The 56,778-nt window shown below is 64.3% G+C and carries 51 protein-coding genes and 1 riboswitch (2 of these 52 cut by a window edge); of the genes, 30 read left to right on the plus strand and 21 right to left on the minus strand.

The features are described 5' to 3' along the window. A protein-coding gene (locus tag ACP7DW_RS14580; RefSeq protein ID WP_426055468.1) for a PhoX family protein crosses the window boundary here: on the minus strand, positions 1-292 show its start. The gene continues 1,946 nt to the left of window position 1, outside the view; only the first 292 of its 2,238 coding nucleotides appear in the window; it begins with the start codon at positions 290-292; its stop codon lies off the left edge, out of view. Positions 293-512: 220 nt separating this feature from the next. Then, entirely contained in the window at positions 513-1,214 is a 702-nt protein-coding gene (locus ACP7DW_RS14585; protein ID WP_426055467.1) for a pirin family protein, read from the minus strand. A 166-nt stretch (positions 1,215-1,380) separates the two neighbouring features. Between ACP7DW_RS14585 and ACP7DW_RS14590 the strand changes: the two genes are divergently transcribed. Together ACP7DW_RS14590 and ACP7DW_RS14595 are read left to right on the plus strand one after the other, a co-directional pair. Then, entirely contained in the window at positions 1,381-2,307 is a 927-nt protein-coding gene (locus ACP7DW_RS14590; protein WP_426055466.1) for a LysR family transcriptional regulator, read from the plus strand. A 165-nt stretch (positions 2,308-2,472) separates the two neighbouring features. Further along, a complete protein-coding gene (locus tag ACP7DW_RS14595; protein WP_426055465.1) occupies positions 2,473-4,632 on the plus strand; it encodes a putative bifunctional diguanylate cyclase/phosphodiesterase in 2,160 nt (719 codons plus the stop codon). Here the strand turns inward: ACP7DW_RS14595 and ACP7DW_RS14600 are convergent. Further along, the gene (locus ACP7DW_RS14600) at positions 4,629-4,838 is read right to left on the minus strand and encodes a hypothetical protein (RefSeq protein ID WP_426055464.1); all 210 of its coding nucleotides are present in this window, start codon (positions 4,836-4,838) and stop codon (positions 4,629-4,631) included. The two genes, ACP7DW_RS14595 and ACP7DW_RS14600, sit on opposite strands and share 4 nt — an antisense overlap. Positions 4,839-4,957: 119 nt before the next feature. Here ACP7DW_RS14600 and ACP7DW_RS14605 point away from each other — a divergent pair, with 119 nt between their 5' ends. Beyond that, the gene (locus ACP7DW_RS14605) at positions 4,958-5,239 is read left to right on the plus strand and encodes a hypothetical protein (RefSeq protein WP_426055463.1); all 282 of its coding nucleotides are present in this window, start codon (positions 4,958-4,960) and stop codon (positions 5,237-5,239) included. Positions 5,240-5,246: 7 nt separating this feature from the next. Here the strand turns inward: ACP7DW_RS14605 and ACP7DW_RS14610 are convergent, their stop codons facing one another. The 3 genes from ACP7DW_RS14610 to ACP7DW_RS14620 are packed head-to-tail and all read right to left on the minus strand — an operon-like array spanning position 5,247 to position 7,309. Further along, positions 5,247-5,927 (minus strand): hypothetical protein, encoded by a 681-nt coding sequence (locus tag ACP7DW_RS14610; RefSeq protein WP_426055462.1) that lies wholly within the window; start codon positions 5,925-5,927, stop codon positions 5,247-5,249. A 5-nt stretch (positions 5,928-5,932) separates the two neighbouring features. Then, positions 5,933-6,721 carry a MipA/OmpV family protein gene (locus ACP7DW_RS14615; protein ID WP_426055461.1) on the minus strand — a complete coding sequence of 263 codons (789 nt, stop codon included), beginning with the start codon at positions 6,719-6,721 and terminating at the stop codon, positions 5,933-5,935. Between the two features lie 9 nt (positions 6,722-6,730). Continuing rightward, on the minus strand, positions 6,731-7,309 hold the full coding sequence (locus ACP7DW_RS14620) for a porin family protein (protein WP_426055460.1): 579 nt from the start codon (positions 7,307-7,309) through the stop codon (positions 6,731-6,733). A gap of 203 nt (positions 7,310-7,512) precedes the next feature. Between ACP7DW_RS14620 and ACP7DW_RS14625 the strand changes: the two genes are divergently transcribed. Together ACP7DW_RS14625 and ACP7DW_RS14630 are read left to right on the plus strand one after the other, a co-directional pair. Then, complete coding sequence (locus ACP7DW_RS14625; protein ID WP_426055459.1) at positions 7,513-8,190, plus strand: response regulator; 678 nt, start codon at positions 7,513-7,515, stop codon at positions 8,188-8,190. Then, positions 8,187-9,488 (plus strand): ATP-binding protein, encoded by a 1,302-nt coding sequence (locus ACP7DW_RS14630; protein WP_426055458.1) that lies wholly within the window; start codon positions 8,187-8,189, stop codon positions 9,486-9,488. The genes ACP7DW_RS14625 and ACP7DW_RS14630 overlap by 4 nt, the downstream gene beginning before the upstream one ends. Here the strand turns inward: ACP7DW_RS14630 and ACP7DW_RS14635 are convergent. Beyond that, positions 9,469-10,362, minus strand: coding sequence for an EamA family transporter (locus ACP7DW_RS14635; protein WP_426055457.1), 894 nt, complete (start codon positions 10,360-10,362; stop codon positions 9,469-9,471). The two genes, ACP7DW_RS14630 and ACP7DW_RS14635, sit on opposite strands and share 20 nt — an antisense overlap. 77 nt (positions 10,363-10,439) lie before the next feature. Here ACP7DW_RS14635 and ACP7DW_RS14640 point away from each other — a divergent pair, with 77 nt between their 5' ends. The 3 genes from ACP7DW_RS14640 to ACP7DW_RS14650 all read left to right on the plus strand — a co-directional run bounded on the left by ACP7DW_RS14640 (position 10,440) and on the right by ACP7DW_RS14650 (position 12,245). Then, the gene (locus tag ACP7DW_RS14640; protein ID WP_426055456.1) at positions 10,440-10,928 is read left to right on the plus strand and encodes an Lrp/AsnC family transcriptional regulator; all 489 of its coding nucleotides are present in this window, start codon (positions 10,440-10,442) and stop codon (positions 10,926-10,928) included. 4 nt (positions 10,929-10,932) lie between these two features. Then, complete coding sequence (locus ACP7DW_RS14645) at positions 10,933-11,754, plus strand: APH(3') family aminoglycoside O-phosphotransferase (RefSeq protein WP_426055455.1); 822 nt, start codon at positions 10,933-10,935, stop codon at positions 11,752-11,754. 107 nt (positions 11,755-11,861) lie between these two features. After that, a complete protein-coding gene (locus ACP7DW_RS14650; protein ID WP_426055454.1) occupies positions 11,862-12,245 on the plus strand; it encodes a glutaredoxin domain-containing protein in 384 nt (127 codons plus the stop codon). Between the two features lie 17 nt (positions 12,246-12,262). Here the strand turns inward: ACP7DW_RS14650 and ACP7DW_RS14655 are convergent, their stop codons facing one another. Next, on the minus strand, positions 12,263-12,499 hold the full coding sequence (locus tag ACP7DW_RS14655) for a DUF3820 family protein (RefSeq protein WP_071076391.1): 237 nt from the start codon (positions 12,497-12,499) through the stop codon (positions 12,263-12,265). Positions 12,500-12,643: 144 nt separating this feature from the next. Here ACP7DW_RS14655 and ACP7DW_RS14660 point away from each other — a divergent pair, with 144 nt between their 5' ends. The 14 genes from ACP7DW_RS14660 to ACP7DW_RS14725 all read left to right on the plus strand — a co-directional run bounded on the left by ACP7DW_RS14660 (position 12,644) and on the right by ACP7DW_RS14725 (position 37,325). Further along, entirely contained in the window at positions 12,644-13,855 is a 1,212-nt protein-coding gene (locus ACP7DW_RS14660) for an MFS transporter (protein WP_426055453.1), read from the plus strand. Between the two features lie 84 nt (positions 13,856-13,939). Beyond that, positions 13,940-15,157 carry a YeeE/YedE family protein gene (locus ACP7DW_RS14665; protein ID WP_426055452.1) on the plus strand — a complete coding sequence of 406 codons (1,218 nt, stop codon included), beginning with the start codon at positions 13,940-13,942 and terminating at the stop codon, positions 15,155-15,157. 68 nt (positions 15,158-15,225) lie between these two features. After that, positions 15,226-16,704 carry a sodium:solute symporter gene (locus ACP7DW_RS14670; protein ID WP_426055451.1) on the plus strand — a complete coding sequence of 493 codons (1,479 nt, stop codon included), beginning with the start codon at positions 15,226-15,228 and terminating at the stop codon, positions 16,702-16,704. 63 nt (positions 16,705-16,767) lie between these two features. Continuing rightward, positions 16,768-18,642, plus strand: a complete 1,875-nt coding sequence (sppA, locus tag ACP7DW_RS14675) for a signal peptide peptidase SppA (RefSeq protein ID WP_426055450.1) — start codon at positions 16,768-16,770, stop codon at positions 18,640-18,642. A gap of 38 nt (positions 18,643-18,680) precedes the next feature. Continuing rightward, the gene (locus tag ACP7DW_RS14680) at positions 18,681-19,073 is read left to right on the plus strand and encodes a GNAT family N-acetyltransferase (RefSeq protein ID WP_426055449.1); all 393 of its coding nucleotides are present in this window, start codon (positions 18,681-18,683) and stop codon (positions 19,071-19,073) included. A 438-nt stretch (positions 19,074-19,511) separates the two neighbouring features. Continuing rightward, positions 19,512-20,870 carry an efflux RND transporter periplasmic adaptor subunit gene (locus tag ACP7DW_RS14685; protein WP_426055448.1) on the plus strand — a complete coding sequence of 453 codons (1,359 nt, stop codon included), beginning with the start codon at positions 19,512-19,514 and terminating at the stop codon, positions 20,868-20,870. Continuing rightward, positions 20,867-23,986 (plus strand): efflux RND transporter permease subunit, encoded by a 3,120-nt coding sequence (locus ACP7DW_RS14690; RefSeq protein ID WP_426055447.1) that lies wholly within the window; start codon positions 20,867-20,869, stop codon positions 23,984-23,986. The genes ACP7DW_RS14685 and ACP7DW_RS14690 overlap by 4 nt, the downstream gene beginning before the upstream one ends. Then, a complete protein-coding gene (locus tag ACP7DW_RS14695) occupies positions 23,983-27,231 on the plus strand; it encodes an efflux RND transporter permease subunit (RefSeq protein ID WP_426055446.1) in 3,249 nt (1,082 codons plus the stop codon). Before ACP7DW_RS14690 ends, ACP7DW_RS14695 begins: the two co-directional genes overlap by 4 nt. Then, a complete protein-coding gene (locus ACP7DW_RS14700) occupies positions 27,228-28,652 on the plus strand; it encodes an efflux transporter outer membrane subunit (RefSeq protein ID WP_426055445.1) in 1,425 nt (474 codons plus the stop codon). Before ACP7DW_RS14695 ends, ACP7DW_RS14700 begins: the two co-directional genes overlap by 4 nt. 103 nt (positions 28,653-28,755) lie before the next feature. Then, complete coding sequence (locus tag ACP7DW_RS14705; protein ID WP_426055444.1) at positions 28,756-31,371, plus strand: chemotaxis protein CheB; 2,616 nt, start codon at positions 28,756-28,758, stop codon at positions 31,369-31,371. Further along, on the plus strand, positions 31,368-33,497 hold the full coding sequence (locus ACP7DW_RS14710; RefSeq protein ID WP_426055443.1) for a PAS domain-containing sensor histidine kinase: 2,130 nt from the start codon (positions 31,368-31,370) through the stop codon (positions 33,495-33,497). Before ACP7DW_RS14705 ends, ACP7DW_RS14710 begins: the two co-directional genes overlap by 4 nt. Before the next feature lie 87 nt (positions 33,498-33,584). After that, positions 33,585-35,741, plus strand: coding sequence for a S46 family peptidase (locus ACP7DW_RS14715; protein WP_426055442.1), 2,157 nt, complete (start codon positions 33,585-33,587; stop codon positions 35,739-35,741). Positions 35,742-35,926: 185 nt separating this feature from the next. Then, on the plus strand, positions 35,927-36,685 hold the full coding sequence (locus ACP7DW_RS14720) for a substrate-binding periplasmic protein (protein ID WP_426055441.1): 759 nt from the start codon (positions 35,927-35,929) through the stop codon (positions 36,683-36,685). A gap of 106 nt (positions 36,686-36,791) precedes the next feature. Next, positions 36,792-37,325, plus strand: a complete 534-nt coding sequence (locus tag ACP7DW_RS14725; protein WP_426055440.1) for a hypothetical protein — start codon at positions 36,792-36,794, stop codon at positions 37,323-37,325. 81 nt (positions 37,326-37,406) lie between these two features. On the opposite strand, the gene ACP7DW_RS14730 is transcribed toward ACP7DW_RS14725, so the two are convergent. Further along, positions 37,407-38,042 carry a TetR/AcrR family transcriptional regulator gene (locus ACP7DW_RS14730; protein ID WP_426055439.1) on the minus strand — a complete coding sequence of 212 codons (636 nt, stop codon included), beginning with the start codon at positions 38,040-38,042 and terminating at the stop codon, positions 37,407-37,409. A 67-nt stretch (positions 38,043-38,109) separates the two neighbouring features. Between ACP7DW_RS14730 and ACP7DW_RS14735 the strand changes: the two genes are divergently transcribed. The 3 genes from ACP7DW_RS14735 to ACP7DW_RS14745 all read left to right on the plus strand — a co-directional run bounded on the left by ACP7DW_RS14735 (position 38,110) and on the right by ACP7DW_RS14745 (position 39,901). Then, complete coding sequence (locus tag ACP7DW_RS14735) at positions 38,110-38,634, plus strand: DUF2867 domain-containing protein (protein ID WP_426055438.1); 525 nt, start codon at positions 38,110-38,112, stop codon at positions 38,632-38,634. A gap of 107 nt (positions 38,635-38,741) precedes the next feature. After that, on the plus strand, positions 38,742-39,353 hold the full coding sequence (gene pnuC, locus ACP7DW_RS14740) for a nicotinamide riboside transporter PnuC (protein WP_426055437.1): 612 nt from the start codon (positions 38,742-38,744) through the stop codon (positions 39,351-39,353). Further along, positions 39,353-39,901 carry an AAA family ATPase gene (locus ACP7DW_RS14745; protein ID WP_426055513.1) on the plus strand — a complete coding sequence of 183 codons (549 nt, stop codon included), beginning with the start codon at positions 39,353-39,355 and terminating at the stop codon, positions 39,899-39,901. The genes pnuC and ACP7DW_RS14745 overlap by 1 nt, the downstream gene beginning before the upstream one ends. Here the strand turns inward: ACP7DW_RS14745 and ACP7DW_RS14750 are convergent. Both ACP7DW_RS14750 and ACP7DW_RS14755 read right to left on the minus strand, forming a co-directional pair. Then, positions 39,898-42,054: a TonB-dependent siderophore receptor gene (locus ACP7DW_RS14750; RefSeq protein WP_426055436.1), complete on the minus strand. Its 2,157-nt coding sequence runs from the start codon at positions 42,052-42,054 to the stop codon at positions 39,898-39,900. The genes ACP7DW_RS14745 and ACP7DW_RS14750 overlap by 4 nt on opposite strands. An 85-nt stretch (positions 42,055-42,139) precedes the next feature. Next, positions 42,140-42,237: riboswitch (TPP riboswitch) on the minus strand. Positions 42,238-42,303: 66 nt separating this feature from the next. Then, positions 42,304-43,461 carry an iron-containing alcohol dehydrogenase gene (locus tag ACP7DW_RS14755; protein WP_426055435.1) on the minus strand — a complete coding sequence of 386 codons (1,158 nt, stop codon included), beginning with the start codon at positions 43,459-43,461 and terminating at the stop codon, positions 42,304-42,306. A gap of 142 nt (positions 43,462-43,603) precedes the next feature. Here ACP7DW_RS14755 and ACP7DW_RS14760 point away from each other — a divergent pair, with 142 nt between their 5' ends. Beyond that, positions 43,604-43,909, plus strand: a complete 306-nt coding sequence (locus ACP7DW_RS14760) for a hypothetical protein (protein ID WP_426055434.1) — start codon at positions 43,604-43,606, stop codon at positions 43,907-43,909. Between the two features lie 93 nt (positions 43,910-44,002). After that, on the plus strand, positions 44,003-44,482 hold the full coding sequence (locus tag ACP7DW_RS14765; RefSeq protein ID WP_426055433.1) for an Imm26 family immunity protein: 480 nt from the start codon (positions 44,003-44,005) through the stop codon (positions 44,480-44,482). Between the two features lie 152 nt (positions 44,483-44,634). On the opposite strand, the gene ACP7DW_RS14770 is transcribed toward ACP7DW_RS14765, so the two are convergent. Both ACP7DW_RS14770 and ompR read right to left on the minus strand, forming a co-directional pair. Next, complete coding sequence (locus ACP7DW_RS14770) at positions 44,635-45,993, minus strand: ATP-binding protein (RefSeq protein ID WP_426055432.1); 1,359 nt, start codon at positions 45,991-45,993, stop codon at positions 44,635-44,637. A 13-nt stretch (positions 45,994-46,006) separates the two neighbouring features. Next, positions 46,007-46,708, minus strand: a complete 702-nt coding sequence (ompR, locus tag ACP7DW_RS14775) for a two-component system response regulator OmpR (RefSeq protein ID WP_232730910.1) — start codon at positions 46,706-46,708, stop codon at positions 46,007-46,009. A 264-nt stretch (positions 46,709-46,972) separates the two neighbouring features. Between ompR and ACP7DW_RS14780 the strand changes: the two genes are divergently transcribed. After that, positions 46,973-47,362 carry a hypothetical protein gene (locus ACP7DW_RS14780; protein ID WP_426055431.1) on the plus strand — a complete coding sequence of 130 codons (390 nt, stop codon included), beginning with the start codon at positions 46,973-46,975 and terminating at the stop codon, positions 47,360-47,362. Between the two features lie 167 nt (positions 47,363-47,529). After that, entirely contained in the window at positions 47,530-49,389 is a 1,860-nt protein-coding gene (locus ACP7DW_RS14785) for a flagellar assembly protein A (RefSeq protein ID WP_426055430.1), read from the plus strand. A gap of 3 nt (positions 49,390-49,392) precedes the next feature. Here ACP7DW_RS14785 and arfB read toward each other — a convergent pair whose 3' ends face one another. After that, entirely contained in the window at positions 49,393-49,791 is a 399-nt protein-coding gene (gene arfB, locus ACP7DW_RS14790) for an alternative ribosome rescue aminoacyl-tRNA hydrolase ArfB (protein ID WP_034749850.1), read from the minus strand. Positions 49,792-49,987: 196 nt separating this feature from the next. Between arfB and ACP7DW_RS14795 the strand changes: the two genes are divergently transcribed. After that, the gene (locus tag ACP7DW_RS14795) at positions 49,988-50,488 is read left to right on the plus strand and encodes a chemotaxis protein CheW (protein ID WP_426055429.1); all 501 of its coding nucleotides are present in this window, start codon (positions 49,988-49,990) and stop codon (positions 50,486-50,488) included. A 37-nt stretch (positions 50,489-50,525) separates the two neighbouring features. Here ACP7DW_RS14795 and ACP7DW_RS14800 read toward each other — a convergent pair whose 3' ends face one another. The 7 genes from ACP7DW_RS14800 to ACP7DW_RS14830 all read right to left on the minus strand — a co-directional run. Continuing rightward, positions 50,526-52,517 (minus strand): ATP-binding cassette domain-containing protein, encoded by a 1,992-nt coding sequence (locus ACP7DW_RS14800; protein WP_426055428.1) that lies wholly within the window; start codon positions 52,515-52,517, stop codon positions 50,526-50,528. Positions 52,518-52,554: 37 nt separating this feature from the next. Beyond that, a complete protein-coding gene (prmB, locus tag ACP7DW_RS14805; RefSeq protein WP_426055427.1) occupies positions 52,555-53,445 on the minus strand; it encodes a 50S ribosomal protein L3 N(5)-glutamine methyltransferase in 891 nt (296 codons plus the stop codon). 57 nt (positions 53,446-53,502) lie between these two features. After that, positions 53,503-54,639, minus strand: coding sequence for a succinyl-diaminopimelate desuccinylase (gene dapE, locus ACP7DW_RS14810; RefSeq protein WP_426055426.1), 1,137 nt, complete (start codon positions 54,637-54,639; stop codon positions 53,503-53,505). A gap of 34 nt (positions 54,640-54,673) precedes the next feature. After that, positions 54,674-55,030, minus strand: coding sequence for an ArsC family reductase (locus tag ACP7DW_RS14815; RefSeq protein ID WP_426055425.1), 357 nt, complete (start codon positions 55,028-55,030; stop codon positions 54,674-54,676). Positions 55,031-55,168: 138 nt separating this feature from the next. Further along, complete coding sequence (locus ACP7DW_RS14820) at positions 55,169-55,777, minus strand: RES family NAD+ phosphorylase (RefSeq protein WP_426055424.1); 609 nt, start codon at positions 55,775-55,777, stop codon at positions 55,169-55,171. Positions 55,778-55,787: 10 nt separating this feature from the next. Then, complete coding sequence (locus ACP7DW_RS14825) at positions 55,788-56,480, minus strand: hypothetical protein (RefSeq protein ID WP_426055423.1); 693 nt, start codon at positions 56,478-56,480, stop codon at positions 55,788-55,790. Positions 56,481-56,595: 115 nt separating this feature from the next. Next, positions 56,596-56,778, minus strand: the final stretch of a protein-coding gene (locus ACP7DW_RS14830; protein ID WP_426055422.1) for an FAD-dependent oxidoreductase. The gene runs 1,365 nt beyond the window's last position; 183 of the gene's 1,548 nt are visible here — the last part of the coding sequence; the start codon falls outside the window, past its right edge; the stop codon is at positions 56,596-56,598.

Consider the following 56,778-nt stretch of genomic DNA (forward strand, 5'->3'; position numbering starts at 1 on the left):
CGGCCGGCACCGACACGACGTCGGCCAGGCTTTTCGGCACGGCCGTGAAGGCCAGCAGTTTTTCGGGCGTCGGCGTCGGTGTGACGGCGGCCGCATCGCTGCCGCCGCCGCAAGCGGACAGGCCCATCGACCCCATGACGGCGGTAGCGGCCGTGACGGCGCTGCCGCGCAGCCAGTTGCGGCGGCTCAGGCGGGCGTTCAGGATGCTGTTGAAATGGTTGTCGTGGGACGCGTTGCTGTCAATGTCGTTCAGATCGGTGGCGCTGATGGCCAGATCGTTGGGCTTGTTCATGGGCTGCGATGTCCTGTGGTTGCGTGATTTAAAGGCAACCGCATGATAGTTGTCGAATGTGACAGCGCCATGTCAGCTTGATGACGAAACGGTGACAGGCTGCCAGCCGGGCGGGCCGCGTCGATGACGGGCCCGTCCGCTCAGGCAGCCTTGGGCCTTGCCGGGCCTGGCGACAACCGCGCGCCACCAGCAGCATGCCGCCGAAGATGGCCAGGTGCCATCATTTAGGCAAGTCGAAGAGCAGAAATTCCGCATCTTCCGGTTGCGTAATTGTCACGGCCGCTTCCTGCGTCAATTTCAGCGCATCGCCCGCTTTCAAGGGCGTGCCGTTGACCACCAGGCTGCCGCGGATCAGGTGCACATAGGCAATGCGGCCTTCGTCCAGCGCATGTGCGGCTTGCTCGCCTTCCTGCAGGATGCTGGCGTAGATGGCCGCATCCTGGTGGATCAGCACGGAGCCCTGGCGCCCGTCGGACGAGGCGATCAGGCGCAGCTTGCCCCGTTTGCTTTCCGGCGTGAAGTGTTTCTCTTCATAGCTGGGGGCAATGCCCGTCACGTTCGGCTGGACCCAGATCTGCAGGAAGTGCAAGCCATCCGTGCTTGAGTGATTGAACTCGCTGTGGCGCACGCCGCTACCGGCGCTCATGCGCTGCACATCGCCGTAATGCAGCACGGAACCGGTACCCATGCTGTCCTTGTGTTCCAGCGCGCCGTCGAGCACATATGAAATGATTTCCATGTCGCGGTGGCCGTGCGTGCCGAAACCCTGGCCTGGCGTGACCCGGTCTTCATTGATCACCAGCAAGGGGCCAAAACCCATGTGCAGCGGATCGTGGTAGCTGCCGAAAGAAAAGCTGTGGTGGGAATTGAGCCAGCCGTGGTTGGCGGCGCCGCGTTCTTCGCTGTGACGAATCTGTAACATGGTGGACTCCGTTTCTATCAATGAATGTGCGATAATTTCGAAGGAGCGTTGCCCGGCTGCTGCCGTGGTGCCGATGCTGCCCTTCGCTGTACGATGGAGAAAGTATAGGCCGCCCACGCCAGAAAGAAAAACGGAAAATCTTGCGACCTATGATCGAAAAAATCGAATGTTAAGACTGAGCCTGGAAGCCTTGCAAATCGTCGACGCCATCGACCGCCGCGGATCGTTCTCGTCGGCCGGCAAGGAATTGCATAAAGTGCCGTCCACCATTTCCTATACGGTGGCCAAGCTGGAAGACGACCTGGGCGTGCAAGTGTTCCGGCGCAATGGTCCGAAAGTCATGCTGACGGCGGCCGGCCAGGAGTTGCTGAAAGAGGGCCGCTATTTATTGAAGGCGGCACAGGACCTCGAACACCGCGTACGCCGGGTGGCGTCCGGCTGGGAAACGGAATTGTCCATCGGCATCGATTCCATGTTTTCCGCCGTCGCCCTGGCCGACGACGTGCGCGCCTTCTATGCGGTGGCGCAACAGACGCGCTTGCGCCTGTCGCAAGACACCCTGTCGGGCACCTGGGAAGCGTTGCTGGACCGCCGGGTCGACTTGCTGGTGGGCGCGCCCGGCGACGGGCCGGCGGGCGGCGGCTATATCGCGCAGCCGATCGGCATGCTCGACTTCGTCTTTGCCGTGGCACCCACGCATCCGCTGGCGCAGGTGGCGGAGCCCCTGTCGCGCGGCCATCTGCAGCAGCACCGGGCCGTGGTGGTGGCTGACTCGGCGCGCCAGATGGCGCCGCGCACCGTGGGGCTGCTGCTGGGGCAAGATGCCTTGAGCGTGCCAAGCATGCAGGTCAAGTTCGACTACCAGGTGCTGGGACTGGGCTTTGGCTTCCTGCCGGGGCCGTGCGCGCGCGCCGCCATCGCGCGTGGCCAGCTGGTGGAAAAGGCCGTGGAAGAACCAAAACCGTCGGAAACGTTTTACCTGGCGTGGAGAGTGGGCGAGGATGGCGCCGCGCTGCGCTGGTGGATGGCGCGCATGCGCGAGCCGGATGTGTTTGCCCGCCTGGCGCAGCATCTGCCGGGCCATTCGGCGTAGGTCTTAAAATGTTGACATATGCCAACATTTTTAAGTTACCATATTCATAGTATTTCGACCGTTTTTCTGCTCCGACCTGCATGCCCCATAGTGGGATTTTGATGATGACACACACCGCAGCGCCCCTGATCTGTTCCCCTGACCTGGCATACGCGCGGGGTTGCCATGCTTGAGGCGAAGGTCGCGCTGTTCCTGGGCCTGGCCCAGGACGCCCGTGAACAGGCGGGGCCGCAGCAGGCCGCCACTCTGGCGCGGCTGCAGGAAGAGCTGGAGCGGCTGCGCGGTGTCAGCCGGCCCGTGGTGCGCGTGGCGCTCGCCGACGCCTTGCTGGAAATCGATCCCGATGGCTTCCTGATCGGCTGGAACCATGGCGCCGAACAGATGTTCGGCTATTCCGAACTGGAAGCGCTGGGCCAGCACATCCTGTTTTTGTACCCGGAAGACGATGCGGAAGCGAGCGTGCTGGAACTGCATTTCAAGCAGGGCGACGTGGCCACCGATGTGCGCCGGCGCAAGAAGTCGGGCATGGTAACGTGGCTGCGCATGCACCGCCACGTGATCCACGATCAGGCGGGCAAGGCGTGCGGCATGGCCGTGCGCCTGTCGGCCATGAGCGAACCGCTGTCCGACGTGGACAAGGTGAGGTTGCATGCACGCATCATCGAAGACAGCGAGCAAGCCGTGCTGATCACGGACGCGGAAGAGCGCATCGTCTCCATCAACAGTTCCTTTTCCCGCATCACCGGCTATTCGCCGGCCGAAGCTATCGGCCGCACGCCGGACTTGCTGCGCTCGGGCGTGCACGACCCCGATTTCCGCGCCAAGGTGCGCGCCGCCATGCGGGGACACGGCTCCTGGCGCGGCGAAATCATCGGCAAGCGCAAGAATGGCGAACTGTTCCCGCAAGACGTCACCATCAGCGTCGTGCGCGACGAGTATGGCGAGATCAGCCATGTTTTTTCCCTGTTTTCCGATATCTCGGTGCACAAGGATGCCGAGGCGCGCATGCAGCGCATGGCCAATTACGACAGCCTGACGGGCTTGCCCAACCGCTGCCTGCTGAACCAGCTGGTGGGCCAGGGTCTGGCTGAAGCGAAACGGCAAGGCACGCACGGCGCGCTGATGGTCATCGACATCAGCCGCATCGGTTCCATCAGCGACACCCTGGGCCACGAAGTGGGCGACCAGCTGGTGATCGCCATCGGCCAGCTGTTCCGTGGCGCCTTGCGCGACGCGGACATCCTGGCGCGGGTCGACAACAGCAAGTTCGTCGTGGCGCTGTTGCATATCGAAAAACGCGAACATGCGGCGAACGTGGCGCAAAAGCTGCTCAACCTGTTGGAAGCGCCCATCAATATCGATGCGCACGCCTTGCACGTGGGCGCCAGCATCGGCATCACCGTGTATCCGGAAGATGGCCTGGAAGCGCCGGCCCTGTTCCGCTTTGCCGACGTGGCCGTGGCCAAGGCGGGGCAGACCATCGAATCGACCTTCCTGTTTTTCCGCGAAGACATGAACCGGCGGGCCAAGGAACATTTGCGCCTGGAAAGCGAAATGCGTCTGGCGCTGGGCGACAAGGAACTGGAATTGCATTACCAGCCGAAAGTGAGCCTGGCCAGCGGGCGCATCGTGGGCGCGGAAGCCTTGCTGCGCTGGAAGCATCCGATGCGCGGCATGGTCTCGCCCGGCCTCTTCATTCCCGTTGCCGAGGAAACCAGTTTGATTCTGGAACTGGGCACCTGGGTGCTGGACGAGGCTTGCCGCCAGATCCGCAACTGGGAAGACCGTGGCCTGCACATGCCGGCCATCGCCGTCAACCTGTCGGCGCGCCAGTTCGACGAACAGTTGCCGGCGCGCATAGCGGCCGTGCTGGAACGCTACGGCGTGCGGCCCGACCAGATCATGCTGGAAATCACGGAAAGCCTGCTGATGCGCGGCGCCGACAAGGTGATCGACATCATGAACCAGTTGGTGGCCATGGGCCTGGCGCTGGCGCTGGACGACTTCGGCACCGGCTATTCCAGCCTGGCGTATTTGAAGAAATTCCCCATCAGCACCCTGAAAATCGACCGCTCGTTTGTCGTCGGCTTGCCGTTCGATGAAAACGATTGCGCCATCGCCCGCGCCATCGTCACCATGGCGCAGCAACTGCGCCAGGAAATCGTCGCCGAAGGGGTGGAAACGGCCGAGCAGATGCGCTTCCTGCGCGAACTCGGTTGCGACCAGCTGCAAGGTTATCTGTTCAGTCCCGCCGTGCCGGCGGCGGAATTCGAAGTGATGCTGGGCGAGGGCCGGCAGCTGCGGCTGGAAACGGCGACCGTTTAATCGTCGCCCAGCTTGGCCTTTTCCAGCAGATAATCGAGCATCACGCGCACCCTGGCCGGCACTTGCTGGCCCCCTCCCACGAAGACGGCGTGCACGAGTTCACGGTCGCCGGGATTGTAGTCCAGCAGCACTGCTATCACATTGCCTTGCTCGCCTTGCTCCATATCGCGCAGCACGTGCTGGCGCGAAAATCGTCCCAGTCCCATGCCTGCCAGCACCAGCTGACGCAGGTATCGCCCTGCGGCGCCACCTGCAAGCGTCCTCCGCTCCCGTCGAGGAAGGGCCAGGTTTCGTTCTGGCAGCGCAAGTTGAAGGCCAACAAATTGTGTTCGGATCATTCCTGCGGCGTGCGCAGCCGCCCGCGCGGCGCCGCGCCCTGCGCCGCTTCGCGCTCGGCGCCATCGATTTCGCCCCGGGCCTGAATATCTCCGCATTTAATCTCGGCATCTCCTTCGGCTCCATGCTCGGTGCGCTGATGGTGTCGCGCCAGCTGATGGCGTCGTCGCCGTGGGCCGGCGTGGCCGCCGCCTTGCTTGCCCTGCTGCCGCTGGCGTGGCTGGCGCGCCGCACCCTGGCCGTCCATGTGGCGGTTGCGGCCGCGCACTGAGCAGACTCTATTCGAGCAGCGCGGCGATCGCCAGCGGCGTGCCGCTGGTGAGGACCTGTCCCGCATCCTGATGCGCATGGAAGCGGTAGGCGAAGACGCGAAAGCCGCTGACGGCATCGCCGGGAAAGGCGGGGCCTTCCTGCGCCGCCAGCGGGAACGCCGCGCCATCGCCGCCCTGGTAGCGCACTTGCGCCGCCTCCGTCCTCGGATACGCAAACTGCACGCCGGCGCAGCGCTTGCCGTTCGCCCCGCCCGTGGAGCGCAGGTAGGCGAGCAGCTGTTCGCAGGCGGCGCGCAAGTCGGCCGCCGCATACACGCCATCGGGCCGCGTGACGATGGAGACCCAGGCGCTTGTGGTGATCTGCCCCGGCTTGCGGTTCCAAATCAGCTCCGCATTGTCGTCATACGCGGCCTTGGAGAACGGGAAAACGGCGCGGCCCAGCGCATCGAGCGGCAGCGCCAGTTGCGCGCTCTTGCCGTGCAAGCTCAGGCGCAAGCCGTCCATGGACACGCCGGCGTCGCGCGGACTCAGGCGCAGATGGTTTTGCAGGAATTGCTTGGGCTTGCCGTACTTCTCGAACCAGATCATGTGGCGGTAGGCATCGCGATACGCGAGCCAATCGCTGCTCTCCTGTGCGCAGGCGAACGCGGGCAGCAGTGCCAGACCGAGAAGCAGGGATTTGAGCATGGCGCTTAAAACCGGTAGCCCAGGCCGCTGGACCAGGTGATCACGTTGCGGCGCTCGATGAAGGGACTGTGGGCCGGCCCATCGCCCAGGCGCGTGCCCGTCACGGCGCTGTTGAGCAGCCACTTGCTGCTCAGGGCCCAGTTCCAGTTGATGCCCGCCTCGACGGCGGTGACGCCGCCGGCCGGGCGGTAGTCGCGCGCGCCGCCGGCAACGGCGCTGACGGCGTACCGCTCGTCCATCACGGCGCCGCTGGCCAGCGACACGCCGGCCGACAGGGTCACCGTATGGTGGGCCGCCAGCGACGGCAAGGTCTTTTGCAGACCGACCTGGCCGCGCCAGCCGCGTGCGCTCGTGTCGTACAGCAGGTTCGACGTGACGCGCGCCGCGCCGCCCAGGTAGTAGCCATAGAAACCGCCCACGTCGAGCGAGCCATTGATGCGCCGCGTGCCGCGCAGGCGCCAGCTATCTTCCGGACCGCGCGCGTTGCTGGCGGCGAGCAGCGGGCCGTACTCCGCGCCCGGCGTGGCCGACAGATGCATGCCTGCCACGCCGCTGGCAGAGACGAACACGCCGTTGCTCCACTGGACTTGCAGCAGCGGCCGCAGGACGGCGGCACGCGGTGCGCCATTGTCCGTCGCGGAGCTGCCCGTGACAGCCGCTCCCACGTACATATCCCTGCTCCCGTCGGGCATCATCAGCGCGCTGGAGCCGTCGGCCAGTGCCGGAGCACAGGCGGCCAGCAGCAACAGCAGGGGAGAAAAACGGGGAAAAAAACGGGGAGCGAACTTGTTCATGCCATCCTTTTAAAAGCCGAAGCGGACACCGAGCGCCAGGCGGTTCATCCTGCTATCGAATCCTTCGTATTTGACTGTCGGGGCGTGCTCCCATTCGAGCTGCAGCGCCACGTCCTTGTTGATCTGGTAGGCCACTCCCACGCTTGCGTACAGGCCGGTATTGTTCGCCGATTCAGCGGGCGGCGCATTCTTGCCGTCGATGGTGAATTCGACGCGGCTACGCGCCACGCCGGCCTTGCCGAACAGCGACCAGTCGTCGTCCAGGCGCCACGTGCCGCGCGCCGCCAGGTAGGCGGCGCTGGCGCGTACCTTGAACTGGTAGCCAGGATCGAGGTCGAAACTGGTTGCGCCGCCGCTGGCGCGGTAGCTGCCTTCCAGGGCCCAGGCCGGCGTCAGCTCGTAGCCGGCGAAGATGCCGAAGGGGACCGCCTTGCCGCTGGCATTGCGCTGTATCTTCGCGCCGCCGGCCGCATACTGGATCTTGCCGTCGGTAGCCGAGCTGACGTTGGCACCCACATACAGGCCTTCGGCGTGGACCATCGACGTGGCGGCGACGGCGAGCAGGGTGCTGCATACAATTTTTTTCATGTTCGGATTCCGGTTGAAGTAAGAGCTACGAATGTTAGATAAACGTCGTTCCGGAATCCGCCCTGGTTTGTCCTTGAATTGTCCTCAATTTGTAGGGCGCATTTGTATGAAAAGTGTAGCAATGTGTACTGGATTGTCGAATTTGCCACAGGCGCGCCGCGCTCCTCTACAATACGCCACAAAAATGGCGGCGCGGAGGAGCGATGCAAGGTGTCATGCTGGTGGAAGACGATGCGCGGCTGGCCGCGCTGGTCAAGGAATACCTGGAGCAGTACGACTATACGGTCGACGTGGTGACGCGCGGCGACCAGGCCCTGGCGCGCTTCCGCGACCTTCAGCCTGACCTGGTCATACTCGACCTGACCCTGCCCGGCGTCGACGGCCTGGTGGTGTGCCGCCAGCTGCGCCAGCTCAGCGCCGTGCCCATCCTGATACTGACGGCGCGTGAAGACACCTTCGACGAAGTCTCGGGCCTGGAGCAGGGCGCCGACGACTACGTGAACAAGCCGATCCAGCCGCGCGTGCTGCTGGCCCGTTTGCGCGCGCTGCAGCGGCGCGGCAGCGCGGCGGCCGGCAGCGATATCGTCATCGGCCAGCTGCGCGTGTCGCGCGAGAACCGCGCCGTGCACTGGCGCGGGCAGGAAATCGCCATGAACAGCGCCGAATTCAAGCTGTTCGCCATCCTGGCCGACGCCGCGGGCAAGGTCATGTCGCGCAACGATATCCTCGTCAAGATGCGCGGCATCGAGTTCGATGGCCTCGACCGCAGTATCGACAACTGCATCTCGCGCCTGCGCCGCAAGTTCGACGACGGCGGCGCCGAGCGCATCAAGACGGTGTGGGGCGAAGGCTACCTGCTCACGCCCTCGGCCTGGGAATGAACCGCCTGTTCCGGCGTTTCGCGCTGCTGGTGCTGCTGGCCGTCGCGCTGGGCAGCTGCGTCATCTACTTCACCTTCAGCTGCCTGTTCGGCGATCCGCTTGAGCATATCGCGCGCGACCAGGCGGCCGGCCAGATCTTCCTGCTGGAGCAGTACATCGACCAGGCGCCCGCCGACGAATGGCTGCCGCGCCTGAACAAGGTGCGCGAAGTATCGGACGTCACGCTGGAATTGGAACCCTTGTCCACTGTGCTGGCGGCGCTGCCGGCCTCGCAGCGTGCGCCGCTGCTGCACGGCGCCGTGGTGATGGACGTGGGCGGCAAGGGTTTTTACCGCCGCGTCGACGGCACGGGCGCGCGCTATGCCGGCAGCGAGGACGATGTGCTCCACGCGCAGAATCTGCCCATCGACGTGGGCCAGGCGCTGCGCATGGAGGCGATCCGTTTCGCCGTCATCGCCCTGTGCCTGCTGCTGCCGCTCGGGTGGTGGACGCGCGCGCACGGCCGCAGCCTGGCGGCGCTGTCGCGCATGGCCGACGATTTCGGACAGGGCGACCTCGCCGCGCGGGCGCAGGTGAATCCCGCGTCGAGCATCGCGCCGCTGGCCGGCCGCATCAACGACATGGCCGGGCGCATCGGCTCCCTGCTGGAGGCGCGCAAGCATCTGCTGCTGTCGGTGTCGCACGAGCTGCGCACGCCGATCGCGCGGCTGGAATTCGGCCTGGAACTGCTGGCCGCGCGGCATGCGGACGGCCAGCCCGACCTGCGGCGGCGCGTCGACGCCATGGGCGCCGACGTCGAGGAATTGAAAACCCTCGTCAATGAGCTGCTGGGCCTGATGCAGCTTGATCATGCGCAGGCGCTGCCGCGCCAGTCCTTTCCGCTGGCGCCGCTGCTGCACGCCTGCCTGGCGGCTGCCTTGCCGCACCAGGTGGACGCTTGCATCGCCGCCGACCTGGGTGAGCTGCGCGGCGACCCCCGCCTGCTGGCGCGCGCCGTCGGCAACCTGCTGGGCAATGCGGCCAAATATGCCGTCGCGCACGTGGCGCTGTCGGCGGTGCGCGACGGCGAGGCGCTGCGCATCGTCATCGAGGATGACGGTCCCGGCATTCCCGCCGACCAGCGCGAACGGGTGTTTGCCCCGTTCTACCGCCTGGAGCGCGAGCAGGACCATGCGGCCGCGGGCCACGGCCTGGGGCTGGCCATCGCCGCCAGGGCCGTCGCGCTGCACGGCGGCGCCATCGCCGTCGACGATGCGCCGCTGGGCGGCGCCCGCTTCACTATCTGCATTCGGCCATGAGCGCCCGCGCATCGCGCTTCTGCCGCTGCGCCATATAGGAACTGCCCATGGAGGCGGCCATGATCATGGCAATCGCCAGCCACTGCCCGGCACCCAGGCGCTCGTCAAGCAGGATGTACGCCAGCATGGCGGCCACGGCCGGTTCCATGCTGCTCATGATGCCGAACGCTTGCGGCGTCAGCCGTTTCAGGGCCACCATTTCCAGCGAAATCGGTATCGCGCTGGAAATGAGGGCCACGCCCAGGCCCACGCCCAGCACGACGGGCGAGAGCAGGGCGGCGCCGCTATGCATCACCCCCACGGGCACCACCACCAGCGCGGCCATCGCCAGGCCCAGCGACACGGAATGACCCGCATGCAAGTGGCTGGCGCGCTTGCCGAAGAGGATGTAGCTGGCCCAGCAGACGGCGGCGCCCAGGGCGAACAGCACGCCCGTGGGGTCGAGATTGCTGACATCGTGGCCGAGCGGCAACAGCAGCGCCAGTCCCGCCACGGCCAGTGCCACCCAGACGAAATCGACCGGCCGGCGCGAGGCCAGCAGGGCCACGGCCAGCGGGCCGGAAAACTCGATCGCCACGGCGATGCCGAACGGAATCGTGCGCAGTGCCATATAAAAACACAGGTTCGTCAGCCCCAGCGCGGCGCCGTACAGCGCCACCGTGCGCAGGTCGGCGCGGCTCAGCTGCCAGCGCCAGGGGCGCCAGAACAGCAACAGCAGCAGGGCGGAAAAGCCCACGCGCACGGCCGTCGTGCCTTGCGCGCCGACCAGCGGGAACAGGCTGTGCTTGGCCCACGAGGTGCCCAGTCCCAGGCAGGTGACGGAGCCGAGGATGGCGAGCAGGGGAATGAACGAGGAATAGCGGCGTAATGGCATGGAGATAAAAGGCTTGATATCGGAATAGCGAAAGTTTATTGTGTCTGCTCCGATATTTGCACTGCATTTTGACCATCATGACGCAACTTTCGCTCACGCCTTCCCCGGCCCTCGACGCCTTCGACCTGGCGATCCTCGATATCTTGCAGCGCGACAACACGACCTCGCAGCGCGAAATCGCCCAGGCCGTGCATTTGTCCGCGCCGGCCGTGCAGCGGCGCATCCGCCGCCTGCGCGAGAGCGGCGTGATCCGCAGCGAGGTGGCCGTGCTCGACGCCAGCCGCCTGGGCCGTCCCCTGACATTGACGGTGGAAGTGCATCTGCACGACGAACACCCGCTGCGCACGGCCGGCCTGCGCGCGCGCATCATGGCCGAGCCTGCCATCCAGCAATGCTACGGCATCACGGGCGAGGCCGACTACCTGATGCTGATCACGGCCAGCAGCATGGCCGAATACGAGGCGCTGACGGAGCGCCTGTTCGGCGGCGACGACAATATCCGACGCTACCGCACGTCGGTGGCCCTGACTTGCCTCAAGATGGGCTTGCACGTGCCACTGGGATAGAGCGATGCGCACCTCCGACACGCTGCAATCGACTGTGACGGCAGCCATGCCCGCCAGCCTGCGCGCCGCCGTGGCCGCTTATCAATGGACGCGCGACAGCGTCGGTGAGTCAGACGCTGCCGTCTACCGGCTGCAGGGCAAGGGCGCTGCGCCGGACCTGTACCTGAAGCACGGCAGGGGTAGCGCCGCCGCCGGCCTCGCCGATGAACTGGCGCGGCTGCGCTGGCTGGCGCCCTACCTGCCCGTGCCGGCCGTGGTGCAGTTCGCCCGCGTGGCAGACCCGGAGCAGGCATGGCTGTTGCTGACGGTCATGCCAGGCACAACGGCGTCCGCGGTGCTGGAAGCGCACCCCGCGCTGGGTCCCGTCGTGGTCGACGCGCTGGCGGCCTTCCTGCGCCGCCTGCACGCGCTGCCCGTGAGCGACTGCCCGTTCGACGCCGGCCATGCCGTTCGGCTGACCCAGGCGCGCCAGCGCATCGATGCGGGCCTGGTCGATGCCGACGATTTCGATGCCGCGCGCCAAGGCTGGACGGTGCAGCAGGTGTGGACGGCGCTGCAGGACTGCCAGCCGATCACGCCCGACCTCGTCGTCACGCATGGCGACTTCTCGCTGGAAAATATCGTGATGCACGAAGGCGCCGTCGTCGGCTGCCTCGACGTGGGACGGGCGGGCTTGGCCGATCGTTACCAGGACCTGGCCATCGTCTGGCGTGCGCTCGCTGAGTTGGACGCCGCGCTACCGCAAAGGTTTGTTGAGCAATATGGGATTGTTGATGCCGATCAAGGCAAGCTGCAATGGCACTTGCTGCTCGACGAGCTGTTTTGAATGTGCGCAGTCATCGCGGCGTCGCGCGTCCGTGTCGCCCACGCCGACCTGTGCGCATGGCACAATGCGTGATCCGCACGCCACGTGCCACTGACCCCAGGACTTTCATGACCCGCGCCATCCTCGACGAAACCCAGATCCATCCCGCCGCCCGCCCTTTGATCGGCAGCAAGCACCAGGACATCGTGCGCGAGGTGCAGGCCGCCATCGCCGCGCACCAGGTGGTGGTGGTCGGCATGGCGCTCAATCCGTTTCCGCGCAAGGCGCGCAAGATCCTCGACGTGCTGGGCACGCCCTACCAGTACCTGCAGTACGGCAGCTATCTGAACCAGTGGCATCGCCGCAATGCCTTGAAAATGTGGACGGGCTGGCCCACGTTCCCCATGGTCTTTGTCAATGGCGTGCTTATCGGTGGCGCCAGCGAGCTGCAAAAACTGGTGGAAAATGGCGAGTTCAGCGCCATGCTGGCGAAGAAGGTGCGCGCGATTTAAGACCCGCCTTACTTTTCTTATTCGCCCGGCCGCCACGGCGACTTGCGCGTGCGCAAGGGGTCGAGCAAGCCGCGCAAATCATTGTGGTCGAGCTCGTACATCAGCGCAATTAAACTGCCCAGTTCGCCCGAGGGGAAGCCCTCGCGCGCGAACCACCCCAGGTAGTGTCCCGGCAAGTCGGCCAGCAAGCGTCCCTGATATTTCCCATACGGCATTTCGCGCGTGACCAGCAGCGCCAGTTTTTCTGAATTCATGGTGGTGACTCCGTGTTGATGCGACCAGTGTAGCAGACCATTGGATTGTTGAGTTACACGCAACTATCTTCTGTCTGATGAGGTATTTTTAGAAACAAAGAAAACCCCGATACTGCATGCCACCATCATTTATCGGAGTTTGCCATGCCCATTGCCTTGCTCGCGCTGACCCTCAGCGCCTTTGCCATCGGAACCACCGAGTTTGTCATTGTCGGGCTGTTGCCCACCATCGCCGCCGACCTGGGCGTCGACCTGCCGTCGGCCGGCTTGCTGGTCAGCCTGTATGCGCTGGGCGTGGCCGTCGGCGCGCCCGTGCTGACCGCCCTGACGGGCAAGATCCCGCGAAAAACCTTGTTATTGTCGCTGATGGTCTTGTTCACCTTGGGCAATTTGCTGGCGTGGAAGTCGCCCGGCTATGCAACCCTCGTCATCGCCCGCATCCTGACGGGGCTGGCGCATGGCGTGTTCTTTTCCATCGGCTCGACCATCGCCACGTCCCTGGTGCCGAAGGACAAGGCGGCCAGCGCGATCGCCATCATGTTTACGGGCTTGACCGTGGCCCTGGTGACGGGCGTGCCGCTGGGCACCTTCATCGGCCAGCATGCCGGCTGGCGCGAAACCTTCCTCGCCGTCTCGGCGCTGGGACTGGTCGCCTTTGTCGGCAGCCTGCTGTACGTGCCATCGAGCATCAAGCACGGCAAGCCCGCGTCCCTGCTGCAGCAAGTGCAGGTGCTGGCCCAGCCGCGCCTGCTGCTGGTATACGCCATGACGGCCGTCGGCTATGGCGGCTCCTTCATCGCCTTCACCTATCTGGCGCCGATCCTGCAGCAAGTATCGGGTTTCAGCGCCGGCGCCGTGGGCGCGGTGATGCTCGTGTATGGCGTCTCCGTGGCCTTCGGCAATATCTGGGGCGGCAAGCTGGCCGACAAGCAGGGCCCGGTGCGTGCGCTGAAACAGATCTTCCTGCTGCTGGCGTTGGTGTTGCTGCTGTTGACTTTCACGGCGCCGCACCCGGTGCTGGTCGTCATCACCGTGCTGCTGTGGGGCGCCGTGGCCTTCGGTAACGTGGCTGGTTTGCAAGTGTATGTGGTGCAGCAAGCGGAGCACTTCACGCCGCGCGCCGTGGACGTGGCCTCGGGCCTGAACATCGCCGCCTTCAACCTGGGCATCGCCGGCGGCGCCTGGGGAGGCGGCCTGATCGTGGAACACCTGGGCCTCGTGCATACGGGCTGGATCGGCGCGCTCGTCGTGCTGGGTGCATTCGGCTTGACGGTGCTGAGTGGACGTCTGGATCGCTTGAATCCGGTTCCTGTGCGTGCTGGCGGCGAACAGTCGATGCAGGCGGTGGGGCATTAAGCTAGCCTGATCTGCCAGCAAGTTGCCGGCACGGACGAGCCAGGGTTTACAATAGGGCTTACCTTCCTTTTGCCCATACTCCCCATGTCCGATACAGCAACGTCACCGCTGCGCCTGCGCGCCGCCATCAATCCGAAACCGCTGGGCGTTGCGCTTGTGCTCATCGTGCTCGGTGCGTGGTATCTCGCGCAAACGGTCGGCATCACCCAGGCCGCGCTGTACGTGGTGGGCGCCTTGCTCGGCATCACCCTGTATCACGCGGCCTTCGGTTTCACATCCGCCTGGCGCGTCTTCATCGCCGATGGCCGCGGCGACGGCTTGCGCGCGCAAATGCTGATGCTGGCCGTCGGCGTGGCGCTGTTCTTCCCCGCATTGTCGGCAGGCACCCTGTTCGGCACGCCCGTCGCGGGCCTGGTGTCTCCCGCCGGCACCTCCGTCATCTTCGGCGCCTTCATCTTCGGCATCGGCATGCAGCTGGGCGGCGGTTGCGCTTCCGGCACCCTGTATACGGTCGGTGGCGGCAGCACGCGCATGCTGATCACCCTGGCCGCCTTCATCGTCGGCTCCGTGATCGGCACGGCGCACATGCCGTTCTGGACGGCGCTGCCGCAATTGAAACCCATTTCCCTCGTCACTAGCCTGGGCCTGATCCCCGCGCTGGCGCTGAACTGGATCGTCTTCGCGCTGATCGCCGGCATCACGGTCTTCGTTGAAAAGCGCCGCCATGGCAAGCTCGTCGCCACGCCGCTGCGCCCGGCGCAGTCGTCGCCCTGGCTGCACGGCCCATGGCCGCTGGTGGCGGGCGCCATTGCCCTCGTCGTGCTGAACTTCGCCACCCTGGCGCTGTCGGGCAAGCCGTGGGGCGTGACGTCCGCGTTCGCCCTGTGGGGCGCGAAAGCGGCGTCCGTGGTCGGCATCGACACGGCCAGCTGGGCCTACTGGTCGACCAAGGCCAACGCCGCCGCCCTGGCCGCGCCATTGACGCAGGACAAGACCTCCGTGATGGACATCGGCATCGTGCTCGGCGCCATGCTGGCGGCGGCGCTGGCCGGCCGCTACGCGCCCGTTTGGCGCATCCCGCGCCGTTCGGTGATCGCCGCCATCGTCGGCGGCTTGCTGCTCGGCTACGGCGCGCGCCTGGCGTATGGTTGCAACATCGGCGCGTATTTCAGCGGCATCGTCTCGGGCAGCCTGCACGGCTGGCTGTGGCTGGTGTGCGCCTTCGTCGGCAACGTCGTCGGCACGCGATTGCGTCCATGGTTCGGCCTGGAAGTGGAGCGCGTGAAACCGACCGGCTGCTGACGCCGGCGTCAACAGGGGCTTTGCTGTATATTGCTGCCCCTGCTCACCTTGGCGCCAGCGCAACACCCATGTCCCCATTCACCCTGTTTGCCGTCGTCCTCGCGTATTTCCTGATCCTGCTGGGCGTGGCATGGCGCACCTCGCGCCACGCCACCAACGACAGTTTTTTCATCGGCAACAAGGACAGCAACTGGATGCTGGTGGCCTTCGGCATGGTCGGCACCACGCTCACGGGCGTGACCTTCATCAGCGTGCCCGGCGCCGTGGGCAGCAACGGATTCGGCTACATCCAGCTGATGCTCGGCTATGTGCTCGGCTACCTGGCCATCACCTTCATCCTGCTGCCGCTGTACTACCGGCTGCAGCTGACCTCGATTTACCGCTACCTGGAGTGGCGCCTGGGACGGCGTGCCTACCAGAGCGGGGCGGCATTCTTTATCCTGTCGCGCCTGCTGGGCGCCACGGCGCGGCTGTATCTGGTGGTCAATATCCTGCAAGCGACCATCCTCGACAGCCTGGGCGTGCCGTTCTGGCTGACGTCGTGCGTCGTGCTGCTGCTGATCCTGCTCTACACGTACGAGGGCGGCGTGAAAACCATCGTCTGGACCGATACCCTGCAAACGGCGTGCATGCTGGCAGGTCTCATCATCTGCAGCGTGTTTTTGCTGCGTGCCATGGATCTGTCCTTCATCGACAGCCTGGAGCGCATGCGCGCGCAGGGCCTCACGCGCATCTTCACCACCGACCCGGACAGCCCCGCGTATGTGTGGAAGCACATTCTCGCCGGCATGTTCATCACGATCGCCATGACGGGCATGGACCAGGAGATGATGCAAAAGAACATTTCCGTGCGCACCTTGCGCGACTCGCAAAAGAACATGCTCAGCCTGACCGTGGTGCTGACCGGCGTGCTGCTGCTGTTCCTGTTTTTGGGCGGACTGCTGCACCTGTACGCGCCGCTGGCAGGCGTGACGGCCACGGGAGATAAACTGTTCCCCGCCGTGGTGCTCGGGCATTTCCCTGCCGTGGTGCAGCTGATTTTCTTCATCGCCCTCATTTCCGCCCTGTTTCCCAGCGTGGACGGGGCGCTCACTGCCCTGACGTCCACCTTCTGCATCGATATTTTGGGCGTGCAGCGCCGGCCAGAGTTGAGCGCGGCGGCGCAGATGCGCTGGCGCCGCCGTGTCCACCTCGGTTTTTCCGCGCTGTTTTTGATCCTGATCATGGCCTTCAAGTGGATCGACAGTCCCAGCATGATAGGCGTGATCCTGAAGCTGGCCAGCTATACCTATGGACCGCTGCTGGGCCTGTTCGCCTTCGGCTTGCTCAGCCGGCGCGGCGTGCGCGACCGCTGGGTGCCGCTGGTGGCCGTGGCCGGGCCCTTGCTGTGCGCGCTGATCGAAGGGGAGCAGGCGCGGCTGTTCGAACATTACCGCATCGGCCTGGAATTGCTGATCCTGAATGGCGCCCTGGTGCTGGGCGGCCTGTTCCTCATTTCCACGCCGGCAGGGCAGACCATCAACGGCGCGGCACACTTGTCAAAATAAGACGATTCAGCCCGTTTTCAGTTATATTGGTTTCCTTTCGGTACACAACCCCACGGAGCATCAATGTCACTCAACCCCTTCCCGCCGCTGCGCCGCGGCTTTGGCGCATTCTGGCGCGCGCTCGACGCCACCCGCCGCGCGGTCATCAACCTGATTTTCCTGCTGATCGTCATCGCCATCCTGATCGCCATCTTTGGCGGCGGCGTCAAGCCCCTGAGCGAGAAGACCACGCTGGTGCTGGACTTGCAAGGCCCGCTGGTCGAGGAAACCCCGGGCGGCGTGCGCGAAGCCGTGTTGGCCAATGTCAGCGGCGACGTCAAGAAAAACGTGCAGTTGCGCGACGTGCTGGCGGTGCTCGACACGGCGGCCAAGGACAAGCACATCGGCTCCATGGTGATCCTGCTCGACGAGTTGCAGGGCGGCGGCCTGGCGTCGCTGCGCGAAGTGGCGGCCGGCGTGGAACGCTTCCGCGCCACGGGCAAGAAAGTCACGGCCTGGGGTTCGAGCTACAACCAGCGCCAGTACCTGGTGGCGGCCAAGGCCGACGAGGTATTCCTGCACCCGATGGGCGGCGTCATGCTGGAAGGCTTTGGCCGCTACCGCAATTACTACCGCGACGCGCTCGATAAAGTGGGCGTGACGGTGAACCTGCTGAAAGTGGGCACGTACAAGAGCGCGGCCGAGCCGTTCATCGCCAACGGCCCGTCCGAAGCGGCGGCCGAAGCGGACCGCTACCTGAACAACGGCCTGTGGACCACCTACACGACGGACGTGGAAAAGGCGCGCAAGCTGCCGGCCGGCGCCATCATGCAATCGATCGATGCGCTGCCCGCGCTCATGACGGCCGCCGGTGGTGACCTGGGCAAGCTGTCGCTGGACGCCAAGCTGGTCGACGGACTGAAAACGCGCGACGAACTGCGCCAGTTCATGATGGCGCGCGGCGCCAAAAATACGGAAGGCACGAACTTCCGCCAGATCAATTACACCGATTACCTGGCGCGCCTGCGCCCCGTGCATATCGGCGACGCCGTCGGCGTGGTCATCGCCTCCGGTGAAATCGGCGACGGCATCGCTTCGCCGGGCGCCATCGGCGGCCTGTCCACCTCGCGTCTGATCCGCCAGGCACGCGAAGACAAATCGATCAAGGCCATCGTGCTGCGCGTCGATTCGCCGGGCGGCAGCGCCTTCGGCTCGGAATTGATCCGCCGCGAACTGGAACTGACGCGCGCCGCCGGCAAACCGGTGGTCGTCTCGATGGGCAACGTGGCCGCTTCGGGCGGTTACTGGATCAGCACCTCGTCCGATGAAGTGATCGCCGACGCGGCCACCATCACCGGTTCCATCGGCGTGTTCGCGATTTTGCCGACGGCCGACAAGGTGGTGGAAAAGCTGGGCATCCACACGGCAGGTTCGCCCACCACCTGGCTGGCCGACGCGGGCAACCCACTGCGTCCGCTCGACCCCCGCTTCGCGCAAGTGATCCAGGGCTCGATCAACCACGTGTATGGCGACTTCCTGAACCTGGCAGCCAAGGCGCGCAAGACCACGCCGGAAAAGATCGATGAAGTGGCGCAGGGCCGCGTCTGGACAGGCTTGCAGGCGAAAGAGCGCAACCTGGTCGACCGCATCGGCAGCTATGGCGATGCGCTGGCCTCGGCCGCCAAGCGCGCCAAGCTGGGCAGCGATTACCGCGTGACCTACCTGGAGCAGGAAACGTCGAACGTGGACCGGTTGATCGGCATGTTCGGTTCCAAGGCCATGGCCTCGCTGGGCCTGGGCGAGCACGTGAAGCTGGGCCTGGGCACGACGGGCTTGCCGGCCGACGCGGCGCTGGGCATGGCGCAGGACCTCTCCTGGCTGTCGGGCATCACGCGCGAACACAAACCGTTCATGGCCCTCACGCACTGCCTGTGCGAGGTGCCTTTGGGCGGCAAGTAAGGTAAAAGGCCGGGGTCGGACCCGCCGGGTCCGACCCCATGCACGACGTGCAGCTGTATAGCGACTGGCTGGCGCTGCCGGCCATGCGGCTGTGGCTGGCCGAGGCCACGCCCGGCGGCGCGCCCGTCGGCTACCTGGTGCTCAGTCCCGCCAGCCTGCCGGTGGCGGACCCGCATCCGCAAGACCTGGAAATCAAGCGCATCTACCTGCTGCACCGCTTCCAGGGCCAGCGCGTGGGCCAGCGCCTGATGCAGGCGGCGGTGGAGGCGGCGCGCGCTGGCGGAGCGGGAAGGGTGCTGCTGGGCGTGTACGCGGAAAACCACGATGCGCTGGCGTTTTATGCGCGCTGCGGTTTTGCGCAAGTGGGCCGGCGCACCTTCCGCGTGGGCCGCACCGACTATCAGGATGTCATTCTCGGCATGAGCTTGTAAATCCAGGTAAAGAATCGCCGCCGTCCGTCGCCGCCCGGGCACCCGCTTGGCGCCAGGTCAAGGCGGATGGCGGGAGATTTGTAGCGAGTTTGTATCTGCATGCGAGTCGCCCGCGCCCGGCCAATCCCGGGGCGCGAGGCCCCGCAAGCCTGATTTTTCCACCATTCCCCCACAGCGGCGGCATGCCGGCAGGCGTGCATGCCCAGGCCCACTGCGGCCAGCCATGGATAATTGTTTCAAGTAGAAATGAAACAGTTACATGACTATGCTAGAGTCGTTTCACGCTAGGGAGCGATGTTTTTTCAGCTGATTTTCAGCTCTTGACTCCCCCTGCTGTGTATCGAAACAACCCCGAAAAACGGTCGTCCGGCCTGAGTGTGTTCCACCTCGGCCGGCGCCACAGACTCGCCGTGCCAGCGGCGTATACAAGGATAAGCGATGGATTCGCAGACAACACCCCCTACCCCGCGGCGCAGCCGCCGTTCGAAAATCGTCGGCACGGTCATCGCGCTGGCCGTGATGGCTGCGCTGGGGGGCGGTGCCTGGTACCTGACCCACTCGGGCACCAGCGTCCAGGGCAGCCCCGGCATGGGCGGCCCTGGCGGGCCAGGCGGCCCCGGCGGGCGCCGTGTCGGTCCATCGACCACCGTGGGCGTGGCCACGGCCGTCAAATCTGACTTGCCCGTGGTGCTCGATGCGCTGGGCACGGTGACGGCCGCCTCCACCGTGACGGTGCGCCCGCAAGTGTCGGGCATTTTGAAGGAGCTGAAATTCAAGGAAGGCGGCATGGTCAAGGCGGGCCAGGTGGTGGCGCAGATCGACCCGGCGCAGTTCGAGATGGCGCTGATGCAAGCCACGGGTCAGCGCCAGCGCGATGAAGCGCAGCTGGAAAACGCGCGCCTGACCCTGAAACGCTATCAAACCCTGCTGGGCCAGGATTCCATCGCGCGCCAGGAGGTCGATACGCAGGCCGCATTGGTGAAACAGCTGGAAGGCACCGTCATGACGGACCGCGCCGCCGAAGGCACGGCCAGACTGAACCTCGGTTATACCAAAGTGGTGTCGCCGATCAGCGGCCGCGCAGGCCTGAAGGTGGTCGATATCGGCAATCTGGTCAGCACCAGCGACGCGGGTGGCGTGGTGGTGGTGACGCAGTTGTCGCCCATCGACGTGCAGTTTTCCGTGCCACAGGATAAAGTGCAGACCATCCAGGAACGCCTCAATGCCGGCTCGGCCCTGCCGGCGCTGGCGCTGGATCGCACGCGCACGCATACGCTGGACAAGGGCAGCTTGAGCGCGCTCGATAACCAGGTCGACGTGCAGACGGGTACCGTGCGCGCCAAGGCCCGCTACGCGAATGACAAGATGGCCCTGTTCCCCAGCCAGTTCGTCAACGTGCGCCTGGAACTGGGCAATATCACGGGCGCCGTGCTGGTGCCCGTCACGGCCCTGCGCCACAGTAACAACGGCGACTTCGTGTATGTGCTGAAAGCCGATAAAACCGTCACCGTGCGCATGGTCACGCGCGGCCAGGCCACCACCGATATGGTGGAAATCCGCGCCGGCCTGGAAGCGGGCGAACAAGTCATCACGGAAGGTGCCGACCGCCTGAAGGAAGGCGCGAAAGTCACCCTGGCGGGCGACAAGCCTGCCGGCGCGCGCGGTGCAGGCGCCGGTGGCGCAACGGGCGCGAACGGCGAACGCCGCCACCGCCGCCAGCCGGCTGACGGCGCGGCCAGCGCCTCGGCACCAGCGAGCGCGCCTGCGGCCGCTCCTGCGAAGGGCGCGGCGCAATGAGTCCATCGACTCCCTTCATCAAGCGCCCCGTCGCCACGGCGCTGCTGATGCTGGCCATCGTGCTGGCGGGGCTGGTCGGCTTCAAGTTCCTGCCGCTGGCCGCCTTGCCGCAGGTGGACTTCCCCACCATCCAGGTGCAGACCCTGTACCCGGGCGCCAGTCCCGAAGTCATGGGGCAGACCGTCACGGCGCCGCTGGAGCGCCAGTTCGGACAGATGTCGGGTTTACAGCGCATGAGTTCCACCAGCGCGGCCGGCGTCTCCCTCATCACCCTGCAATTTACCTTGGGCCAGACCCTGGACGTGGCCGAGCAGGAAGTGCAGGCCGCCATCAACGCGGGCGGCTCGCTGCTGCCGACCGACTTGCCGGCGCCGCCCGTGTACGCGAAGATCAATCCGGCCGACGCGCCCGTGCTGACCCTGGCGATCACCTCCGACACGATGCCGCTGACGCAGGTGCAAAACATCGTTAACACGCGCCTGGCGCTGAAGATCAGCCAGGTCAACGGCGTGGGACTGGTCTCGCTGTCGGGCGGCCAGCGTCCCGCCGTGCGCATCCAGGGCGATACCAAATTGCTGGCCTCGTACGGCCTCGGCCTCGACAGCCTGCGCACGGCCATCGCGGCGGCCAACGTCAACAGCGCCAAGGGCAGTTTCGACGGTCCCACGCGCTCGTTTACCATCAACGCCAACGATCAATTGGTCACGGCGGAAGACTACAAGCGCCTGATCATCACCTATAAAAACGGCGCGCCCGTGCGCCTGCTTGATGTCGCCAATGTCGTCGACAGCGCGGAAAACACGCGCCTGGGCGCCTGGTCGGGCAAGCGGCCGGCCATCATCCTGAACGTGCAGCGCCAGCCCGGCGCCAACGTCATCAAGACGGTCGACGCCATCAAGGCCCTGCTGCCGGACTTGCAGGCCAGCCTGCCGGCGGCCATGAAGCTCGACGTGCTGAGCGACCGCACCACGGGCATCCGCGCCTCGGTCGAGCACGTGGAAATGGAACTGCTGTTGTCCGTGCTGCTGGTGGTGCTGGTGATCTTCGCCTTCCTGCACAGCCTGCGCGCCACCGTGATCGCCAGCCTGTCCGTGCCGATCTCGCTGATCGGCGCCTGCGGCGTCATGTATCTGCTCGGCTACAGCCTGAACAACCTGTCCCTGATGGCGCTGACGATCGCCACCGGCTTCGTCGTCGACGACGCCATCGTCATGATCGAAAACATCGCCCGCTACATCGAAGAGGGCGAAACGCCGATGGCGGCCGCCCTGAAGGGCGCGTCGCAGATCGGCTTTACCATCATCTCGCTGACGGTGTCCTTGATCGCCGTGCTCATTCCTCTGCTGTTCATGGGCGACGTGGTGGGCCGCTTGTTCCGCGAATTTGCCATGACCCTGGCCATCACGATCCTGATTTCCGCCGTGGTGTCCTTGACCCTGGTGCCGATGATGTCTGCGCGCTGGCTCAAAAGCCGTGCCGATGACAAGGTCAGCGCCACGGGCCAGCGCATCCAGGCTTTCCTCGACCGCGTGATCGTGCAGTACGACCATGCGCTGGTGTGGGTGCTGAAACGCCAGGGCCTGACCCTGCTCGTCGCCCTGGCCACCTTGCTGCTGACCGTCATCCTGTACATCACCATCCCGAAAGGCCTGTTCCCCACGCAGGACACGGGGCAGCTGAAGGCGCGCATCGAAGCGTCGCAAGCCGTCTCGTACGAGCGCATGGCCACCTTGCAGCAGGCCGCCGCCAGCGCGTTGCTGGAAGACCCCGCTGTCGATACCTTGAGTTCCCTGGTCGGCGTCGATGCGGCCAACAACACCATGCTGCACACGGGCAGCATGCTGATCAACCTGAAGCGTCCGCGCAGCGGCAATCAGGACGAGATCATGGAACGCCTGCGCGACCGCGTGGCCAAGGTGGCCGGCGTGACCCTGTATCTGCAGCCGACGCAGGATCTGACCATCGATGCGGAATCGGGCCCGACGCAGTACCGCGTTTCGCTGGAAGGGGCTGATACGGCCACCGTCACCGAGTGGGCCGCCAAGCTGGCGGCGCGCATGCGCGAGCAATCGCAGCTGCGCAACGTCGTCACGGATGCGGGCGCCACGGGCGCCGCCGTCACCGTGGCCATCGACCGCGACAGCGCCGCGCGCATGTCGGTGACCACGGCGACCGTCGACGACGCCTTGTATAACGCCTTCGGCCAGCGCATCATCTCGACCATTTTCACGGAAACCAACCAGTACCGCGTGATCCTCGAAGCGCAGCCGGGCATCGTCACCACGCCGGCCGACCTGTCGGAACTGCAGGTGCGCACGGGTTCCGGCAAGTCGACGCCGCTGTCCGCGTTTGCCAGCGTCAGCGAAAAACAGGCGCCGCTGCAAATCACGCACGTGGCGCAATACCCGGCCACGACCCTCGGCTTCGACACGACGCAAGGCGTGGCGCTGGGCAGCGCCGTCGACGCCATCCGCCAGGCGGCCAAAGACATCGCCTTGCCGCCATCGGTGACCTTGACGTTCCTCGGCGCGGCCGGCGCGTATGAAAATTCGCTGTCGAACCAGCTGTGGCTGATCCTGGCCGCCGTCGTCTGCGTCTACATCGTGCTGGGCGTGCTGTACGAAAGCTATATCCACCCGCTGACGATTCTGTCGACCCTGCCGTCGGCCGGCGTGGGCGCCTTGCTGGCGCTGATGATTTCCGGGCAGGACCTGGGCGTGATCGGCATCATCGGCATCATCCTGCTGATCGGCATCGTCAAGAAGAACGCCATCATGATGATCGACTTTGCCATCGAGGCCGAACGCGATGAAGGGAAAAGCCCGCAGGAAGCCATCCACCAGGCGGCGCTGCTGCGTTTCCGCCCGATCCTGATGACCACCCTGGCGGCGCTGTTCGCGGCCGTGCCGCTGATGCTGGGCTGGGGCGAGGGCGCCGAGCTGCGCCGTCCGCTGGGCCTGGCCATCTTCGGCGGCCTGATCGTCAGCCAGGTGCTGACCTTGTTTACCACGCCCGTCATCTACCTGGGCTTCGACCGCCTGGGCCAGCGCTTCGCGCGCAAGACACGTGGCGTGAGCCTGGACAAGCCGGCCGATAACGCGGGGAGCGCCGCGTGAACCTTTCCGAACCGTTCGTCAAGCGCCCCATCGCCACCGTGCTGCTGACCATCGGCATCGCGCTGGCGGGCATCGGCGCCTTCTTCGTGCTGCCCGTCTCGCCGCTGCCGCAGGTCGACTATCCGACCATTTCCGTCAGCGCCAGCCTGCCCGGCGCCAGCCCCGCGACCATGGCCACCTCGGTGGCCACGCCGCTGGAGCGGCGCCTGGGCGTGATCTCCGGGGTGAACGAGATGACGTCGTCGTCGGGCACGGGGTCGGCGCGCATCAACCTGCAGTTTGACCTGAACCGCAAGATCGATTCGGCCGCGCGCGAAGTGCAGGCCGCCATTGCCGCCGCGCGCGTGGATTTGCCGGCCACCCTGCGCAGCAATCCCACCTACCGCAAGGCCAATCCATCCGACGCGCCCGTGATCATCCTGGCGCTGACGTCGAAAACGCGTACGCCGGGCCAGATCTATGACGCCGTCTCGAACCTGGTGCAGCAGAAGGTGGCGCAGGTCAAAGGCGTGGGCGATGTGGAACTGGGCGGCGGTTCGCTGCCGGCCGTGCGCGTGGAACTGCTGCCGTACCAGCTCAATCACTATGCCGTGTCGATGGAAGACGTGCGCGCGGCCATCCAGGCCAGCAACGCCAACCGTCCCAAGGGGGCGATTTCGGGCGATGAGCGCAGCCTGCAGATCTATTCGGGCGCCAGCACGGCCTCTGGCGGGCGCAGCGCCGCCGACTACCGCAGCCTGGTGGTGGCATGGCGCGACGGCGCCGCCATCCGCCTCGACGACGTGGCCGAAGTGGTCGACGGCGTGGAAAACAACAATACCCTGGGCCTGTTCAATGGCGACCCGGCCGTCATCGTGCTGATCACGCGCCAGCCGGGCGCCAACGTCATCGCCACGGTGGACGGCGTGCGCGCGCTGCTGCCGCAACTGCAGGCGCAGCTGCCCGGCGACATCAAGCTGCAGGTGGCGTCCGACAGCACCAATTCCATCCGCTCCTCGCTGCACGAGATCGAATTCACGCTGATCCTCTCCATCGTGCTGGTCGTGCTGGTGGTCAGCGCCTTCCTGCGCAGCGTGCGCGCCACCATCATCCCGGCCGTTGCCACCATCGTCTCGCTGCTGGGCACCTTTGGCGTGATGTACATGCTGGGGTTTAGCCTGAACAACCTGTCGCTGATGGCGCTCACGGTGGCCACCGGCTTTGTCGTCGACGATGCCATCGTGGTGCTGGAAAACACGCAGCGCCACATCGAGGCGGGCATGGACCGCTTCAAGGCGGCCCTCCTGGGGGCGCGCGAAGTGGGTTTCACCGTACTGTCGATCAGCCTGTCGCTGGTGGCTGTCTTCATCCCGCTGCTGTTCATGGGCGGCCAGGTGGGGCGGCTGTTCCGCGAATTTGCCGTCACCCTGTCGGCCGCCGTGATGATTTCGCTGGTCATTTCGCTGACCACCACGCCGATGATGTGCGCCTGGCTGCTGAAAAGCGGCCAGCAGCACAAGCCACCTGGCGTTGTCGCGCGCTGGTTCGAGCGCGGTTTCGAGCGCATGCTGACAGTGTATGAACATTGCCTGGACTGGGCTTTGTCCAGCGCCGCGCTGGTGATGACGATCCTCGTGTTCGTCGTCGGCCTGAACGTGTATCTGTTCGCGGCCGCGCCCAAGGGCTTCTTTCCGCAGCAGGACACGGGCCAGATCAACGGCGGCATGCGTGCCGACCAGAGCATCTCGTTCCAGGCCATGCAGGGTAAACTGCGCCAGCTGGTCGACATCATCAAGGACGATCCGGCCGTCGCCACCGTCGTGGGATTCACCGGCGGGGGCAGGGCAGGGGGCGGCTTCATGTTCATCGACCTGAAACCGGCCGCGCAGCGCACCGACAAGGGGCAGGCCGTGATCGCCCGTTTGCGTCCGCAACTGGCCAAGGTGACGGGTATTTCCCTGTTCCTCAACCCCGTGCAGGACTTGCGCATGGGCGGGCGCTCCAGCAACTCGACCTACCAGTACACCCTGATCAGCGACAACCAGGCGGACCTGAAGAAATGGGCGGCGAAACTGGCCGACCAGATGAAGCTGCAGCCGGCCCTGATCGACGTCGACACGGACCAGGCGGAAAACGGCGTGGAAACCTTTGTCAGCATCGACAAGGACCGCGCCACGCAGCTGGGCGTGCAGGTGCGCGACATCGACAATGCGCTGTACAACAGCTTCGGCCAGCGCCAGGTGGCGACCATCTACGATGAGCTGAACCAGTACCACGTGATCATGGAAGTGGCGCCGCGCTATGCGCAAAGCCCGGAAGCGCTGCGCTCCGTGTACGTGCCGGCCTCGAATGCGGCCGCCGTCGCGGCCACCGCCACGACAGCAACCACCAGCACCACCAGCGCCGTTGCTGCGACGACGTCCAACACGACGGCGGCGCGCGATCCGTCCAGCGGCTCGGCCCTGTCCACGACCCTGGCGCACATGGTGCCGCTGTCCTCGTTCAGCAGCTTTGCCGAAAGCGCGACGGCCACCTCGATCAACCACCAGGGCGGCGAGCTGGCCACCACCGTGTCGTTCAACCTGGCCGACGGCTATCCGCTCAGCGACGGGCAGGCCGCCGTGGCCCAGGCGGAGTCGGAAATCGGCATGCCGGTCAACGTGCGCGGCAGCTTCCAGGGGTCGGCCAAGAGCGCCCAGGACAGCAACAAGGAGCAGCCGCTGCTGATCCTGGCGGCCATCGTGGTGATCTACATCGTGCTGGGCATCCTGTACGAAAGCCTGATCCACCCGATTACCGTGCTGTCGACCTTGCCCTCGGCAGGGGTGGGCGCCGTGCTGGCCTTGCTGCTGTTCCGCATGGAGTTTTCCATCATCGCCCTGATCGGCGTGTTCCTGTTGATCGGTATCGTCAAGAAAAATGCTATATTGATCATCGACTTCGCGCTGGAGGCCGAGCGTTCGCGCGGCCTGACAGCGGTGGAAGCGGTGCGCGAGGCATGTTTGCTGCGTTTCCGCCCCATTCTGATGACCACCCTGGCGGCGGCGCTTGGCGCCTTGCCGCTGGCGATCGGTTTCGGCGAGGGGTCGGAGCTACGCCAGCCCTTGGGGGTCGCCATCATCGGCGGCCTGATTGCCAGCCAGTTACTCACATTGCTGACCACCCCGGTGGTCTACATCCTGCTCGACAAGCTGCGCACGCGCGGCGCCGACGAGCAGCAATTGAGCCGCATTCCTGGGCCAGATAACCCGAGCACACAATCATGAAGCAAGTAAAACCTATCGTATCGACCGTCCCCGCACGCCACCTGCTGGCATTGGCGGCGGCCGCAGTTCTCCTGGCCGGTTGCGCCGTCAGTCCCGCGTATGAAACGCCGACGGCCGCCGCGCCGCACACGTTCAAGGAGGCGGCCGGCTGGCAGCCTGCCGTGCCGGCCGACACCCTGGAGCGCGGTCCCTGGTGGACCCTGTTCGGCGATGCGCAGCTGAATCAGCTGGCCGAAGGCATTGAAGTATCGAACCAGAACGTGGCCGCCGCCATCGCCTCCTACGAGCAGGCGCGCGCGCTGGTGCGCGAACAGCGCGCCTCGCTGTTCCCGACCGTGAATCTGACGGGCAACGGTGCCCGCTCCGGCGGCGGGGGCGAGCAGCAGACGAACAACAACTTCAAGGCCGCCATCGGCGCCTCGTGGGAACCGGACATCTGGGGCCGCCTGCGCGCCGGCGTATCGGGCGCCGACGCCAGCGCGGCCGCCAGCGCGGCCGACCTGGCAGCGGCGCGCCTGTCGGCGCAGGGCGAGCTGGCCATCAATTATTTTTCGCTGCGCCAGAGCGATGCGCAGATCGCGCTGCTCAATTCGACCATCGCCGGCTACCAGCGCGTGCTCGACATCACCAGCAACCGCTTCAATTCCGGCATCGCCGCCAGGTCCGACCTGCTGCAGGCGCAGACGCAGCTGGCCAATGCGCAGATCGATCTGTCGAGCCAGACGCGCGCGCGCGCGCAGCTCGAACACGCGATCGCCATCCTGCTGGGGAAGGCGCCGTCCGACTTCAGCCTGGCCGTGGCGCCGTGGACGCTGACCGTGCCCGAGGTGCCGCTGGGCGTGCCGTCGACCCTGCTGCAGCGCCGTCCCGACATCGCGGCCGCCGAGCGCAGGGTCGCCGTGGCCAACGAGCAGATCGGCATCGCCCGCTCGGCCTACTATCCGAGCCTGAACCTGACGGGATCGTACGGTTCCGGCGCCAGCCGTGTCGGCGACCTGTTCAATGCTTCGTCGAGCCTGTGGTCGCTGGGCGTGTCGGCCGCGCAAACGCTGTTCAACGCGGGCGCCACCACGGCCAGCGTGGACGCGGCCAGGGCGGGGCATGCGGCGGCCGTGGCGCGCTACCGCCAGACGGTATTGAGTGCCTTTGGCGCCGTGGAAGACCAGTTGTCGGCCACGCGCGCGCTGGCCGAGCAGCTGGCCTTGCGCCAGCAGGCGTCATCCGCCGCCGACCAGGTGGAGCAGCAGATGCTGAACCGCTACAACGCGGGCCAGGTCGGCTACACGGACGTGGTGACGGCGCAAGTGACGGCCCTGTCGGCGCGCCGTTCGCTGGTGCAGGCGCAGGCGGACCGCCAGACGACGGCCGTGGCGCTGATCCAGTCGCTGGGCGGCGGCTGGCATGTGCCGCAGGCGCAGTAGGGGGACGGGCGCAGGCGAAAACACCTGTGCCAATTTCACGTTTACCTGCGCATCTTGAGTGCTAAAATGCAAGATTATCAATCCCCAGCCTGACGGTTTTGCCGTGGCTGCACTCTTGCAGACGATGACGCGCAGCAAATATAGCAATACATCCGTTCCCGAGGTGGCCACGATCGTGTTTCCAGTGGTGGCCATCGGCGCTTCCGCCGGCGGACTCGATCCCATCGTCGCCTTCCTGGCGAATGTGCCGCAGGAAAGCGGCATTGCCTATGTGGTGATCCAGCACCTCGATCCCACGCAAAAGGCCATGCTGCCCGAACTGCTGCAGCGCGCCACCAGCATCCCCGTCACGGAAATCACGCACCAGGCGGAATTGCGCCCGAACCATATTTATGTGATTCCATCGAACGCCGACCTGGGCCTGTCGAAAGGGCGCTTCCAGCTCAGCGAGCCGGTGCAGCTGCGCGGCCACCGCCTGCCCATCAATAGCTTTTTCGAAAGCCTGGCGGCCGAGCTGGGCGAACTGGCCGTCGGCGTGATTTTTTCCGGCATGGGCAGCGACGGCACGCGCGGCTTGCAGGCGATCAAGCAGGCCGGTGGCCTGACCCTGGCGCAGCATCCCGACACGGCCAAGTTCGACATGATGCCGCAAAGCGCCATCGCCGCCGAAGTGGTGGACCTGGTCGATTTCCCCGACAAGATGCCGGAAAAGATACTCACCTACCTGTTTCGCAGCAGCTTCCTCAGCTTGCCGGGGCGTGAGCCGAACGGGCGCAATTCCTTGCAGGAAATTGTCGCCCTGCTCTCCGAACATACGGGCAACAGCTTTACGGACTACAAGATCAATACCGTGCTGCGCCGCATCGAGCGGCGCATGAGCTTGTATCAAATGACGTCGATGGACGAGTACGTGCCGTATTTGCGCGCCAATCCCGCGGAAATCGACTTGCTGTTCAAGGAATTGCTGATCGGTGTGACGAGTTTTTTCCGCGACCCCAAGGTGTGGGAATACCTGAAGATGGTGGCCTTGCCGCAATTGCTGGCGGCGCATCCGGACGGGCGCGCCTTCAAGGCCTGGGTGCCCGCGTGTTCGACGGGCGAGGAAGCGTATTCGCTGGCCATGGTCTTCCAGGAAGTGGTGGCCGGCATCAATCCGCCGTCCAAGTACAGCCTGCAGATCTTTGCCACCGACCTGTCGGCTGACGCCATCGACCGCGCGCGCCAGGGCCGCTTTCCGCACAGCATCAGCAGCGATGTGTCGGCCGAACGGCTGGAGCGCTTCTTCCTGCGCGACAAGAGCGACTACCACGTGAAAAAAGAGATCCGCAACACGATCATCTTCGCCCAGCAAAACATCATTTCGGACCCGCCTTTCACCAAGCTCGACATCCTGTGCTGCCGCAACCTGTTGATTTACCTCAATGCCAAGCTGCAGCAGCGCTTGATTCCGCTGTTCCACTATGCGCTGAAACGCGACGGTATCCTGCTGCTGGGCAGCGCCGATACGCCGGGCCACTTTTCCGACCTGTTTTCACCGCTGACCACGTCGACCCGGCTGTATCGCCGCCTCGACAATCTGGCGCGCCAGCGCCTGCCCACGTATTTCCCCACCAAGGTATCGTTGGCATCCCCCCCTACACCTAGCGACACGAGAGAAGTCAGCATGACCGGAAAGATTCAATCCCATGTCGAGCAATTATTGCTCCAGAAGTACTCACCGGCCGCCGCGCTGCTGAACCAGGATGGCGACATCCTGTACATCAATGGCCGCACGGGCGCTTTCCTGGAGCCGGCCGCTGGCAAGGCCAACTGGAATATCCACGCGATGGCGCGCGAAGGCTTGCGCTACGAACTGGCCGGCCTCATCAAGCAAGCCCTGCAAAGCGAGAGCGTGGTGCGCCTGAAGGGCCTGGTGGTCAGGGACCACCTGGGGCAATCGCTGGGCGTGGACCTGAGCGCCGAGGCGCTGAGCCAGCCCGAGTCCTTGCGCGGCATGGTCTTCGTCACGTTTTCCAGCGTGCCGCTGGTGGCCGAGGCACGACGCGGCCGCTCGCCCAATCCCAAGGTGCTGGAGCTGGAACAGCAGCTGGCGCAGGCGCGCAATGAAATCCAGGCCGTGCGCGACGAGATGCAGACTTCGCGCGAAGAGCTGAAATCGGCCAACGAGGAGTTGCAATCGACCAATGAAGAGCTGCAATCGACGAACGAGGAATTGACCACCTCGAAGGAAGAGATGCAGTCGCTCAACGAGGAGTTGTATACGGTCAACGCGGAGTTGCAATCGAAGGTCGATGATTTGTCGCTGGTCAACAGCGACATGAAGAACTTGCTCAATAGTACCGATATCGCCACCATCTTCCTCGACAGCGATCTGCGCATCCGCCGCTTCACGGCGCCGGCCACGCAAATCTACAAGCTGATCCAGACGGACTTGCGCCGCCCGCTCAGCGACATCGTCAACGATCTCGACTTCCCCGACCTGGAGACGGAAGCGCTGGAAGTCATCCGCAGCCTGGTGTTCTGCGAACGCCAGGTGCCGACCAAGAACGGGCGCTGGTACAACGTGCGCATCATGCCGTACCGCACGATCGAAAACGTCATCGATGGCGTGGTGGTGACCTTCATCAACATTACAGAATCGAAACTGCTGGAAGCCCAGTTGCGGCAAATCCAGTCCGGCGCCGCGGCAGACGGAAAAGTGGGAGAGAGGGCGTCATGAGCGAACCATTCGACGACGGGGGCGGGCCGGCCAGCTTGCGAGAACAGGCCGAGCAATTGGCGGCGCTGCAGCGCCAGTCCGTAGCGCCGCCGCAGTCGAATGAAGAGGTGATGCGCCAGCTGCATGAATTGCAGGTCAGCCAGATTGAGCTGGAAATGCAGAGCGCGGCCCTGGCCGAGCTGGAACAGCTGAAGAATGAATTTGAAAGCAGCCGCGACCGTTACGCGCAGCTGTATGAACAGGCGCCCGTCAGCTATTTTTCGCTGGCGCGCGAGGGCGTCATCACGCGTGTCAATGTGGCGGCCTGCGGCTTGCTGCAGCGCGACAAGAACCAGCTGCTGGGGCGGCGTTTCGAGCAATTCGTCGCGCCGCAGGCGCAGGGCGGCTTCCGCCGCTTCCTCGATGCCGTCTTTACCAGCGGCGCGCGCCAGGTGCTCGAAGCGCAACTGTTCGAAGGCGAAGCGGGCGGCATGGGCGGCATGGTGCGCATCGAGGCCAATTTCGACGCGGCCAGCGCCACGGCGCGCATGCTGGTGACGGACCTGGGCGACGAGCTGGCGCGCGAATCGGCACTGCGGCGCGCCTTCGTCATCCTCGATACCATCCGCGAAGGCGTGCTGGTGACGGACAGCGCCAACCGCATCATTTCCGTCAACCCCGCCTTTACTGCCATCACCGGCTACCAGGCGGAGGAAGCCATCGGGCGCGATCCGTCCTTCCTCGGCGGCGGCACGCATTTGCCGCATTTTTATGCCGCCATGTGGCGCAGCCTGCACCAGGATGGCAGCTGGTATGGCGAACTGGTGAACCGGCGCAAGAATGGCGAGCGCTTCGTCGAATCGCTGTCGATCACGCCCATGCGCGCCGCGGACGGCAGCATCAGCCACTTTGTCGGCGTGTTTTCCGATATCACCGAGCGCAAGCTGGCCGAAGCGGACTTGCGCGAACTGCACCGCGAACTGGACCAGCGCGTCATCGACCGCACGGCCGAATTGCTGCGCGCCAACCAGCATCTGCAGCTGGAAGTGCAGCAGCGTGAGCGGGCACAGGAAGCCTTGCGCGATGCCGAGCGCTTCTTTCACGCCACCATCGATTCGCTGACGGACCGGGTGCTGGTGCTGGACCAGGCGGGCAGTCTCGTGCATGCCAACAAGGCGTGCCTGGCCTTCGTCGGGCAAACGCCACGGCCGCTGCAGTACCTGGAATTCTGTGAGACGGACCCGCGCTGGCAACGCAGCGCCGGACGCGAGCTGTCCGCCGGCATCCGCGCCGTGATTGCGGGCACGGCCGACACGTTTGCGCTCGAGTATGAATTTACCACGCGCTCAGGCCCCCGCTGGTCGCAGGCCAGGATCAGCCGTTTCCTCGGTGAAGGGCCGCTGCGCGTGGTGGTGGCGCATACGGACATCACCGAGCGCAAGTTGATGGATAGCGCGTTGCGCCAGTCGCATGCGCAGCTGCGCCAGCTGGCGCTGCACCTGGAAACGGCCAAGGAAGACGAGCGCAAGCGCATTTCGCGCGATATCCATGATGAACTGGGGCAAAACCTGCTGGCGCTGCGCATCGATATTTCCATGCTCAGCGCGCGCACGGAAGGTTCCCATCCGCGCCTGCACCGCCGCGTTGGCGCCGTGCTCAGCAATGTCGACACCACCATCAAGAGCGTGCGCGGCATCATGAACGAGCTGCGCCCGATGGCGCTGGACCTGGGCTTGCAGGCCGCCATCGAATGGCAGGTGGGTGACTTCCGCAAGCGCAGCGGCGTCGTTTGCCGCCTGCTGATACGCGACGAGGCCCTGTTTGCCGCCATCGGCAGCCAGGTCGAGATCGTGCTGTTCCGCATCGTGCAGGAAGCGCTCAGTAACGTCATGCGCCATGCCCAGGCCAGCCAGGTCGAGATCGAGCTCAGTTCGGATGCCTGCGCCGTGTATGTGGTCATCAGCGACAACGGCATCGGCATCACGCCGCAGCAGCAGCGCAAGAAGCAGTGCTTTGGCCTGATCGGCATTACCGAACGCGTGACGGCGCTGGGCGGCCACTTCGAGGTGGGCATGCCGGCCTCGGGCGCCGGTTGCCGTTTGTCCCTGCAGATTCCCTTGCCGGGGGCGGGGCGCCCGGCCGCCTGATACAGAAATTGCAATGGGTTAATTTTTGCCGACTCAGGCCCCTGTGACAGGCTATACTTTCGCCTGCTATTTATGGAGGGGCATATCTTGTTCAAAACAATCGTTTTACCAGTCGCCTTGTTGGGCGCGTTCGCCGGCGCACACGCCGACGAAGGGCAGTGGCAACCACACCAGCTGCCACAGCTGAAAGCTGACCTGAAACGGGTCGGCATCGAAATACCTGCGGAAAAACTGGCCGACCTGAGCAAGCATCCGATGAGCGCCATCGTGTCGCTCGGCGGTTGCTCGGCCGCTTTCGTCTCCGACGCGGGCCTGGTGGTGACGAACCACCACTGCGCGTATGGCGCCATCCAGCGCAATTCCACGCCGGAACACAATTACATCACCAACGGCTTTCTGGCCAAGACGCGCGCCAGCGAGCTGCCGGGCGGTCCGAACAGCCTCGTGTATGTGACCGACAAGGTCGAGAACGTCAGCGAGCGCGTGCTGAAAGGCTTGACGGCCGACATGACGGGCCGCGCGCGCCACGAAGCGGTGGAAAAGCGCGTCAAGGACTTGATCGCCGAATGCGAAACGGACAAGATGTACCGCTGCTCCGTGCCCGCCTTCCACCGCGGCCTCGAGTACTACCGCATCCGCCAGATGATGATACGCGACGTGCGCCTGGTGTATGCGCCATCGGACAAGATCGGCAACTTCGGCGGCGACATCGACAACTACGAATGGCCGCGCCACACGGGTGACTACTCGTTCCTGCGCGCCTACGTGGGCAAGGATGGCCGTCCGGCCGACCCGTCGCCCGACAACGTGCCGTACCAATCGAAGGACTTCCTGGTGGTCTCGGCCGAAGGCTTGAAGGCCGGCGACGGCATCTTGCTGGCGGGCTACCCCGGCCGCACCAGCCGCTACAAGCTGCCGGCGGAAATCCGCTTCGCGCGCGATACGGCCTTCCCCCTGAAAGTGTCCGAACTGCAAGCGGACCTGGCCGTGATGGCCGACGCGACGCAGGGCGACGCCGCCTCCGCCGTGCGTTATGCCAGCGTGGTGAAAAGCATCAACAACGTGCTGAAGAAAACCCAGGGCCTGCTCGACGGTTTCGCGCGCAAGGACATCGCCGCCATCAAGGACGTGCAGGATGCCGAATTCCGCGCCTGGTACGCAAAACAGCCGAACGTGTCGGCTACCCTGCTGGCCGAACTGGACGCGGCGATCGCCAGCGACATGGCCTTGAGCGAAGAAGAGTTCGCCTGGTCCGTGGCCACCAACAGCGACTTGCTGAAAAGCGCGCGCACCATCTACCGCCTGTCGCTGGAGCGCCAGAAAGCGGACGCCGAGCGCGAATCGGGCTTCCAGCAGCGCGACCTGGCCTTCATCAAGGCCCGTTTGGCCCGCCTGGAACAGTCGTATGTCAACCAGGTTGACCAGGCGCGTTTTGCAGCGGGCCTGAAGCGTTACGCGCAACTGGCCGCGAAGAGCCATCCGCAAGGACTGGACGCGCTGCTGCCGGCGCCAGCGGCCGTGGCGGCGCTGTACCAGCAGACGCAACTGGCTGACACGGCCAAGCGCCTGGCCTGGCTGGAAAAGGACCAGGCCGCTGTTGCCCGGTCTGACGACGCCTTCATGGCGCTGGCCGTCAAGCTGCAGCCAGTGGAAATGGCGCTGGAAGAGCGCCGCAAGGAAATCGACGGCAACCTGGAACGCGTGATTCCGCAATACATGCAAGCCGTGATTGCCTGGAAAAAGTCGCAAGGCAAGCCGGTGTATCCTGACGCCAACTCGACCCTGCGCGTGACCTACGGCACCGTCTCGCCGTACTCGCCGCGCGATGGCATCACCAAGGGACCGTTCACGACCGTGGAAGGCATCGTCGAAAAAGTCACGGGCAAGGCCCCGTTCGAAGCGCCGCAAGGCTTGATCGACGCCGTCAAGCAAAAACGCTACGGCCAGTTCCGCGACCCGGCCCTGGGTACGGTCCCCGTCAACTTTTTGACCAGCGCCGACACCACGGGCGGCAATTCCGGCTCGGCCGTGATGAACAAGCGTGGCGAACTGATCGGCCTGAACTTCGATTCGACGTATGAATCGATCACCAAGGACTGGTACTTCGACACGGCCATCACGCGCGCCATCCACCTCGACATCCGCTACATGCTGTGGGTGATGCAGGAAGTGGACCATGCGGATAACTTGCTCAAGGAAATGACGATCAAGTATCCGAAGCCAGTAAAAGCAGCGAAGAAATAACTATTTCCAGCTGAGCTGAAAGCCGCATCCGCCGCAGGGCCGATGCGGCTTTTTTACGGCGGCGCCTTTCGTGCTGTTCCGGCATCACAAAAATGCCGGGAAACTGATCGGCATATAATGCATCAAGGTGTAGCGGGCATACACTATGCGCGGGACCCATTGTGTTCACGAATCTGAAAAAAGTGATGGAAATGAAAGTTGTCAGGCTGTTGGCCATAGTCGCGACCCTGCTGGCGCTGCCTTGCCTGGCGATCGGCGCCCCGCTCAGGATTGCGACCATACTCGGTGCGCCATGGGGATTCATCGGCAGCGACGGCCAGCCCACGGGCATGATGTACGAAATCGGTAACCGCATCGCGGAAGTCGCCGGCTTGCGCTACACCAACTCCCTTGTCCCTTATCCCAGAACCGCCGCCGATATTGAAAACGGGATCGCCGACGTGACCATACGCTTCGGCAACGAACAAATGACGCGCGGCGCCGTGCCGGTAGACGTGGTCGTGTCGATGCCTATCATCCTCGTCGGCCCGTCCGGCAAGAATTACAGCAAGCTGAGCGAACTGCATGGCAAGACCGTCGGCGTGGTACGCACCAGCAAATATGTGGAGCAATTCGACACCGACAATGCGATCCAGAAGTATCCCGTCAATGACTACGTCACCATGGCAAAAATGTTGGCCATGCGACGACTGGACGCGGGGATAGGCTCCAGCCTGGGCCTGTATTACGGCGCGTACCTGGCTGGCGTGAAACCGGAAGACATTGGCGTGCCGCTTGTGCTGGGCAGCAATGATCTCATTTTGTTTGTTTCCAAGAAAACCGCACAGCCGGAAACGACGCGGGCACTCAAAGAGGCGCTCAAGAAACTCTCGGCCAGCGGCGAGATCAGGCAGATCATGAGCAAATACAGCAAGTCGTTCAGCGTCAACCTGCCACCGAGATAAGGCGTTCCTGGCGCCCGTGCGCGCACGTTACGCATGCTGCCGCTCTGGAAGCGCCACGTATAATTGCTTGTATCAATCACCGCCCCCTTTTTCGACCGGACAACCGATGCCCCCGACTCCCGCGCTACCACTTGATTGGCAAACATTTGAAACGGCGTACGACGTCGAAGCAACCTTGTTCAAGCTGGCCAGCGCATCGCTGGCGGCGCTGGGCGCGTCCCCATTCAAGGACCAGGCATTCTCCGCCTTTGCCTTCAACGCCGTCTCGTTTCCCTCCCTTTCGCTGAGCTTTGACACCGATCCCGCTAACCGGCAGCGCGATGACTATCCTCCGGACTGGTCGAACGAGTGCATGGAAGACGATGTGCCGGAAATCGGCCAGCTGTGGGAGGCGGGCCACGCAAGGATCGAAGGCGCGTTGCGCGAGCTGATCGACGCCGCCGATGACGAACTGCTCTGCGCCATCGAAGAGGGCTATCTGCACAGCCTGAGGAAAACCATGGTGCGGCTGGAAGCGCGTCATGCTTTCGAGCAGATCAAGACGTGTGCGCCGTTCTGGACCGTGGTCACGCAAGTCGATGCCGATACCGATGAAGAGGAACGGCTGCTCGAGCAAGTGCGCCAGGGCCTCCTTGCGTGAGCTTGCGCCGCCATTGTCTGCTCTGAATGAGGGCAGGACGGACATGCAATCGGCACCTGTGCTGCTGGTCACTGATTCATTTTATTGCTGTTCTCCCGCTGCCTGATGCGCCTGCCGCAACGCCGCCACCGGCAACTGAAAAAAGCGCGGCACCATCGCTGGCGACAGCTCGTCGCCGCTGTCCGCCATGGCCAGGCGACCGCTCAGCAGCAGCATCACGTAGCCGTGCCCCAGCGACCAGCCGGCGCTGGCGGCGGCCTTGTCCCAGCGCGCATCGAGGCCCGCCTCACGCACGGCCGCGCCGGCCGTCTGCAGCACATACTGGAAGCACGCTTGCGCCGCTTGCTGCAGGGCGGGGAACTGGCGCACGTCCTGGTGCTCGAACATCAGCCGGTAGTGGGCCGGTGCGGCCAGGGCGAATTCGATGTATTGCTGACCCAGCAGCTGAAAACGCTGTTCGGCGGGCAGGCTGCCCGGTGGCGGCAGTTCCGTTTCCCATTTGGCGATCAGGCTGGCGAAGCCGGCCGCCGCCACGTCGGCCAGCAAGGCTTCCTTGCTGGGGAAGTGGCGGTACACGGCGGCGATCGATACGCCCACCGTGCGCGCCAGTTCGCGCAGCGAGAGGGCGGCATCGTGCTGCTGCGCCAGTTGCGCGATGGTGGCGGCGACCAGGGTGTCGCGCAAGTTGCCATGGTGATAGGTGCTCGTCGTTGTCATTTTATGTTATCGCTGTTCACATTGTCGTGTATGATGGCCATGTTATCACTGAACACATGGAGAGCACATGCAAGAGATGAACATCGCCGTCCGCGCCGTGGCCATGCCGCCCGGCGCCAGCATCGCCCCCTTGTACCCGGGCAGCAACCTGGCCGACGCATATGCCGTCGCGCTGCCGACTGCGCGGGCGCGCCAGATGGACATGGAAAGCCTGGCGCGCATCCTGCTGGGCAGCCAGCCGGGCTGGGCGCGCAAATTGATGGTGCTGCGCGACGTCATCGTGGCGCGCTTCGGCATCCGCACGGCAAAGCAGATGGAAGCCAGGCCAGGCAAGCGCATCGGCATCTTCCGCATCTTTGCCGTCAGTGACGACGAGATCATCGTGGGCGAGGATGACAGCCACCTCGATTTCCGCCTGTCGGTGCTGCGCAACCGCGACGCGGGGCAGGAACAGTTCGGCAGCATCACCATGTCCAGCGTCGTGCATTGCCACAATTGGGTGGGGCGCGCCTACATCCTGCTGATCCGGCCTTTCCACAAGCTGATCGTGCGGCGTTCGCTGGCGCGCGCCGTCAAGGGCGGCTTTGCCTGAACCGATGAAGGATGGGCTTGGCAGGGAAGGGGGCGTGACGGCGCGGGCAATCTTGCTTATTCATGGCCGGTATTGCATACTGCGCCACCAGCCTCATCACGATTCCCATGAACGATACGCTTCTCCTGCTGGGTTTTGCCACCACGCCGCTTGAACTGATTTCCTTTGTCCTGGCACTGACAACCGTTGCGCTGAACATCCGCCAGAACCACTGGGCGTGGCTGTTCGCCATCATTTCCTCGGCCGCCTACGGTGTCGTGTTTTTCGAGTCGCGCCTGTATGGCGACATGGCCTTGCAACTGCTGTTCATCAGCGTTTCTTTCTGGGGCTGGTACCAGTGGCTGCATCCGGCCAGCGGCGGCAAGACGCTGCCCGTCACGCGCCTGAACGGACGGGGCTGGCTCGCTTGCGCCGCGGGCTGGCTGGTCGGCTTCCTGCTGATCGCCTGGCTGCTGACGACGACGGACACCGACGTGCCGCATGCGGATGGTTTCCTCACGGCAGGCAGCCTGGTCGGGCAATTCCTGTTGTCGCGCAAGAAGCTGGAAAACTGGATCGCCTGGATCGTCGTCGACGTGCTGTATGTCTGGCTGTACCTGCACAAGGGCCTGACCCTGACGGCCGTGCTGTATGGTTTCTTCGTCGTGATGGCCATCATCGGCTTGCTGGCGTGGAAAAAGTCGGCACCGGCCGCGCCCGATGCGATGGTTCTCAAGTGATGGCGCCTTGCGTGCGCGTAGCGATCCTGGGCGCGGAATCGTCGGGTAAGTCGACCCTGGCGGCCGCCCTCGCCGAGCGCTACGGCACCGTCTGGGTACCGGAATACTTGCGTGAATTCGTGGCAACGCAGGGCAGGGTGCCCGTCTCGGCCGACCAGTTTGGTATTGCGCGCACGCAAGTCGAACGCGAAGCGGCAGCCGCTGCGCAAGCCCGGAACTATCTGTTTTGCGATACGACACCGCTGATGACGGCCGTCTACAGCCGCCATTACTTTGATGGCGCCGACGCGCAGCTGGCGGCGCTGGCCGATGCCACGCAGTACGACGTGACGTTGGTGACGGCGCCCGACAGCCCGTGGGTGGCCGACGGCTTGCAGCGCGAGTCGGAAGCCGTGCGCCAGCTGATCTACCGCTACCTGCTCGACGAGCTCGACGCGCGCGGCATCGTCTACCACGTGCTGCACGACAGCCTGGCGGCGCGCCTGGAACAGGCGGCGCCTTTGCTGCGGCAGGCGCTCGCTGCGGCGCCTGCCATTTCCCTCAATTAAAAGTCAAACTGCGCTGAAAGCTTGAACGTACGGCTGGCGCCAGGATACAGATAACCATCCGATTCCGGCGTCACGTCGCGCCAGTAGAACTTGTCTGCCACGTTGTTGACGCTGGCGCGCAGCACGGCTGCCTTGCCGGCGATGCGCGTGGCCCAGGCGGCGCCCAGGTTGAACACGTGGTACGACGGCACGAAGGTCGTGTTGTTGTACTCAAACGCTTTCTTGCCCGCATATTCCCAGCTGCCATTGACGCTCAAGCCCGCCACTTGCTGCACGGCGTAGTCCGCATGCACGGCCGCCTTGAAGGCCGGCACGTTGGGCACGCGCTTGCCGTCGAGCGATGCTTCGCCCGTGTTCGACTGCTGGCTGTTCAGGGCCGTCAGCGAGACGCCCAGGTTCAGGTCGCGGGTCGCCTTGCCTTGCGCGGACAATTCCAAACCACGGTGCTGCGCCTGGCCTTCACGCACGAAGTAGCCGGCGGCATTCTGGAATTCCAGGCCCTTGCGGATCTGGAACAGGCTGGCCGCCACCATGAAATCCGGCGTCACGTCCATCTTCATGCCCAGTTCGATCTGCTTCGAACGGCTGGGCGATAATTCCACGTTGGCATTCATCGCCTTGCGGTCGGCCGTGCCGCCATGTTCCATGCCCTGCGAGTAGGCCGCGTACACGGAGACATTGTCGAGCGGGGTGTAGACGAGCGAGACGTTGGGCAGCAGGAAGTCGTGCCTGGCGCGGATTTCCGTGGCTGCCTTCAGCACATACTGATAGCCATCGACGTTGATATGACGCAAGCCGCCATGCAGCTTCCAGTTTTGGGTCAGGCTGACGATATCCTGCACGAAGACGGCGTTTTCCGTATCCTTGCGCACCAGGCGCACGGGGCCCGTGACGCCGGGCGACGTGCCGACGATTTGCGGCTGATAGATGTTGCTCACGCCCACCCAGTCGTACACGTACAGGCCGGCCCGGTCCTTGCGGCGGAAGGTCGAGACGCCGGCCGTGAATTCATGGCGCAGGCTGCCCGTGGCGAACTTGCCCTGGATCATGGCTTGCGCGCTCAGCGGCTTTTTCGTCTCGCCCAGGCTGCGGTAGTCATACACGTCGTAGTCGCCATTGCCGCAGAAGCCAGGGTACAGGTCCTGTCCGCTGCAGCCGTACGGGAAGGCCGTGTAGTCGTCGCGCTTGAACGAATGCTGGTTGGCCGACAGGGTGGCGTGCCAGTCGTCATTGAAGGCGTACTGGAAGCGCAGGCCGATATTGCTGGTGACGGTTTCCACGGGGCGCGTCCAGGGCTGCCGGTTGAGCATGGCGTCGGCGCTGATGCCGGTCGGCAAGGTCGTGTTATTCAGCAGCTGGAAGCCGGGCGCCGTCGCCTGCGCCTTGTCCTGGTAGTCGGCATCGAGCTGCAGCAGCGCTTGCGGCGAAATCTGCCAGTCGAAGGCGCCGGAAATGAACTTGCGGTTGCCGTCCGCACCCTTGATGTAGGAGCGCAGGCGCTCGGCCGCCACGTTGACGCGGTAGCCGAAACGCGTGTCTTCCAGGCGGCCGCCCAGGTCGACGGCGCCGTACAGGGTGCCCCGCTCGCGCGTTTCCACGGTGACGGTGCGCAGCGGCGCGTTGGTCGGGCGCTTGACGATGAAATCGATCACGCCACCGGGCGCGGCCACGCCTGCCTGCAAGCCGGCCAGGCCCTTCAGCACTTCGATGCGTTCCTTGTTTTCCAGCGGAATTTGCGTGTCGCCGGGAATGGCCACGCCATCCTTGCGGTAGCTGGAATTGTTGTCGAGCTTGAAGCCGCGGATGGAAAATTGCTCCGCATAGCCGACGGCGTTGTAGGCGTCGTTGATGCTGGCGTCGAGCTTGACGGCATCGCTGAGATTGCGGATCTGTAAATCCTGCATGTCTTTTTGCGAAATGACGGTGACGGACGCCGGCGTCTGCAGCAGCGGCGCGTCGGCAAAGCCGCCGACGGAGGCGCGCCTGACGGCAGGCGCCTTGCTGGCCGTGACGACGACTTCAGCCATGCTTTGCGTGTCGGCCGGCGCTTCGGCGCTGTCATTTGCAGCAAAGGCGGGCGCGGCAAACGCGTGCAGGATGGCCAGGGTCAATACAGGACGGGAAAAATGCGCAGATAAATTCGGTGTGGACATAGATTGCTCGTGGTTCAAGCCGTCTCGGGAAAGAGCACGGCAGGCTGCTTGTTCGGCTGGCGCCAACGCAGGAGCTATCAAAGGAGGGAGGTACTTTGCGCTTTCCTTCGCTGGCATTATCCAGATCAGGTACGAAGGGTATCTCTCACCCGGATGACTGCTCCAGGACCCCTAGCGAAATGACAGCTTAGCATGAAGCACGGCCAGCTGTCCCGCTGGCTGACCGTTTTACAACAGTGTGGTGCGAATCTACAAACTGAGTTCGAGCACCTTGCGGCTGACGGCGGGCGTGATGTCGCGCTGTTCGCCCAGCGCCGTCATGCCGTGCGCTTCCAGGGCGGCGACGACGGCGTCCACGCTGGCATGGTTCAGGCCGTAGTCGGCCAGGCGCGTCTTGACGCCCATGTGGCGGAAGAAAAATTCCGTGCGCGCGATGGCCGCCTCGATGCGGCCATCTTCGTCGCCGCCATCGAGGCCCCAGACGCGGGCCGCGTATTGCAGCAGCTTGGCGCGCTTGGCCTGCTTGCGCACGCGTAGCATGCTGGGCAGGATGATGGCCAGCGTTTGCGCATGATCGAGCTCATACAGGGCCGTCAATTCGTGGCCGATGGCGTGCGTGGACCAGTCTTGCGGCACGCCCACGCCGATCAGGCCGTTCAAGGCCAGGGTGGCGCTCCACATCACGTTGGCGCGCACGTCGTAGTCGTCCGGGTGTGACAGGGCTTTCGGGCCTTCCTCGATCAGGGTCAGCAAAATGCCTTCGGCGAAGCGGTCTTGCACGGACGCGTTGACGGGGGTGGTCAAATACTGTTCCATGACGTGCGCAAACGCGTCGACGACGCCATTGCCCACCTGGCGCAGCGGCAAGGTGAACGTTTTCGACGGATCCAGCACGGAGAACTTCGGATACACCTTGCGGCTCATGAACGAGCGCTTTTCCTGCGTGGCCTTGCGCGTGATCACGGCCGAGCCATTCATTTCGGAACCGGTGGCCGGCAAGGTGAGCACCGTGCCGAAGGGCAGGGCGGCCTCGACGATCTTGCCGCCTTGCGCCAGGATGTCCCACGCCTCGCCCTCATGCAGGGCGGCGGCGGCAATGAATTTGGTGCCATCGACCACGGAACCGCCGCCGACGGCCAGCAGGAAATCGATGCGCTCGCTTTTCACGAGGGCCACGGCCTGCATCAGGGTTTCATAGCTGGGATTGGGTTCGATGCCGGCAAATTCGAGCACCGTGTGGCCGGCCAGCGCCGCCCTGACTTCATCGTAGACGCCGTTCTGCTTGATGCTGCCGCCGCCGTAGGTCATCAGGACCCGCGCCTGCGGCGGGATCAGGCCGGCGATGGCGGCGATCTGGCCCTGGCCGAAGAGGATTTGCGTCGGATTGTAAAAGTCGAAATTGAACATGGGGCTCCTGCCGCTGAGGTTTAGGCTGTTGCTGAGCCATGATTATGGCCGAACGGGTGGAAACATGTCGTGGACGCTTGAGCTTTTCGCCCGCGCGGTGGAGAATGCAGCCGATGTCACCACCACGCGAAAAGGAATGCGCATGACCACCGTCCCACTGGAAGAATCGGGTTTGCCGGCCACGGCACTCGACATGCACCGCGCCATCTGCGCCACCATCGCCGCGCTGCAGGCGCTGGACTTGAACAGCCAGCGTTTCGAGGCGTGCACGGACCCGGAATTGCGCCGCGTGCTCGCGCACGCGGGCGACACCAGCCGCAAGGAAGCGGCCATGCTGCTCGAATGGATGCGCCGCCGCGACGCGCGCCTGGATACGGCCATGAAGGAAGCGCTGTTCAAGGCGGGGCCGATTGTTGCCCAGTATCACTATGACGAGAAAATAGGGTAACTATTGGTTTGTTGCTGTGGCGTACCATGCGCCACATGACCCTTGCTTCGCGTAGACTGTGCCCCGAACACGATTTTGGGGGAGTTTGCAGAAATGAAATCATTACCATACCGGGAAGGCAGCTGGTTTGCTGTGCCCTTGCCGGGCGGCGGCTATGCCGTCGGCGTGGTGGCGCGCAGGGCGCCTGCCGGGCGCATCATGCTGGCGTATATGTTCGGGCCGAAGCGCGACAGCTTGCCCACGCTCGATGAGCTGGAAGGCTTGCGGCCGGAACAGGCCGTGCGCCGCCTGCGCACGGGCGACATGGCCCTGCTTAACGAGCGCTGGCCCCTGCTGGGCGACAGCCCCCACTGGGAGCGCGATGCCTGGCCCATGCCGGCCTTTATCCGCCGCAATGAATCCCTGCAGCGCGCCTGGCGCGCCAGCTATGCGGATGCCGACCCTGCCAAGCTGAACCGTGAGGAATCGATCCCCTTCGATACGCCGGGCATGGAAAGCGATTCCCTGTACGGCTACGGGGCGACGGAATTGTTGATGGATAAATTGCTGGCGCAGGAAGCAGCGTCGGTTTGACCGTTGTTGGGCAGCGTAGGTCGGATTAGGCCGCAAGGCCGTAATCCGACAACATTGTTGGCTGTTCTTGTCGGATTACGCGGTTCCCGCTAATCCGACCTACATCGCCTGCACCGCTGGCCAAACACCGGAGTGAGCAGGCCCGATTATTTTTACGCCGCTGGCAAGCTGATCTGAAACGCCAGGCCGCCGCCTTCGCGGTTGCGCACCTGCAATTCGGCGCCATGGCGCAGCAGTACACGGTCGACGATGGCCAGCCCCAGGCCGGCGCCATTTGCTTGCCCGCGCGCCGTGTCGAGGCGGGTGAACGGTTTCATCAGCTGTTCGATCTTTTCCGCCGGCACGCCCGTGCCGTGGTCTTGCACCTCGATGATCACCTTTTTCGCGCCGTGGCTGGTGCGCAGATGGCAGGCGATATCGATTTCCGTCACGTCGCTGCCTGGCGTCTTGCCATAGCGGCGCGCATTCTCGATCAGGTTGTTCAGCACGCGGCGCAAGTCGGTGGGGTTGCCCATCGCATGCGCGCCGTCGGCGATGCTGGCGTTGATCTTCACGTCCGGCAGGCGCATCGCTTCGCGCGTCATGTCGAGCAGCAAGCCGCTCAGGTCCACGTCCGTAAAGCTCGACGTTTCCGTCGGCTTGGCATAGTCGAGGAACTGGCCGATGATGGCGTCCATTTGCCCGATATCGGACTGGATGCCTTCGCGTGCCTCGTCCGACAGGTTGGCCATTTCCACTTCCAGCTGCATGCGCGCCAGCGGCGTGCGCAAGTCGTGCGAAATGCCGGCCAAAATCACGGCGCGGTCCGATTCCACCTGTTTCAAGTCATCGACCATCTGGTTGAAGCTGCGGTTCGCCTCGAGGATTTCGATCGGGCCTTTTTCCGGCAGCGGCGCCGGTTGCTTGCCCTTGGCGATGTCGCGCGCGGCCGCCGTCAAGCGCGACAGCGGCAGATTGATCAGGCTGGAAATGATGGCCGCGCCCAGCAGGGACAGCAGGGACACCAGGCTGGCCCAGCCCAGCCACTGGAAGCCCGTCAGGCCGCGCAGGCGCTCGCGGTCCAGCATCAGCCAGTACTCGTCGTCATCGATCTTGAAGCTGACCCAGAAACCGGCCACGCCGTTGACGCGCGCGGAAAAGCGCGTGTCCTTGCCCAGCTTGGCTTTCACCTGCGCCTCGATCTCGGGCATCAGGTAATTGTCGGGCGGCGGCTCGATGCGGTCGTCCTCTTCCAGCGAGAAGATGCGGATGCCTTCGTTGCTGACGAGGTCGAACAGCAGCTCGCGCCGCAGCTCGGGCGCCGAGTGCGTCAGTGCCGCATGCGTGATGGTGACGACGGAAATGATCTGGGCGGAAATCTGCTGCGCCTGCGGCTCGCGCTGGATGACGGAAATCATGCCGATCCAGGTGATCATGCTGACCGTGGTCAAGGTGCCGAGCAGCAAAAAGGTGCGCCAGAACAGGCCGCTTTTCAGCCGCGCCAGGCTGATATCGGGAACAAGCTTCATCATGCCTCGCCTGCGATCAGCGCGGCTGTCCGTCCGGGATGAAGACGTAACCGAGGCCCCACACGGTCTGGATGAACAGCGGGCTCGACGGATCAGGTTCGATCAGTTTGCGCAGGCGCGAGATTTGCACGTCCAGGCTGCGGTCGAACACTTCGTATTCGCGTCCGCGCGCCAGTTCCATGAGTTTTTCACGCGACAGCGGCTGGCGCGCATGGCGGGCAAACACTTTCAGCACAGAAAATTCACCGGTGGTCAGCGGCACCGTTTCGCCACTCTTTTTCAATGTGCGCGTGCCCAGGTCCAGCACGAAGTCGCCGAATTCGAAGGTTTGCGGTGTTTCCGACGGTGCGCCCGGGATTTCATCGGGACCCTTGCGGCGCAGCACGGCGCCGATGCGGGCCACCAGTTCACGCGGGTTGAACGGTTTCGGCAGGTAGTCGTCGGCGCCCATTTCCAGGCCCACGATACGGTCCACGTCCTCGCCCTTGGCCGTCAGCATGATGATCGGCGTCTGGTCGCCCGCGCCGCGCAGGCGGCGGCAGATCGACAGGCCGTCTTCGCCGGGCAGCATCAGGTCGAGCACCAGCAAGTCGTAGCGTTCGCGCAGCCACAGCTTGTTCATGGCCGTCGCGCTCTCTGCCGTGAAGACATTGAAACCCTGTTCGGTCAGGTAGCGGCGCAGCAAGTCGCGCAGGCGCACATCGTCATCGACCACCATGATTTTTGCCTGGTGGCCGTGGATCGATTGCGTAGGCGTGTTGCTGCCGGAAGTGGAGGTTGTGGTCATTTAGGGTGTCGTGTTATCTTATATTAGTTGCTATAGTAACGCCTCGCGCGGCGTCGGCAAGGGGCTGTGGCGACCCATTACAAAGTGTTACAAACTTTACCCAATTACTCTTACTGCACCGTGTAAAGCATCATACACTGGGGCCACAGTGGAAATCAGCTTTAAGTGTATACGGCATCGCGGAAGAGGAACTCAATGAATATCTTTACTAAAAAAATTCACGCCGCTCCCAGCGCAGCTATTGCTGCACGTACGACTGTGCTGTCCGCATTTGCCGTTTGCTGCGTGTTTGCCGCCAGCCTGGCGTCGGCGCAAAACCAGCCGCCGCCACGCCGTGACGACCAGCCGCAAGTGCAGGCCCAGCGCTATGAACAGGTACAACGCAGCAATAGCAATGATACGCGCTTGCGCGAACAGCGTGACGCACGCAGTTTCGACACGCGCGCCGAAGAGCAGCGCCGCGCCAGCGAAGGCGCCGACGCCTCGCGCCGCACGGGCCGCATGACGCCCGACGAGCGGCGCGACCTGCGCCGCCAGATCAATGAAGTGGGGCAGGATATTTACTCCAACCCGCCGCGCCGCTAATTATGTAGACATCGCGCACCCCATCCGACAGGGCCATCTCGCAAGACATGGCCCTGTTGGCATCTGGCAAGCACATTTTTGCCGAGTCAGGCACACCGCCACGCCCCGTGATATTGTTCTAGCGCATTGAGGCAATTCTCTGAATGTGTTGCTGGGGGAGGCAAGGCGTGAGCGACGACGACACACCCGTTCCTGAGGCGGTCCCCGCAGGCGCCTTGCCGCGCGGCCTGGTCCAGCGCGACGAGGGCCTGTGTCTGGACCTGTCGCTGGCGCCCGCGCAGTTGCGCGCCGCCGTCGACCAGCTGTTCCAGTCGGGGCAACTGCTGGCCGGTCTCGACTACGCTTTATTCCTGCTGACCCTGTTCCATGCCCCCGCGCCCCGCGCCGCGCCCAAGAGCGATGCCTTGCTGCGCATTGCCGCCCGCGTGGCGCCATTCCCGCCCCAGCGCCGTGCGCTGTATAAACAAATCAAGATCCGTGGCGACAGCGCCGAGTTCTACTTTGAAGCGCTGTCGCCTGACGCGGATGGCCAGGTGCCGGCGCGCCGCGAGTTTGACGAGCTGGTGGCTGACCTGTGGTGCAAGGGCGTGCGCTATGGCATCGATGGCGCGGCCGTGCGCGCCATTCTCGGCAGCGGCAAGGCCGAGCGCATCACCGTGGCGCGCGCGCTGCCGCCGCAGCCGGGCCGCGACGCGCAACTGGTCGAAGTGTCGCAAGGCATCCACCGCGACGATGCGCCGCGCGAACGCTCCGATGGCCGCCTGGATTTGCTCAGTTTCAAGAACCGTTTTCCGCAAGTGAAAAAACACGCGCGCCTGCTGCGGCTGCTGCCCGGTGCGCCCGGCTTGCCCGGCTACGACCTGGACGGTACGCTGCTGCCGCCGCCCGCGCCGCTGGAGCTGGACCCGGCGGCGGTGGCAGGGGCGGGCACGGCGGTCGAACGCTTCAGTGATGGCGATTACGTGGTGGCCACCCAGGATGGCTATGTGAATGTCGATGCGCACGGCAAGCTCTCCATCGAAAACAAGATCGTCAGCCGCGAAGGCGTCAGCAGCCGTACCACGGGCAACTTGAAGCTGCGCGCCGCGTACGAGGAATATGGCGAAGTGCAGGAGCAGCGCCAGCTCGACGGCAGCGACATCACCATCCATGGCGACGTGTATGGCCATCTGCACTCGCATGGCGGGCTGATATGGCTACAGCGCAATCTGGTGGGCGGCACGGCCTTCAACGAGCACGGCGACGTGCGCGTCGAGGGCGTCGCTTCCGGTTCCGTGTTGCAGGCGCTGAGCGGCGAAGTGCACGTGAAGCGCGCGGAAAGCTGCGTCATCGCCGGCACGCGCGTGGTGATCGACAGCGCCAGCAATTGCGAGATCATCGCTGACGAGGTCGTCATCGAGCTGGCCGAAGGCTGCGCCGTGGCGGCACGCACCATCCGCATCGGCAGCGCCGGTCCGCGCAAGCAGGTGGAGATGCTGCTGTTCCCGCTGGTGCCCGATTTGAGCGCCCTGGACCAACAGATCGCGGAAAGCCTGGCCAGGGCCGCGCACTACCAGCAACTGCAGTACAAGCGTCAGCAGGAAATCGATGCCATCGCGCATTTGCCCGAGGTGCGCAACTACCTGACGCTGGCGGGCCAGCTGCGGCGCGGCGAGCTGCAGCTGCAGCCGGCGCAACAATTGCAGTACGACAAGCTGGCGGCGCGCATCGCCCCCGTATTGAAGGAAGTGGCGCGCCTGCGCGTGGAAGTGAAACAGTCGGAAATCCTGCACGGGCAAATGCTGGCCCTGGTGGCGCAAGTGCGCCAGCAGCGCCAGGCGACGGCCGGCCAGTCGCGCTGCAGCCTGGGACTGGTCGACGGTGAAACGGCCGTGCGCGCCATGGTCGTGCCGCCCGGGCCGGCCAAGGTCTACGACCGGCCGCCGAAGGAAATCAAGGCGCTGTTGCGCAGCGCCACGCCGGCCACGCAGAGCGTGTTTGCGGACAGCACAGGCAGCCTGGACTGGACGTATGCACCGCCGCCGTAACGTTTAGTCGGTGACCTTGCCACGTGATTGCTTGAGAACGCTGTGCGTGCTCTTGCTGTCGAGGCGGCGCCGCTGCGAGCTGCGCGTGGGCTTGGTGGCGCGGCGCACGGCGGGCAGGAAAGTCACGCTGTCGATGATTTCCTGCAAGCGCCGCAAGGCTTCTTCCTTGTTCTGCTCCTGGCTGCGCGACTGTTGGGCCTTGAGCACCAGCACGCCATCCTTGCTGATGCGGCTGTCGCGCAGGGCCAGCAGCCGCTCCTTGTACGCTTCCGGCAGCGACGAGGCGGCGATGGGGAAGCGCAAATGGATGGCGCTGGACACCTTGTTGACATTCTGCCCGCCCGGCCCCTGGGCGCGGATGGCGGAAAATTCAACTTCAGCGGGATTGACGAGGTGTTGCATGGCCTGCCTGTGGGGAAACGATGGGCGTATTGTAAGGGAAGATGGCTGCGCCGGCGCAAGCCTGGGCAGTGCGGGTACGCATGCCTTCCGGGAAAGTTGATGTTTCTCAACGCCGCCTGCGGTGATGCTGGTTAGCATGGGGCCAACGTTGCGCCACTGCGCATCCTGGCAGCGCTTACCGGATGAAAGGAACACCATGCAGCCCACGACGACGCCTGGCGCCGCAGCAATGGCGGAACACAGCACCGCGCAATGCCCGACGCAGTACTTGAGCTTCCGGCTGGGCGGCCTGGAATACGGCCTCGATTACCGCTGCGTGCGGGAATTGCGCCCGCTGAAGGAGCTCGACCGTTTTTCTTCGGAAGGGGAGGTGCTGCGCAGCGTGGCCGTCTCGCGCGGCGTGATCATCCCCATCGTCGACATGCGCGCCGCGTTCGGCAGCGCCCAGGGTACGCCCGACCCGTCCACCGACGTGATCATCTTGCAGCTGAGCAATGGCGTGATGGGCATGGTGGTCGATGGCGTCACCGATATCGTCAGCCTGGCCGCCAGCGACATCGCCGCCGTGCCCGGCCTGGGCGCGGCGGAAGCCGATTATCTGCTGGGCCTGGGCACGGTGGCGGGACGTCGATTGATCCTCGTCGATATCGACCGCCTGATGGCCATCCGCAGCCCCGGTCCCATGCAGGCGGCATAAAAAAAAGACGACCCGGAGGTCGTCTTTGTGCTCTGCCTTAGCCGAGTTTCTCTAATTGATCCTGCAAATCGAGCCATTCCGCTTCCAGCTGCGCCAGGTCCTTGGTGAAGAAGGTCTGGTCGGCCAGCAATTGCTTCAGCTTGGCCTTGTTGGCGGCGTCGTAGATGGTCGGCTCGCCCAGCTTGGCTTCCGTTTCCGTCTTTTGCGCGTTGCGCTTGGCGATCTGCTCTTCCTGGCGCTTGATCTTGTTTTCGATCGGCTTGCGCAGGGCGGCGGCCTTCTGGCGGTCTTCCGCTTCCTGGCGCTTGTCGCGCACGGGCGCGGCAGGGGCGGCCGCTACCGCTACTGGCGAGACGACAGGGAAATCCGTCTTGTTGGCCTTGCCGGCGGCCGGCAGCACGTCCGTGCCCTTGCCCAGCTTGGTTTTGAACAGCCAATCCTTGTAGTCGTCCAGGTCGCCGTCGAACGGTTGCAGCTTGCCGTCGGCCACGATGATGAATTCGTCGGTGGTGGCGCGCAGCAAATGGCGATCATGGGAAACGACGACCAGGGTGCCTTCGAACTGCGCCAGCGCTTCCGTCAGTGCTTCGCGCGTTTCCAGATCCAGATGGTTGGTCGGTTCATCGAGCAGCAGCAGGTTCGGACGCTGCCAGACGATCAGGGCCAGCGCCAAACGGGCTTTTTCGCCGCCCGAGAAGGGGGCGATCGAGGCGGTGACCATGTTGCCGGGGAAGTTGAAGCCGCCCAGGAAGTTGCGCAGTTCCTGCTCGCGCACGGTCGGGGCGATCTTCGACAGATGCCACAGCGGCGATTCGTCGTGGCGCAGCATTTCCACCTGGTGCTGGGCGAAGTAGCCGATGTTGAGGCCCTTGCCCATGGTGGCGTCGCCCGTCAGCGGCATCAGTTCGCCGGCGATGGTCTTGATCAGCGTCGACTTGCCGGCGCCGTTCTGGCCCAGCAAGCCGATACGCTGGCCGATCTGCAGCGAAAATTTGATGCCGTTGACGATGGTTTTATGCGTGATTTCGCCCGTCGCTTCGTTTTCGATCTTGTAGCCCGCGTCGACGTCTTCCATCACCATCAGCGGGTTCGGCGCGGAGAGTGGCTCGCGGAATTCGAACGAGAATTCGGCGGCGGCGCGCAATGGCGCCAGCTCTTCCATCTTCGCCAGCGCCTTCATGCGGCTTTGCGCCTGGCGCGCCTTCGAGGCTTGCGCCTTGAAGCGGTTGACGAACGATTCCAGGTGGGCACGCTTGCGCTGCTGCTTTTCCAGCGCGCCGGCGGCCAGGATCATCTGCGCCGCGCGTTGGCGCTCGAAGCTCGAATAGTTGCCCGAGTAGCGTTTCAGCTTGCGTTCGTCGATATGCACGACCACGTTGACTACTTCATCAAGGAAGTCGCGGTCATGCGAAATGATTAATAAGGTGCCGGCATAGCGCTTGAGCCAGTCTTCCAGCCAGATGATGGCGTCCAGATCCAGGTGATTGGTCGGTTCATCGAGCAGCAGCAGGTCGGACGGGCACATCAGCGCTTGCGCCAGGTTCAGGCGCATGCGCCAGCCGCCGGAAAAACTCGCCACCGGTTGCTGCATCTGGTCCAGCGTGAAGCCCAGGCCCAGCAGCAACTGTTCGCCGCGCGACTGTACCGTGTAGGCGTCGGCATCGGCCAGCGCGCTGTACATGTTGCCGATGGCGATGCCGTTTTCCGTGCTTTCCGGTTGCGACTCGAGATGCGCCAGCTCCGCTTCCAGTTTGCGCAGGGTGATGTCGCCATCGATCGCGTAGTCGAGCGCGGCACGGTCCAGCGGCGGCGTTTCCTGCGCCACGTAAGCCACGCGCCATTTGGCCGGGAAATCGATCTCGCCCTGGTCAGGGTGCAATTCGCCACGCATCATGGCGAACAGGCTCGATTTGCCCGCGCCATTGGCGCCGATCAGGCCGATCTTGTCGCCCGGATTGAGGGTAACATCGACTTGTTCGAGCAACGGTTTGATGCCGCGCATCAGGCTTACTTGTAGGAAACGTATCATTTTTTTCTTTGTGTTGTAAATTAAGGCGCTGCGCCGCTTACGCCAGCTTGAGCTGCTCGGCCGTCAGCAGGAATACCATGTCGTCGCCGGCGCTGGTCGTCAGCCAGGTCAGGCCCAGCTCGCCGAAGGCCGCTTCCGCGTATTCGCGTTCGTTGCCGATTTCAATCATCAGGATGCCGTCGTCCGTCAGGCGCTCGGCCGCGCCGGCGATGATTCTCCGCACCAGGTCCATGCCGTCGCTGCCGCCGTCGAGGGCGATTTGCGGTTCGGCCAGGTATTCCTGGGGCAGCGTGCCCATCGACGCGGAATTCACGTACGGCGGGTTGCTGATGATCAAATCATATTTCTTGGCCGGCACGTTGGCGTACAGGTCCGATTCGATCAGGGTCACGCGGTCTTGCAATTTATACGTGTCGACGTTGCGCTTGGCCACGGCCAGCGCGTCGGCGGAAATGTCCACCGCGTCGACGCTGGCGTTGGGGAAGGCGTCGGCCATCATGATCGACAGGCAACCCGAGCCGGTGCACAGTTCCAGGATGTTTTCCACCGCTTCCGGTTCCGCCACCCATGGCGAAAAGTATTCAGGAATCAGTTCGGCGATGAAGGAACGCGGCACGATCACGCGCTCGTCGACGTAGAAATTGTAGGTGCCCAGCCAGCCTTCCTTGGTGATGTAGGCGGCCGGCACGCGGTCGATGCTGCGGCGGTCGATGACTGTCATCACGCTGGCCACTTCCGACGGCAGCAATCTGGCGTCGAGGAACGGTTCGAGCTTGTCGAGCGGCAACTTCAAGGTGTGCAGGATCAGATAGGCCGCTTCGTCGAACGCTTCGGCGCTGCCGTGGCCGAAAAACAGCTTGGCGGTATTAAAACGGGTAACGGCGTAGCGCAGCAGGTCGCGTGGCGTGGAAAACGGGTTCGGGGTCATGGCATTCTCGAAAAGACGGTGTTCTGGCCCGCCGTGACGGGCCTCGGTATTTCAGGTTCAGACGGGCAGCAAATGCTCCAGCGTGCGCCGGTAAATATTCTTCAGGGGATCGATGTGGCGCAGTTCGATGTGCTCGTCGATCTTGTGAATACTGGCATTGGGCGGCCCGAATTCTATCACTTGGGGGCAGATTTGCGCGATAAACCGGCCATCCGAGGTGCCGCCCGTGGTCGACAGCTGCGTCGTGATGCCCGTTTCCGCCTGGATCGCGGACGACAGCGCATCGGAGAGGGTGCCGCGCGGCGTGAGGAAGGGCAGGCCGCTCAGGGTCCACTGCATATCGTATTGCAAGTCATGCCGGTCGAGGATGGCGTGGACTCTTTCCTGCAGGCTTTGCGCCGTGCTGGCCGTGGAAAAGCGGAAGTTAAAGTCGATCACCATGTCGCCGGGAATCACGTTGTTGGCGCCCGTGCCCGCGTTGATGTTCGACATTTGCCACGACGTCGGCAGATAGTATTCGTTGCCCGCATCCCATTTTTCCTCGACCAGGTCGGCCAGCGCCTGCGCCGCTTCGTGGATCGGGTTTTTCGCCAGGTGCGGGTAGGCGATATGGCCTTGCACGCCCTTGATCGTCAGCCGGCCCGACAGCGAACCGCGGCGGCCGTTCTTGATCATGTCGCCCAGCTGCGCGCTCGACGTCGGCTCGCCCACCAGGCAATAATCGATCTGCTCGCCGCGCGCTTTCAACTTGTCGCAGACGATGACGGTGCCGTCCGTGGCCGGGCCTTCCTCGTCGCTGGTGATCAAAAAGGCGATCGAACCCGTGTGCTCGGGAGTGGCGGCGATGAACTCTTCGCAAGCGACCACCATGGCGGCGATCGAAGTCTTCATGTCGGCCGCGCCACGGCCGTACAGCTTGCCGTCGCGGTGGGTGGGAATGAACGGCAGCGAGCGCCATTGTTCGACGGGGCCGGTCGGCACCACGTCCGTATGGCCGGCAAACACGAACACGGGGGACGTCGTGCCACGCCGTGCCCACAGATTGGTGACGTCGTTCGACTGTATCGTCTCGCAGACAAAGCCCAGCGGCGTGAGGATGTCGATCAGGTGCTGCTGGCAGCCCTTGTCATCGGGCGTGACCGAGGACAGGGCGATCAGTTTTTCGGTCAGGGCGAGGGTTTTGGAGGTGGTCATGGTGTAGAGCGGGGTGCTTCTGTCTAAGTAAAAATTACAGCCCGAAAATGGCTGCGTACTGTGCATCTGAAAACGCCACGCTGAACTGTCCATCCTTGTCCAGCACCGGGCGCTTGATGATGGACGGGTTTTCCAGCATCAGTTCCATGGCGCTGGCCGCATCGGTGATCGATGCCTTGCGCTCGTCGGACAGGGCGCGCCAGGTCGTGCCTTTCCTGTTGACCAGCACATCCCATGGCAATTGGGCCAGCCATGCCTCGACGGTGGCGCGTTCCAGTCCCTGCTTCTTGAAGTCGTGGAAGGTGAAATCGAGTTGCTGCGCAGCCAGCCAGGTGCGGGCCTTTTTGACGGTATCGCAATTAGGGATACCGTAGAGTGTAATGGTCGTCATGGGTAGGGCCAAGGGGAATGAATGCGGTTCGCTTGATCGCGGCGCTTGCGCCAGGGAAAAATGCGATGGTAGCCGCCATTATACAGTCGATGCGCAGTCGATGCGGCAGTGCAACACGGTTGCATGTTCTGGGCAGGTTCAGGGCCAGGCGCTGCGGATGCCCAGTTGAGTGGCCACCTGGCCGAAGTCCGGATGGACGGATAGTGGCGTGGCGGACGCCATCGCCAGCTTGGGTGCTGCGCGGTGGAACAGCACAACGGCCGTTTCATCATTCTTGTGGCGCGACATGTAGAGCATGCCATCTACCTCATCCGGATGCGCATGAATGGCGGCCGACCAGGCTTTGGTGGTTTGATACGACGATGTGCCACTGAGTCCCGCGTGACCTCCCAGCTTCCTGAGGGCCGCACCCGTCAAGTCGGCCAGGACGAGCGTTTCTCCCGTGAGCCGTATGACAAAGCGCGCCTGTATCACGGTCAGGCCGACGATGAAGTGGTTGCGGACGGGCTTGCGGTCATGTAGCAAGGTTTCGGCAAGGGCCACGGCCAGCGACGCGCCCAGGTAGCAGGTGCCGAAGCGGGCTGCCGCTTGCGGGTGGGGATCGTCGAAGCGATAGGTGTTCGCCCTGCCAAAATAGGGTTCGCCCGTGGCGTGGCCGGAAACCCGGCACAAGGCGGCGGGATCGCAGCGCACCGTCTTTAGCGCTGCGGGCAGTTGTGGCAGGCGGGGCAGGCGCAAGATTGCCACGGTCGCGGCGCTATTCGTCAGCGCAGGCGCGGGCGGCTGCCATCACGGCATCGAGTTTGCCTTTGGCCAAGGCTTCCAGCGGCGACTTGCCGCCCAGCGACAGGCGCGGGATGGTAAAAAAATCCCATTTGGCGGCGCCCGGCAAGTCGCCGAGGATTTTGCTGATTTTTTCCAGGGTGTGGCGGTCGTGGTGGGGATCGGCGAAAAATGCCGGATAGACATATTCACCCGAAGCGCCGCGCAGGGCGAACAGGCGTCTGGCTTTGAGTGCAGCACTGAGTGCCTGCGGCGTGACTTTCAGCCGGGCGCGCAATTCGGCGCCAGGCAGCAAGCTGTGCGAGGCCACGTCTTTTTCACGCTGCTGCCGTTCCTGCTCTTCCAGATCGCGCATGAATTGCCGGGTGCTGACGTGGCCTGTCTGCGTATCGTTGCCTGAAGCCATGCTCAGCTCCCGCTCGGCCACGATATCGAGGTCGCGCCGCATTTGCGCCAGCAGCGCGGGGCGGTCGTCGCGCGGCACGGCGTCCAGCAGCGATGTATAGGCTTCCTGGAAAGTGTCTTGCGCAATATTGAAGCGCAAGCCGGTGGCGCTGGCAGCCAGTGTGGCGGCCAGTTGCTCAGCCAGCGGGGATGCCGATTCAGGATGTTCGGCCTCGCAGACGGGCTGGTCAGTTGTTGAGTAGTTGCGATGTGTGTTCGACATGGCCGTATCCTTGAAACGCATGTTTCAGCATAGGACACGAAGTCAAACAAAGCAAACAAAGCAAGTAAATTAAATCTCAACGCGTTGATGCAGCACAAACCTTGAGTGCGGCGGCCTACACGGGCCGTGGCGCCGCCTTGCCCTGTTCGGCAGGACCGAAATGCAGGCCCAGCCGCAGGGCCAGCGCGCGCAGGGCGCCGCTTTCCTGCAGGTGCAGGGCCAGCGCGATGTGGCCGTCGGGGCGCACCAGGTAGGCCGCGTCGCGCCCAAGGCCGGCCAGCTTGGCGGCCACGTTATA

This window comes from Janthinobacterium sp. PSRC1-1 (genome assembly GCF_049897525.1).
Classification (GTDB): domain Bacteria; phylum Pseudomonadota; class Gammaproteobacteria; order Burkholderiales; family Burkholderiaceae_D; genus Janthinobacterium; species Janthinobacterium tructae.

Coding starts and splice junctions, on each gene's coding strand:
- ACP7DW_RS14655 (WP_071076391.1), bottom strand. CDS start 12,499: ATGAATTCAGAAAAACTGGCGCTGCTGGTCACGCGCGAAATGCCGTAT.
- ACP7DW_RS14770 (WP_426055432.1), bottom strand. CDS start 45,993: ATGATGAAGCTTGTTCCCGATATCAGCCTGGCGCGGCTGAAAAGCGGC.
- arfB (WP_034749850.1), bottom strand. CDS start 49,791: ATGCAACACCTCGTCAATCCCGCTGAAGTTGAATTTTCCGCCATCCGC.
- ACP7DW_RS14825 (WP_426055423.1), bottom strand. CDS start 56,480: ATGTCGAACACACATCGCAACTACTCAACAACTGACCAGCCCGTCTGC.
- ACP7DW_RS14745 (WP_426055513.1), top strand. CDS start 39,353: ATGGCGCCTTGCGTGCGCGTAGCGATCCTGGGCGCGGAATCGTCGGGT.
- ACP7DW_RS14650 (WP_426055454.1), top strand. CDS start 11,862: ATGACCCGCGCCATCCTCGACGAAACCCAGATCCATCCCGCCGCCCGC.
- prmB (WP_426055427.1), bottom strand. CDS start 53,445: ATGACCCCGAACCCGTTTTCCACGCCACGCGACCTGCTGCGCTACGCC.
- ACP7DW_RS14800 (WP_426055428.1), bottom strand. CDS start 52,517: ATGATACGTTTCCTACAAGTAAGCCTGATGCGCGGCATCAAACCGTTG.
- ACP7DW_RS14635 (WP_426055457.1), bottom strand. CDS start 10,362: ATGCCATTACGCCGCTATTCCTCGTTCATTCCCCTGCTCGCCATCCTC.
- ACP7DW_RS14795 (WP_426055429.1), top strand. CDS start 49,988: ATGCAGCCCACGACGACGCCTGGCGCCGCAGCAATGGCGGAACACAGC.
- ACP7DW_RS14660 (WP_426055453.1), top strand. CDS start 12,644: ATGCCCATTGCCTTGCTCGCGCTGACCCTCAGCGCCTTTGCCATCGGA.
- ACP7DW_RS14725 (WP_426055440.1), top strand. CDS start 36,792: ATGCCCCCGACTCCCGCGCTACCACTTGATTGGCAAACATTTGAAACG.
- ACP7DW_RS14640 (WP_426055456.1), top strand. CDS start 10,440: ATGACGCAACTTTCGCTCACGCCTTCCCCGGCCCTCGACGCCTTCGAC.
- ACP7DW_RS14630 (WP_426055458.1), top strand. CDS start 8,187: ATGAACCGCCTGTTCCGGCGTTTCGCGCTGCTGGTGCTGCTGGCCGTC.
- ACP7DW_RS14735 (WP_426055438.1), top strand. CDS start 38,110: ATGCAAGAGATGAACATCGCCGTCCGCGCCGTGGCCATGCCGCCCGGC.
- ACP7DW_RS14685 (WP_426055448.1), top strand. CDS start 19,512: ATGGATTCGCAGACAACACCCCCTACCCCGCGGCGCAGCCGCCGTTCG.
- ompR (WP_232730910.1), bottom strand. CDS start 46,708: ATGGTGGTCGATGACGATGTGCGCCTGCGCGACTTGCTGCGCCGCTAC.
- ACP7DW_RS14645 (WP_426055455.1), top strand. CDS start 10,933: ATGCGCACCTCCGACACGCTGCAATCGACTGTGACGGCAGCCATGCCC.
- ACP7DW_RS14585 (WP_426055467.1), bottom strand. CDS start 1,214: ATGTTACAGATTCGTCACAGCGAAGAACGCGGCGCCGCCAACCACGGC.
- ACP7DW_RS14665 (WP_426055452.1), top strand. CDS start 13,940: ATGTCCGATACAGCAACGTCACCGCTGCGCCTGCGCGCCGCCATCAAT.
- ACP7DW_RS14620 (WP_426055460.1), bottom strand. CDS start 7,309: ATGAAAAAAATTGTATGCAGCACCCTGCTCGCCGTCGCCGCCACGTCG.
- ACP7DW_RS14690 (WP_426055447.1), top strand. CDS start 20,867: ATGAGTCCATCGACTCCCTTCATCAAGCGCCCCGTCGCCACGGCGCTG.
- ACP7DW_RS14720 (WP_426055441.1), top strand. CDS start 35,927: ATGGAAATGAAAGTTGTCAGGCTGTTGGCCATAGTCGCGACCCTGCTG.
- ACP7DW_RS14600 (WP_426055464.1), bottom strand. CDS start 4,838: ATGGGACTGGGACGATTTTCGCGCCAGCACGTGCTGCGCGATATGGAG.
- ACP7DW_RS14765 (WP_426055433.1), top strand. CDS start 44,003: ATGAAATCATTACCATACCGGGAAGGCAGCTGGTTTGCTGTGCCCTTG.
- ACP7DW_RS14615 (WP_426055461.1), bottom strand. CDS start 6,721: ATGAACAAGTTCGCTCCCCGTTTTTTTCCCCGTTTTTCTCCCCTGCTG.
- ACP7DW_RS14625 (WP_426055459.1), top strand. CDS start 7,513: ATGCAAGGTGTCATGCTGGTGGAAGACGATGCGCGGCTGGCCGCGCTG.
- ACP7DW_RS14670 (WP_426055451.1), top strand. CDS start 15,226: ATGTCCCCATTCACCCTGTTTGCCGTCGTCCTCGCGTATTTCCTGATC.
- ACP7DW_RS14610 (WP_426055462.1), bottom strand. CDS start 5,927: ATGCTCAAATCCCTGCTTCTCGGTCTGGCACTGCTGCCCGCGTTCGCC.
- ACP7DW_RS14590 (WP_426055466.1), top strand. CDS start 1,381: ATGTTAAGACTGAGCCTGGAAGCCTTGCAAATCGTCGACGCCATCGAC.
- ACP7DW_RS14595 (WP_426055465.1), top strand. CDS start 2,473: ATGCTTGAGGCGAAGGTCGCGCTGTTCCTGGGCCTGGCCCAGGACGCC.
- ACP7DW_RS14680 (WP_426055449.1), top strand. CDS start 18,681: ATGCACGACGTGCAGCTGTATAGCGACTGGCTGGCGCTGCCGGCCATG.
- ACP7DW_RS14710 (WP_426055443.1), top strand. CDS start 31,368: ATGAGCGAACCATTCGACGACGGGGGCGGGCCGGCCAGCTTGCGAGAA.
- ACP7DW_RS14755 (WP_426055435.1), bottom strand. CDS start 43,461: ATGTTCAATTTCGACTTTTACAATCCGACGCAAATCCTCTTCGGCCAG.
- ACP7DW_RS14780 (WP_426055431.1), top strand. CDS start 46,973: ATGAATATCTTTACTAAAAAAATTCACGCCGCTCCCAGCGCAGCTATT.
- ACP7DW_RS14760 (WP_426055434.1), top strand. CDS start 43,604: ATGACCACCGTCCCACTGGAAGAATCGGGTTTGCCGGCCACGGCACTC.
- ACP7DW_RS14700 (WP_426055445.1), top strand. CDS start 27,228: ATGAAGCAAGTAAAACCTATCGTATCGACCGTCCCCGCACGCCACCTG.
- ACP7DW_RS14815 (WP_426055425.1), bottom strand. CDS start 55,030: ATGACGACCATTACACTCTACGGTATCCCTAATTGCGATACCGTCAAA.
- ACP7DW_RS14730 (WP_426055439.1), bottom strand. CDS start 38,042: ATGACAACGACGAGCACCTATCACCATGGCAACTTGCGCGACACCCTG.
- ACP7DW_RS14750 (WP_426055436.1), bottom strand. CDS start 42,054: ATGTCCACACCGAATTTATCTGCGCATTTTTCCCGTCCTGTATTGACC.
- sppA (WP_426055450.1), top strand. CDS start 16,768: ATGTCACTCAACCCCTTCCCGCCGCTGCGCCGCGGCTTTGGCGCATTC.
- pnuC (WP_426055437.1), top strand. CDS start 38,742: ATGAACGATACGCTTCTCCTGCTGGGTTTTGCCACCACGCCGCTTGAA.
- dapE (WP_426055426.1), bottom strand. CDS start 54,639: ATGACCACCTCCAAAACCCTCGCCCTGACCGAAAAACTGATCGCCCTG.